Origin of the sequence: Bacillus sp. GMa5/1 (genome assembly GCF_050172015.1) — a bacterium.
Lineage (GTDB): Bacteria > Bacillota > Bacilli > Bacillales > Bacillaceae_G > Bacillus_A > Bacillus_A cereus.
On the sequence record NZ_JBNLYC010000022.1, the window covers coordinates 1 to 49,815 of the forward strand.

Genomic DNA, 49,815 nt, shown 5'->3' on the forward strand with positions numbered 1-49,815 from the left:
AAATAAATGAACTCATTACGTATTGTGTAATTAATACTGTTAAAAATTTGGCTGAAATAATTTGCGCTGGTTTTAATGGTAATGGTAATAACATTTCAATGTCATTGCTGTAGTAAAATACAGTTAAAATGTTCGTAATACTCATTAAAAATACCCATATACTCGCAATCGCAAGTCCCATTGCGATAATCATTCCTGGATCTTGCCCTAAATGTATCATTCCCTCATACATTGCATGCGTGATAGAACCAAACAGTAAAAAGCCGACAAATAAAATAGCTGCAAATGAAAATACATACGCCCATCGCTTCTTCTTATCTGTTATAAAATCTGCATAATTTAATTTCAATAATACTTTCGTTAACGTCCCAATTTTACTCATTGCCCGTCATCTCCAAGAACATTTTTTCAAGTGATTCATTGGATTTAAAATGATCTCTCATTTCATCTAAATTTCCTTTAAACTGTAAATTCCCCTTATTAATAATAGCAACCCGGTCACATATTTTTTCCGCTACTTCTAATACGTGTGTAGAGAAAAATACAATCTTTCCTTTATCCGCATGCTCTCTCATCATTTCTTTTAAAATATATGCAGATTTCGGATCAAGCCCAGTTAATGGCTCATCTAAAATCCATACATCTGGCTCATGTACGAGCACACCAATAATAACGATTTTTTGTCTCATACCGTGCGAATAACTTTGAATTTGATCAGATAATGCATTATAAAGATCAAACTTCTTCGCTAAAGACTCTATTCGTTCTTGTCGTACTTCTTTTGGCACTTCATACATATCAGCCATAAAGTTTAAATATTCAATTCCTTTTAATCGTAAAAACATATCTGGACTATCTGGTACATAACCAAACGTCTTCTTCGCTTCCATCGGCTCTTCCATAATATTTTTTCCGTTAATCGTAATAGTCCCTTTGTCTACCCCGTGAATACCAGTAATCATCTTAATTGTCGTTGATTTACCCGCACCATTCGGTCCTAAAAATCCAAAGATTTCGCCGCTAGGTACAGATAAACTTAAGTCTTTTACTGCATAGGTAGACCCATTATAACTTTTTGACACATTCGTAATTTCAATCATTCCATCCAATCCTTTCCTTAATTACCAAATAACTATATTGATATTATAGCATAGTTCTATTTTAAGATTTTTACATTTTTCAGTTTATTTAACCTTTAAAATAAATATACACCCCTAATCCAACAACTAAAACGACAGCTAGTATAATATAAATCATTGTTAAGCGTTTAATATTCCCCTTTGTCGCTTTGCTATAATTTGCATCACCATTCCGCCCAATTAACACCGTCGCAATGACAGTAATCACTACAAGTAATACAACGATCATGATCCAAGTTAGCATTTCTTCCTCCCCCTCCTTACAACCATTTTACAATATTATCCTCTTTATTTCGCAGCATATTTCCTCTTTTTACTATTATTATGAAGCAAACTGGAAAACTATTATTACCATTCCTATCCAATTGCGATATATTTATAACATAACGTGACTTATTTCTAACAACATAAGGAGGACCTATCATGAAAACAACTTGGATAAAATATTTAGGATTTCTCGGTTTCTTCGGTTTCCTCGGATTTTTTTATGAAAAAGGATTGTTTACTATGTTCTGTTTCTTCTCCTTTTTCACATCGTATAGAACAGTTCAACACGATGAACTGTTTGAACAAATTGTCAATAAATCGTGTAGCAATGCATTTATCGTTACGTTACTAACTACCACAATCATTATGTTTATTGAAATGTTATTTCCAAACCCTACGCTACAAGAGATTGATATCGCTCTTATTTTCGGCACACTCATTCTTACATTCGGCTTTTCTATGTTCTTTTTCGATAAACCAATTGATGAAATGGAAGATGCACCATGGCGTTCGTAACGAGAATAAAAGAATACCGTGCCAAATTGAACATGACACAAGAAGATTTAGCGAAGAGCGTTGGTGTGCGACGTGAAACAATTAGTCATCTCGAAAAAGGTAAATACAATCCTTCCTTACAACTTGCTCACGATATAGCGAAGGCATTACATAGTACGATTGATGAGATTTTTATTTTTGAGGATTGATTAAAGGCATCCAGTCACAAGAATCACATAAAAAAATACCGTCATTCTTTCCAAGAAGAATGACGGTATTTCTCATTGATTATCCATATAAAACCGCATGAAATACGCCTAATAGCAAGTATTGATCCTGCATGTAATCTTCATCATATACATTCATCTCAATGTAATACATATCTTCCTCAAGACGAATATTCCAATCTGCAATTACATAGCCCTTTCGTAATAACTTTCCCATTCCAAATGAAGTTTTATGAACAACATATTCTTCTGCCTTATATGTAAAGGTAAATAAGAAATTTGCATCCAATAACTTTCCGTCACATACAAGTATTTCATGCTCTGCATCATGATTATCTTTGTACGTTACTAAAATCCTTCTTTGGCGCTGCCTACTTACATCCTTTGCAATGACGCGAATATTGTCCTTACTATCCTTTATTTCATAAATAATATTACTACCAATTTTTGGAATTAAATCCAGCACTCTCATCAGCGTATTTTTATAATAGCCCATTACTACGCCTACTTGCTCACTTCCATTATAAACCTCTATCGGTGTCGTATCTGCTTTGCTATCACACGGTCGTTTGTAAGAGAGCTGCATCATTCGCTCTCCTCTTAAGTACTGATCAAACGTCACAGGATATTCTATCATGCGCAGTTCTTTATTTAGCTCATACAAATAGCGTTGAACACTCTCTATTAATGTTGTAGTAGCTATACGCTCTTGAAGTTCAAATTCTTGCCAGCTGGAAAAAACATTCCATTGATTATGATCCTCTTCATAGAAGAAACCAAGAATTACCTCTTCACGGTCAGCCGTTTCATATTTCATAGGCACGTTCTGCCCATGTTGAACTTGTTCCATCCACTGACCTAAATAAATGCCCAGCTCTGCAACCTTCATACATGATTTTTGAAAAAATACGCTGTCACTCGCGCAAATCGTTACATCTCCTTCGATAAAGCCCTTTGAATAAGCATCATACCGTGGCTCATCCTTCTGCGGGATACTCTTATCTAACTCAAATAAAAACGTTAACATCCTTTATTCACCTCTAGTTGTTACACTAATCATACATGACATCGCATCACTCTGAGAGACTATTTATATACGCATATTTAATTCACGCATTATAACACGTGAATGATCTTGTATAGTAGCGCTATTTTTTGTTCTATATCTTAGTATATGAATTTATATGAGCGATTTTTCAAATATATCTATCACAACTTACAATATATCAACGATTTTTCAAATATATCGATTTTTCGACAAATATCAGCACAATTAAAATGAAGCTACCTTTTCTTCAGCCACTTCTACAATTTCTAAAATTTGTAGCAGACTCTCCACTTCATAAGTCGGATTAACACTCGTCTTATTCTCTTTCAAACTCGGATTATACCAACACGTATCAATGCCGAAGTCTTCTCCGCCTTTCATATCAGAAGTTAGCGAATCTCCGACCATTAGTACACTTGATTTATCCGTAATTCCAAATTTCTCAAATGCATAATCAAAAATCTCACGCGCTGGTTTTTGATGACCAACTTCTTCAGAAATAATAATGTGATCAAAGAAATTACATAAAGGCGAATTTCCGATTCTTGATTGTTGCACCTTCGTATATCCATTCGTAATAATACCTAACTTGCAATCTTGAAGATTTTCACATAATTGCACTGCGCCTTCTATAAGATGTACTTCCTTCCCTAAATTTTCAAGGTATACATCACTAAATTGCTGCGCATCTACGGCTATATTATGAAGTGCAAATAATTGTCTAAATCGCTCTACGGCTAATTCACTTAGCGTAATCATTTTATTTTCTAAATCTCTCCATAATCCATTACTAATCTCTTTATAACTTGCAAGATGATCATTATACCCTGTAGGCATGCCAAACTGTACAAACGCATTATGTAATGCGTGTCTTTCCGTTTCAGGGAAATCTAATAATGTATCGTCTACGTCGAATAATATAAATTTGTATTTCATGATGTTCTCCTCAATTCCTATTTTAAAAGCTTCGTTCTCATTGCTTATAAGTTTTTATATATGTCGTGATGAAGCGCTTTAACCCGCTCTTTATAGAATACACCTTTATCTTTTATTTTCAAATGTGCTATAAATAAATTTGCTAGCATGACTGCTGTATCTAGTCTATAAAATAAACTAACAATATGAGGAGTAACATTAAAGATACTATCATTCTTATATCCATCTTTAAATTCATCCCAACTAACCTCATTTGTTTCAGCTATTCTCATAAGCTCCAGCAATGGATGACCAATTAAAGCATTATCCCAATCAACTATTGCTTTAACTTCTCCATTATACCCGATTAAATTGGCTGGTCGAATGTCCATATGTAATAAACATTTTACATGATCTGCTGTACTAAGAATATATTCAATTGTTTTTGTATCCGGAAGATTAATTTTGCAGTTCGTGATTGTATTAAACCCTTCTATCCGTTTCACAATTCGTTCTGCTATATACTTACTAATAGGCTCTCTAATATTTTGTTTGTAATACAAACCATCAATTGGCATACTATGAAGATTGCTCACTAACTCCCCTATTTTGCATGCGGAAATTGGCATATGATCAGCATACACACAATCCGAAATTAAAAAATCAAGTTCGGTTGAAAGATGCAATCCGTGTATCCTTGGTACTGGAATACCTTTTGAATGACAATACTTAGACAGCTCCGCTTCCTTTTGCAACGAAATCCGACTGTTAAATAAGTCTTCATTTATATTTTCCACTTCTCTTTCCCACGGTACTCGAAATGCCAAAGACCCCTTTTCTGAATCTCCTTGAAAAACAATATTTTGCACTCCCGTTCCAATCACCTTTAAATCTTGAATAGCTAGTTCCTTATACTCTTGACTTAGTATTGTTGCCAGCTTCTCTCTTAACCCCTCTGCTTTTACACGTGTATGAATCATTTTATCCCCCGATTCTTAAGTTCTTTTCATCCATTTTCTCCTCTGTGCACAACATCCTCATTAACAAAATTATAGCAACAATAGTAAAAGGAGGCTAATCCGCTCAGCCTCCTTCTCATTATTAATCTTCTAGCAATAACTCTTTCATTTCCTCTAACGACTCTTTCGTAAAGCCAAGAGCTTTTTCAGCGTATGCTTCAACTGATCCGTATTGCTTTTGAATTTCACCAATCGCAGCTTGCAAGTATTCAGCACGTGCTTCAAACATTGCACCTAATATCGCTCTGCTCTCATCGTTTTGTAATTTCGCACCTAAAAAGGCCATCATTTTTTCATTTAGCTTTTCACGGAATCCGTTACTTAGTAAGTAGTCTTCCATTACTGTTTTTTCTGGTACACCTAGTAAAAGTAGTAATAATGCTGAACCAAATCCAGTACGATCTTTTCCAGCTGTACAGTGGTTTACTAACGGTAAGTTTTCCGGGTTTTGCGCTAAGTTTAAGAAGCTCACGAATGCCTCGTTACCACTTACGAAATCTTGATTCATTTTCACAAGATACTCACCTGGTTTTCCTAACATAGAAAGGTCACCAACTTGGAAAAACTCATTTATATTTAAGTCTTTCGCTAAGTCTTGCATAACTGGTAAGCACACTTGACGAGCACCCGTAATTTCTGGATTCGGCTTATGCTTCACTTCAAAGTCTGTACGGTAATCGCAAATTAACTTTAAACCAGACTTTTGTAAATAGGCAATATCCCATTCAGTTAGCCCTGCTAATTCTTCAGAGCGGTATAATTTGCCCCATTTTACTTTACAGCCTTCAGTCGTTTCATATCCTCCCATATCACGGAAGTTAAACGCACCTTGTAATGGCAATCTACGCTCGGCTACTGTTACTGCTTGTCCATTACTTCCTACTAATCTAAAATATGGACGTTCATTTTCACTGGGGTTTTCAATTGTATATGATAATTCCCCATTTACTGTTGCAAGTAATTCTCCATTTTCTTCAATATGATCTGGTGAAGTACTCCAATAAATACGAACTTCTTCTATATTATTTTCCCACTTTATTTGTAACGTATTATCTTTATTTCTTTCTACAGTTGCTTGTAACCAATTTCTTTGCTGTCCCATTCTTTCACCAACGCTTTCTCATATAATCGAATCTCACTCTATTGTATTATACAAATATCTACTTTGTCGTTCTCATTTTTCTTTTTATCTTACAAACAGGCGAAAAGTTCTTTTACTTGTTCAAAATTTGTACATGGATTACCGCGAAATACGTATGCGATTTGTTCATTACCTAAATCTTCGTATACAACTGTTCCGCGATTAGGGTGCGGATAAAACTCTAACCCGTTTATAATTTGTTTTGGGCCATAGTTCATTGTCCATGAAGAAATAGGATAATACGCTTTGTTTTTATGTCTACAAACCCAAAGTGCATATAGTTTATTAACTTCGTCCCAGTATACATACTGCGTTTCGTCATTTCCAAAACCGACCGATTCAAGTTTCCAATTTAGTTTTTCATGAATTAACAAATTTACATAGGATACGTCATCTGGAGCATTCCACTCTCTACATCTTCCTATCTCACCCATTTCACTTCTCTTCGCTTGAAAGCTTAATAAGTGAAATGATGTATGTAATATCGTTTTCCCAAGCTCCATATTTACTGGTTGTAATTCAAATAGAAATCGTTCCATTTCGTCTTGGTTTACATATCCATGATCAACAGAAATTTCAACTTGTGTTTTCCATATAGATGTAACGTAACTTTCTTTTCCTTTATAATTTATACCTTTCCAATACACAAGCCCTTTATATTGAAAAGAATCTCCTTTTGCTTGAGAAATACAGCTATCCGGAAATACTGGTTCCATTATATCGAGAAAAAATTCCTTTACTCGAAACATCCCAGTTGGAGTAACAACCTGAAACCAAAAAGTTCCCCACTTTTCACCTTCATAACGTTCTGAAACTTTTTCAACATTCCAGCCTTCTAACAATACATTTGGATACAATAACACGAATGAATGCATGGATTGCTTTAACATATATAGTCCCCTCCCGCTATACGAGTTCGAGAGTATACATCATTCATCCTCCTAAAACTTTCTCACATATCTCTCAGTTGAACTAAGCAGCTGACATCCATTCTTTTCAAAAACATCCTTCATCCATTCATTTTGTATATTTGTCTCACCAATATAATAAGATGCACCTATTTCCTTTAAGACAAACATCGCACCTGCAAATAATGCCGCTTCATATCCCTTATTACGCATATTTGGAATAACTGCGAAGTACATAAGTTTCCCTTCTTCTAACGTACCTCTTTCAATATGCGGGATTACAATTCCTATCAGCTCTTCATCGATACTCGCTGTTAAGCAATGTTCTTTCCATTGCTCACCAATTTCTTGTAGCATCATATGCACAAATTGATCATGAGCGACTGGTTCTCCCGTCGCTTCATTCCACAGTGAATAAAAAGCCTCTTCTCCAACTTCTTCAATAAGCTTAAAATCCATTTCACTTTCTACATCTTCTACTTCATATATATCTTTAAATACAATCATGTTTTCCGTAACATATTCAAATGAATACGTTTCAAAACATTTTTTATACACATCATAATTTGGACTTTTTGAAGAGATTTCAAAATGTAGTTTTTCTAATTCACCTTTTTTAGCTTCAGCAACGCAATATTGCATCATTTCCTCTAATTGCTCTTCTGTAAAAATCTCTGCATTATTTTCTTTTATCATAATAGAAGAAGCACTTCTTCTTATTTTAAAATGTTTTTCTAACTGTTCTATCGTCGTCATATTCTTCCCTCATCTATATCATACTCGAATTTCTAATCGTTCTCCTTGCATGAGCAGGATTGTCCTTGAATATATAGAATACTAGAAAAGATCGCATCTTTAAAGTGCGGAGGAGGTTCTCCAGTGGATATTACAGCATTGCAACAACAGTTAGAGCTTATACAACAAAATGACTATACGCAACTACAGCATATAGACGTAAATGAGTTAACTTTGAACATGCTTCAGTATATCGGAACGACTGATAGCTACGTTCGTTACCAACTTATATATAAATGTTTTGCGCATTTCATTCATCATGAATTCCTTATGGACGATCAGCTGAAATTACTTCTGCAAACTTGTTTAAGTGATGAGTATTTATATTGTGACATTTACTCCCCACATACAGATGGGGTTTTCACACGTTCTTACACTGTTTCGTTAATTGCGTTAATACTCCAATTCGCTAATTCGCACTACTTTTGTACAGAGGAGGATATCGAAGAAATAAAAAATAAACTCATTACATACACAAACTTAGAAACGGATTTTCGGGGCTATATCGAAAATAAAGGATGGGCTCATTGTCTTGCTCACGTATCTGATGCCTTTACTGAAATTGTTCATAATACGTATACAACTTTTGAATGGTACGAAGAATTAATTCATTGTTTATTAAATAAAATCTTTATTCCATCTGACCTTTTTCATAATAACGAAGATGAACGTATTGTTACTCCATTACTAGCAATGCTGTATCATGATTTTCCTCAAAACGAGTTAATTTCTATTATTCATAAAAAAATAAAAAGGCTTCCTCAAATTAGAAAACGCCTTTCGCTTAATGAGTATTGTATTTTATGTGCCAATATTAAAACCTTTTTACGCACATTATTTTTCAGAACGAAAGACGACCATAACTTAGCCTTTACAGCACGTAAAACAGAAAGAATGTTAAAAGAAATTCCTAGCTATTATTAAATACAAGGAGCAATGACATGGGTTATATTGAAGATATGAGAAATCTAGTAGGAAATCATCCACTTATTCTAATAGGATCACACGCCATTATATTAAATGAAAAAGATGAAATATTGCTGCAGCTCCGTACAGATTTTAACCGTTGGAGCATTATTGGTGGTGCCCTAGAATATAACGAAACGTTAGAAGATGCTTTAAAACGAGAAGTGTTTGAAGAAACTGGACTTATTATTAAAAATCCAGAACTATTCCGTACATACTCAGGGCCAGATTTCTTTCAAATCTATCCAAACGGCGATCAAGTACACGGTGTACTCGTTGTTTATATTTGCCGAGAATTTCATGGTGAACTTGTATGCGATCAAAGTGAATCAAAAGAACTACGCTTCTTTTCACTTGATGAATTACCTAATAATCTTCCCTCTGTTATTGAGAGGATTATTACAGATTATCAAAAAAAATAAGGGAACGCTTAACGTTCCCTCTCAAATCCAATCCGTTTTTTAATTTCCGCTAAATTTACCTTTGCAATAGCGCGTGCCTTCTCAGCACCGTTTTCTAACGCCTCATATAATAAATTCGGCTCATTCATATACATTGCGTACTTTTCACGAGGTCCAGCTAACTCACGATCTACAACGCGAAACAACTCTTTTTTCACATCGCCCCATCCGATTCCAGTCTCATATTTTTCACGTAATGACTGTACTTCGTCTTCTGTCGCAAATTCTTTATAAATTGTAAATAAGGTTTCTAGTTCTTTCGGTTCATTTGGAAGTGAAGAATCTGTTTTGATTTTAAATATTAATTTTCGTAGTTTTTCTTGCTCTGCAAATAATGGGATTACATTTCCGTAACTTTTACTCATTTTCCTTCCATCAAGACCAGGTAAAATAGCTCCTTCTTCTTGTATGACATACTCCGGAAGTGTAAATGTCGTGCCAAATGTATGATTAAAATACGTCGCAATATCACGTGCGATTTCAATATGCTGAATTTGGTCTTTTCCAACTGGTACATGGGTAGCTTGAAATAATAATATGTCAGCTGCCATTAAGATCGGGTACGTATATAACCCCATGTTCACTCCCGCATCGACCTCTAACCCTGCTTCTTTATTTTGCTCCACCTTCGCTTTATACGCATGAGCACGGTTCATAAGACCTTTCGGCGTTAGGCAAGCTAAAATCCAAGCTAATTCTAGAATCTCCGGCACTTCTGTTTGTCGATAAAAAATAACATCTTCTCCAAGTCCAAGTGATAACCAAGTAGCTGCTACCTCTTTCGTATAACTGCTGAACTTTTCTGAATCATGCACAGCATTTAATGCATGATAATCAGCTATAAAGTACAATGCTTTTCCTTCATTATTCTTTGACATTTGTAATGCAGGTTTAATCGCGCCAATATAATTTCCTAAATGCGGATAACCTGTCGGCTTAATTCCTGTTAACATTATTTTTTCACTCACACTAACTCCTCCTTTCTCAAAATAAAAAGAGCCCCTCATCCTTAAAAAAGGACGAGAGACTCCCGCGGTACCACCTTAATTAGCTATCATTAGCTCACTTCATACTTCAATAACGTGAAGTAACCGTCTTTAACCTACTCATTTCAGTTAGAAGCTCCAGAGTCCATTCCATATTCATCCCTTACTGATTCTCACCACATATCAGCTCTCTGAAAAGTTTCGAATATGTACTCTTCTCTTTCATTGCTTTTTCGTTATTTTTTACAGTTTATCACATTTCACTTCCAAACAAACCCGAATTTTCTATTTTATATAGCAGGAATTTTCACTTCAATTGTCTAATGTTATATAGGTTTGCAGAAATATTCGAAACAACTTTGGAGGTTTTTTCATGGTAAAATATATATCCATTTTAGGCTCCACAGGATCCATCGGCACATCTGCATTAGATGTCGTTTCAGCTCATCCTGAACATTTCAAAATCGTCGGTTTAAGCGCAAATTATAATATCGATCTTCTTGAGCAACAAATCAAAACGTTTCAACCTCGTATTGTAAGCGTTGCAACAAAAGACTTAGCAGACACGCTTCGTACGCGTATTTCAGCGAATACAAAAATCACATACGGAACTGATGGCTTAATTGCGGTAGCTACTCACCCTGATTCAAATCTTGTATTAAGTTCTGTTGTCGGAGTTTCCGGACTACTTCCAACGATTGAAGCATTAAAGGCGAAGAAAGATATTGCCATCGCTAATAAAGAAACGTTAGTTGCAGCTGGACATATCGTAACTGAACTAGCGAAACAAAACGGATGTCGCTTAATTCCAGTAGATAGCGAACATTCAGCTATTTTCCAATGTTTAAACGGAGAAAATAATAAAGAAATTGAGAAATTAATCGTTACAGCTTCTGGCGGTGCATTCCGTGATAAAACACGTGATGAAATGCAAACATTACAAGCAAAAGATGCTTTAAAGCACCCAAACTGGTTAATGGGCGCAAAACTAACGATTGATTCTGCCACATTAATGAATAAAGGGTTCGAAGTAATGGAAGCGAGATGGCTATTTGATATTCCATATGAAAAAATTGATGTAATGATTCATAAAGAAAGTATCATTCATTCTTTAGTAGAATTTATTGATGGATCAGTTATGGCACAGCTCGGTGCTCCTGATATGAGAATGCCGATTCAATATGCGTTTCACTATCCTACTCGGCTACCTTCTTCCTATGAAAAACTAAATTTATTAGAAATCGGTAGTTTACATTTTGAAAAACCAAATTTAGAGAAGTTCCCTTGTCTACAATACGCATATGAATGTGGCAAAATCGGTGGTACTACTCCCGCTGTATTAAATGCAGCAAATGAAATTGCGAATGCACTATTCTTAAAAAATGAAATTGCCTTTTTCGATATTGAAAAAACAATTTACAAAACAGTTGAAGCTCATCATAACGTAAAAGATCCTTCACTAGATGCTATATTGGAAGCGGATCAATGGGCGCGCCAATATGCAAATGAATTGTTAATAAAAAAGCGCTAAAACAGTTCCCACTGTTTTAGCGCTTTTTTTCACGTATTCAACTTAACAAATCTATACCCGTGCGTCACTAACACTTTTAATATCGCATACCCTGGAATCGCTAAAATAATACCCATAATCCCGAATAAGTTTCCGGCAGTTAAAATGATAAAAATGATAGTAATCGGATGAATATCTAACTTTTTACCCATAACTTGCGGAGAAATAAATTTACCTTCTGCTAATTGTACAACCATCATAACGATAATTACTTTTAACACCATTGCTGGCGAGTCGATAAATGCGATAATTAACGCTGGTGTAATGGCGATAATTGGTCCTACGTACGGAACGATATTTACAATCATCGCTAAAATAGCAAGCAGTACAGCATATTTAATACCGATAATAAGGTAACCAATTAATAACATAATACCGATAAATAAGCTCACGATAATTTGACCTCTAATATACGAGCTAATCGCATAATGCATATCATCTAGTATTCTCATTGCTGCTGGTTGTCTTTGCTCTGAAATAAACTTTAAGAAGTGATTCGGCAATTGTTCGCCATCTTTTAAAAGATAGAACAATATAAATGGAACCATTACAAATGTTAAAACAACCTCTGTAATAGTACTCAAAAATCCAGTTACATTCCCAGTTACTGATGATAATGACTTTGTAAAATCAACTGTATAGTCTTTTACCATATTCGCAACATTAATATTTAAATTCTCCTGAATTTTACCGAGTAAATTACTTTCCCCGAATCTACGTGCTGCTTGTTCAATCTCATGGCCAAAATACGGTAAGTTATCAATTAATGCATCAATTTGATCTTTAATAATAGGGATAACCGTTACAACTAAAAATACAAATAATCCTAGTACGATTAAATATATAGAAGCTATCGATACGATTCTTGAAACACCTTTCTTTTCTAAAAGCGAAACGAATGGATGTAAAATATAAAATAGTACGCCTGCTAATAGTACTGGGAAGAAAATTGTTTTTAAAAATACGATAAACGGTGTAAAAACAAATGATATTTTTGTTAGCAATAAAATATTAATGAACAATAACGCAAATCCAAGTAATACCGCCAAATAATTTTGTTCTCTAAAAAACTTTCTTAACTTATCTCTTTTTCTTATATTTATTTTCTCCAACGAAACCACCTCTTCGAATGATGAAAAGCCCTTATTCAGGGCTCTTCATCATAATCTATATATCTATTTCTTTGCAGCTTTCACTACAAATGATACAATAAAAATTAACACGATTGCACCTAATAATGCTGGCACTACATGAATCCCACCAAATGATGGCCCAAAGGATCCAAATAATCTACCACCTAACGAAGCACCTAATAAACCTGCGATAATATTTCCGAACATACCACCCGGGAAATTTTTACCCGTTATAGAACTAGCAATTGCACCTATAATAGCACCAACTATTAATGTGATAATCCATCCCATTTTTAGCCCTCCATTTCTATTATAGTTTGTATGATTTAATACAAACATATGTATTTATCATTGCTAATCATATTTCACTATAGAAATATATTTACTACTATTTTACATATGGAGATACATATATTATATGCAAAAAAGAAAAATATTGTCAAACTCACCCATAAAGCAATTATATTCATATACCATATTTAAAGGAGGCTTCATTATCTATGATTCTTAAATTAAATTCCAGTTCTTTTGAAGTAGCAACATCCATTTTACAGGTTCAAATTCCAGCTTATAAAGTTGAAGCAGACTACTTAAATAGCACTGCCATACCTCGTTTATATGATACTGTAAACGATATTCAAAGTTGTGTTGAAACATTCTATGGATATTTTTCTGAAAATAAACTTGTCGGTTTTATTTCTTTTGTACAAGAAGAAAAACTAATCGATATCCACAGGTTAGTTGTATCGCCCGATTTTTTTCAAAAAGGAATCGCAACAAAACTCCTAATTTATATATTTAACATGTTTCCCTCTTCAATGACATACATTGTACAAACAGGTAAAGCGAATACCCCTGCTATTACTTTATATAAAAAACACGGATTCATTACAGTATCAGATACAATACTTCCTGACGGTATGATTCTTACGCAATTAAAAAAGACAGAATACACAAAATAATTTGACTTGTTCGCTCCTTTATGTTATTTTTTACTTTATAAAACCTTTTGCTGAGTCCAAATTTTGGAGCGGGGGAACCATTTTTGTAGCTATGCTACTTGGGGCGAATCTTTTTTAAGTAGGGAAACTCTCACTTCCCGAGTCCGACAGCTAACCTCGTAAGCGTAATGGGAGAGGAAGGTGCTTTTTGCCTATGTTACACATTTTGCCTCCTTAATTATAAATATGGGATCGATATCAAATAGTCACCTATATTTATAGAAAAGGAGAATGTATTATGTTACGTTTATCTGATCACGCAATTAAAATGATGGAGCAAAGACTTCGAATTGAAAAACAACGCACATATCAAGCAAATAAGGTTGTAGATAACTTACATCACAAATACTTCTTTCAGCATATTTTTCAACCGAAAAGATAAAGAAAATGTTTATTTAATATTAAAAAACACAAGGTGTGTCTTACAAAGACATTCCTTGTGTTTTTTATATTCTTTATAAAATTCTCACTACATTTAAGCTTGCTGTAATCGCACCTGCTATAGTAGTCACATGCCCTACACCTAACGGGCCATTTTGTAATATTAATGTTGAATTGGCACTCGTCACATTCACAAGAAGTGTATTTGAAATGGCTGGTTCGATTACTACAGTTGATGTCGTTACGTTTTGTATAAAACTCCCTGTTAGTTGCGTTCCATTTAATAGCAATCTAACAGATACTGTCTCATTCCCACCATTTGCATCCCCTTGAAAATAGTAGCTTACTAAATATATTCCTGGCGTCGTTACTGTGACTGTCGTAGCACTAGTTAAAGATACACCAGTTCCATATACAGTGGATCCAGAATTAATTGGGATGTTGGCACTTGCTGCAATTGTGCTTGTTGATGTAGAAAAGAAATATCCGCCACCTGTCGATATAGCAGATGATCCTGTTGCTCCAGTTAAGCCTGTTGGACCCGTGGCACCTGTTGGGCCTGTTACTCCTGTTCCCCCTGTCGCTCCTGTTATTCCTTGTATGCCTTGTATTCCGGTCGGTCCAGTTGCACCAGTCAATCCTGTCGCTCCTGTTGCGCCGGTTGCTCCCGTCACACCTTGTGGGCCTTGAATTCCTTGGATTCCTTGTGGGCCTGTTATTCCAGTCACTCCTGTTGCTCCCGTCGGACCCGTTATCCCTTGCGAACCTTGGATTCCTTGGATTCCTTGTGGACCTGTTACTCCCGTAGAGCCGGTCGCTCCTGTTGGGCCTGTTACTCCTTGTGGACCTTGAATTCCTTGAGGACCTTGAGGACCCGTTACTCCCGTCGGACCTGTTGCTCCAGTTGCACCGGTTGGACCCGTCGAGCCAGTTATACCTTGTATGCCTTGAGGTCCAGTCGGGCCTGTTGGACCAATCGGACCTTGAATTCCTTGCAGACCTTGAATTCCCTGTGGACCGGTTGGACCTTGTATCCCTTGTATTCCCTGAATCCCTTGCGGGCCTGTTGCACCAGTTGGACCGGTTGCTCCAGTCGGGCCAGTTGCAGAACCTGTCGGACCAGTTATCCCAGTGGCTCCTGTTGGGCCAGTTGGACCTGGATCACCTTGTAAACCGGTTGGACCAGTCGGACCGATTACACCTTGCACTCCTTGTATTCCTTGTATTCCTGTTGGACCTACCTGCCCCATCTCTCCCTGGGGACCTTGTAAACCTTGAACACCAGTTTCCCCTTGTGGACCCATTGGTCCTTGCTCCCCTTGAATTCCTTGAGAACCAGTTGGCCCTGTTGGACCAATCGGACCCTGTATTCCTTGTATTCCGGTTACACCTTGTAAACCACTACCTCCTAAATTACCTTGCACACCTTGTATACCAGTATTTCCAGTTGGTCCAGTCGGACCAATTTCCCCTTGCACTCCTTGTATTCCTTGTACTCCTGTTGGGCCGGTTGGACCGATTTCTCCTTGCATTCCTTGTATGCCTTGTATTCCTGTTGGACCGGTCGGACCGATTGGGCCAGGAATTCCTTGTATCCCTTGAATACCAGTTGGACCAGTCGGACCTCTTTCTCCTTGTATTCCTTGAACACCTTGTATTCCCTGTGGGCCTCGTTCTCCCATAGGTCCTTGATTACCTTGAGAACCTTGTGGTCCAGTTAAACCAGTTGGGCCGGTTGGACCATTTTCTCCTTGCACCCCTTGCACTCCTTGTATTCCTTGTGGGCCGGTTGGACCGATTGGACCTTGTACGCCTTGTATTCCTTGCGGTCCAGTTGGTCCACCTAAAGCACCAGTTGGACCGGTTGGACCAGTGGGCCCCGTAATACCTGGCGGTGGAAAAGGAATAGGTGCTTGAAACTTACTACACTTATCTTGATTCTTCACAAGCATCTCCCCCGTTATAACTAACGTATCAAACTATTTTTAATACATTTAAACTAGCTGTTATCACACCAGATAATGTCGTTACATGCCCGATAGCTAACGGACCATTTTGTAAAGACAAAGTTGCATTTGAAGAAGTAACTTCAATGACCATCGTATTCGAAACTGCTGGTTCTAATATAAAAGTACCTCCTGTAACATAAAAAATAAAACTTCCTGCGACTTGTATTCCATTTAAAGTAAGCCTCACTGAAATTGTTTCATTTCCGGCAGTTGGATCGCCTTGAAAATAATAGCTTACTAAATAAATTCCCGGCGTACTTAACGTTACAGTTGTTGCATTTGTTAAACTGACATCAGAACCAAAAACTGTAGATCCAGAATTAATTGGTATTAACGCATTCGCTGCAATTATACTCGTTGAAGTAGAAAAGAAATAACCTCCCCCGCTAGGTAAGCCAGTCGCTCCTGTCGCTCCCGCTATTCCCAAGAAACCTATTGAACCTGCACTACCAGTTGCTCCTGTCGGTCCCACCACGCCACTTGGGCCCTGACTACCTTGTGCTCCAACTGGGCCTATACTACCACTAGCACCTGTCACCCCACTTGCTCCAATTGGGCCTTGCAACCCTTGAATCCCTTGTATACCTTGTATTCCTTGCGGACCCGTTGCACCTGTATTGCCTGTCGTTCCCGTTATTCCTTGTATTCCCGTAATCCCTTGAACACCTTGCACACCTTGTAGTCCAGTTGCCCCAGTTGCTCCTGTGGCTCCAGTTTCGCCCGTTGCTCCTGTAATTCCAACATTTCCTTGTGGGCCTTGTGGGCCTTGACTACCTTGCGCTCCTTGGACTCCTTGTGAGCCTGTTATACCGACTTCCCCTGTATTTCCTTGGGGACCTCTAATTCCTTGTGCACCTGTTGGGCCGATAATTCCTTGCACTCCTTGTATTCCTTGCACTCCTTGCGCTCCTGTTGGACCCATTATTCCTTGTAATCCTTGAGGACCTTGCAAACCAATAGCTCCAGTCGGTCCTATTATTCCTTGCACTCCTTGAGGACCTTGGGCACCTTGTGTACCTGTCAATCCGGTAGTCCCTTGTATCCCTTGAACACCTTGAGGACCTTGTGTTCCAGCTGCTCCTGTTTCCCCTTGAATTCCTTGAACTCCTTGTATACCTTGTGCTCCAGCAGGACCAGTTGCTCCTCGGATTCCTTGTGTTCCTTGAGCTCCTTCCGCTCCTGTAACACCAGCTGGACCAGCTATCCCTTGTATTCCCACCATTCCTTGTGCACCAGTTGGACCTATTACACCTTGTATACCTTGAATACCTTTAGGACCTTCCGCACCAGTTGGACCAGTTACTCCCAGCGGACCTTGTATTCCTTGAGAACCTTCTGCACCAGTTGGACCTGCTATACCTTGGTTACCTTGAGGACCTTGGGAACCTTGTACTCCAACTGTTCCAGCTACACCTTGGGAACCTTGTGCTCCCCTTACACCTTGAGAACCTGTTGGACCTGTTATACCTTGCACTCCTTGCGCTCCAATTGGTCCTATCCCTCCGCTTACACCTGTTGAACCGGTCGCACCCGTTGGACCTGTTGGACCTCCTGGTGGACCGGGTGGGCCAGCTGGTCCAGTCACCCCACTAGAAGGGCCAATTGGACCGGTCACTCCCGTCGGACCGCCCGGTGGTCCTTCTGAGCCTTGAGTACCAATACTACCCGTCGCTCCTGTTATACCTCTTATTCCCTTTATCCCTTGAAAACCTGTTGCTCCCGTTATACCTTGTATTCCTTGCACACCTTGTGGTCCTTGTAAACCTATTACACCTGTTATCCCCTTTATTCCACTTATACCTTGGGCACCTTGCATTCCAGTAGAACCAGTTGGACCCACTTCACCTTGTATTCCTTGAGTTCCTTGTGGGCCTTCTTCTCCAGTAATTCCTTGTATACCTTGGAAGCCGTCTTCCCCTTGTATACCAATAGCCCCTTGCTCTCCTTGTATTCCTTGAACACCTTGAGGGCCTTGTGGACCAGTTATACCCGAGACTCCAGTTATGCCTCTCTCTCCCTGCATTCCTTGTGCCCCTGTTTGTCCTCGCTCACCTATTTCCCCTTGTATTCCTTGTATGCCTTGTATACCTTGACTACCAGCAGGACCCGTAGCTCCTTGTATTCCTTCTAATCCTTGTACTCCAATATCACCAATTAGACCTTGGTTACCGATTAATCCTTGAGCACCTTGGAGACCAGTCGGGCCAGTTATACCTTGCTCTCCTGTATCACCAATAGCCCCTTGTATTCCTTGTGCTCCTGTTGTCCCTTGGGGACCTTGTATTCCCCTGATACCTTGAGGACCTTGGGGCCCAGTTGCTCCCGTCGGTCCAGTCACCCCTGTAGGACCAACAGGACCTTCATGCCCTCCAGTTGGACCGATTGGACCACTATTACCTGTCGGACCCGTTGCTCCTATAAGCGGAAGAGGCAGTGCCACTCCAAATTTTTTGCACTTTCTATGATGACGCACAACAATCCCCCTTCCCCAAAATAATTACACCTTTTATATGAAATGCATTTTTATAAGAAAAGTACACCTTTGACCTCATTTTTTTAAAATAAAGAAGCCTATCATTTCATCTATTTGAAATCATAGGCTTCTTTTATAAAAACACTTTACTTTCTAGCTTTAATAATAAAAGTAGTCGGCACCATTCTAGCTTTATATAAAGAATAATACTTCGTAGACGGCTCAGCTAGTTCTCCATCAAACGAGCTTGATGGCTCAGGCTCTTCTATTCTCTCAATTTTAAATCCCGCTCTATTTAACTCATTTATGTATGTACTTATTTTTCTCTTATATAATGTCGCTTGTACATTTTCTCCTTTAAATGTTTCAAACGTAATGAGCGTTTCCTCATGATAAGAAGACTTTATAGCAACTTCTTCTGTACCATACTGTAAGTTTGAATATATGGGATGCTCCCAGCTAAAAATAAAACTTCCTCCTGGCTTTACATACGAATAAATCAATTCCAACGTTTTTCTTAAATCCGAAGTCCAGCCTAATGCATAAATGGAGTATACAATATCAAAATAATCTTTCGGTATATCCCCTTCTTCTTCCATTGCTCCACATATTAACTTTGGATTCCAACTCTTTAACGTTTCATTCGCTATTTTAATTTGTTCACTTGAAAGATCCAGGCCCCATACTTCCTCTGCTCCATGTTCCCCCATATATTTCAGCGAATGCCCACTTCCACATCCAATATCAAGTACCTTTTTATCTTTAATTGAATCGAACAAATGAATCTCATCTTCAGACGCCGTATAAGGACCATATTTCGGTAAACAATCCACTTGAAAGAAATAAGGTGCAACTGTATCCCAACACTTTTTATTTAAAGCTAACATTTGCGTACCTTTCATATGCTACATTCCCCCATCCATTTTCTTCCCCACTATTAATTACACATCATAACCCGTTCTTCCTTTTCTCTTCGCTCGGTAATTTTTCACTTTTGCAATTGTACCGCACGCTCTTCCTCCTTCTTCTCCAGCATACATACCGCACCATCTTTTACTTCCATTACGCGAATGATCATAAAATACCCAGCGGCAATCTGGACATGCTTTTAACCTTCCCCACACATTTTCTTGAATTGACATTAACACAATGCTTAACACTTTTGTATACACATTCTCTTCATATACTGGTTCATATGTAATACCTTTCATATCATCCTTTATATGTACATGAAATGGGTATTTCTCTAACCACTTTTGCAATGATTCTCCGCCTTCAATTGTCATCCGAATATCTTCTCGAAAACCTCTTAATTCCTCTATCGTATGAAATGGAAACTCTTCATCAAAATATTCTTTCATAAAGAGCTTTATATCTTCTTTTGTTTGCAGCAAATCAATTGGCTCTCTCGTATCGTTTGGTATTCTCCATGTATTTAAAAATTCCCGAATATATTCTAGTTCATTTGGAGCGTTTTGATTCAATTCGATCCACCTTCTTCTTAAAATTTACTTTTTTCTGACTTTATGTATAATTATAGTATAAAATAGTTAACCATCAAATAATTTTACTGGTTACATAATTAGGAGGATTTCTATGAAAGGTTTCTCAACACCGATACGTTTCATGCTTATTTCTTCATTTTTTATGTCTTTTGGGTATTTTGCAGTATACGCATTTTTAGCTATTTATCTATTAACCTTTCTTCATTTTTCTGCTGTCCAAGTAGGAACAGTGTTGACGATTATGACAATTACATCACGAGTTATCCCATTATTCTCAGGGTTAATTGCTGACAAAATAGGCTATATCATTATGATGATAGCCGGATTATTTTTAAGAGGAGTCGGATTTATCGCTTTAGGAATATGCTCTGATTTCTATACAATTTCTATTTCTTCTGCACTTATTGGCTTCGGAACTGCATTTTACGAACCTGCCGCTCGCGCTATATTTGGCTCACAGCCAGCTCATTTGAGAAAAAATTTATTTACATATTTAAACCTTAGCTTTAATTGCGGTGCAATAATCGGACCAATTGCAGGAGGATTCTTACTCTTACTCGATCCACTCTACGCTTTCTCTCTAACAGGATCTCTTATGCTGTTATTTGCTTTTATTTTTTACTTACTTAAAAATCACTTCCAAGTCACTACTGAAAATACGTCTATTACATTAGGAATACAGGTCATCTTACAAAACAAATCTTTCCTTCTGTTTTCCTTTATCATGATTTTCTTCTATATTATGTTTACTCAGCTTACTGTCGCACTTCCACTTCATATGAAAAACATTAGTAATAGCAATCAACTTGCTACACTCGTTATTACGATAAATGCGATAACAGGCGTCATATTTATGGTATTATTCCGAAAATTATTCCACAAATACAACACACTTTCGATTATTAAATACGGTGTTTTATTAATGAGTATTTCCTTTTTACTCATTCCTTTATTTCAACACCCATATTGGCTCTTTATTTGTGTAATTTTATTTACAATCGGTGAAACACTCGTATTACCTAACGCTGATATCGCTATTGCAAATTACAGTAATGAATCATATACAGCCACTTTCTTCGGATTTTATCAACTATCACTCGCATTTGGTTTTATCATTGGTAATTATACCGGTACATCTTTTACATCCAACTTAAGCGGAATGTATACACCATGGCTTATTTTTGGCGGAATAGGACTTATTGGTTTTATTTCACTACATATTTTGAATATAAAAAAAGTGGCCTCTAAAGAGGATATACACCTATGTAATACAAGCGACCTATAACGAAAAAGATTCGACCATCATATGTGACAGTCGAATCTTTTTATTTTTCATATTCAAGGTGATTATGTCTTTTACAACCAAATAAATAGCAAGCCCCTATATGATCAGTTTCAAACTCTAATCCTGGAACGTATCCAGATTTGATACGTTCTACCATTGTTTTATAACAATTATTCTCTTCTGTATATTCCTCAATTAACTCTTTCTTATCATTTTCTGTCCAGTTTTCTTCTACTTCTTCACTCTGAACATCTTCTATTTCTGCTGTTTTCACTTCGATAGATTCCCGTATAACTTCATTTATACGGGAGAAATTATTCGTTTTATATAGAGCATACACAAATCTACCAATCCAATTAGGACTTTTCCAGCATTCTTTATATCCCTTTTCGAACCATTCAATTGCTTCTTTATAGCAATTCAATTCAACATATAAATCTGCTACATTAATTTCCCCTAAAAAATTATCAGATTCCCTGTTAAAAGTATCTAACTTCTCTTTTGCTTCTGTCGTTCGTTCTAAATCAATTAAACATTTTACATAGCTATACATGATATAGTCCGAATCCCCTGCAACTCGTAAAAAAAATTCCGAAGCTTTTTCCAGCTCTCCAAGGTTATAATGAGCTACAGCTACATTATGATATGCTTCATCCGATGGTTGAATCGAAATAGATTTTTGTAATACTTCTTTCGCTTCTGTCCATTTTTCTTGTTTCATGTAAATGTCCCCTAAGATGTTATAAGGAAAGTATGAAGAAGGATTCAACTTAACAACTTCTCTTATTAATTCAAGAGCTTTATCATCATTCTCTTCCTCATAGAAGTACATCCAAGCAAGATTATTGAGAGATTGTACGTCTCTAGATTCATGTACTGCTTGTTGAAACAGTTCCATTGCTTCCTCATATTTATTTTGTTCAAACATTTCAATTGCCTTCTCGTTAATGTTCAAATAACTACCTCCGAAGTGAATAAATTCATCTACGCTTTATCATTATTTTAAGATGTAAAAATTGAAATTTCTATAAAAAATTTCTTTATCCTGTCTACATTTCGATTGAAATAGAAGCTAAAACACACGAATTTACAACAATAAGTAAATTTTTCAGTCTCTCTTACATTGGATATACAGCCTTTTTTAATTTACATATTATGGTACAATAAAAAGAGTACTAACTAAACATTTACGCTCCACACTAGTAATCTAGCAATACCAAAATCAAAATTCACATGGAATTGAGGGATGTTATGAAACAGAAATTAGCTGTTCTTCTATTCACTGGAATTATATTATCAGGATGTTCAACTATAGCAGAGAATTCTTTAGAAAGCGGGAAAGGCAGTATGGAATTATTAACACCAACGATCACAGCAAAAGATAATGAATTAGAAATTAAAACTAAAGGCATTGATGAAAATAAAGTAACTTTTATTTATGTTGCTAATAAAAAAGTGTTGGAACAAAAACTAAAAAATGGTGAATCCTACAAGCTTAACATTAAAGATATCGAACACGCTCATAGGACAGACTACAAACCAAAAGTTCAACTTTTCCAAACGAAAAATGATAATGATGATGGAGAAATGGTAACCTTCAAACAAGTTAGATATACAGTTAAAAACTGATTTTAAAGTTGTTTCATTATAAATGTAACGAACGAAAATATACTTTTAACAGTAGATAAATGTAGGGGGTGCTAACATGAAAAAACGATGGATTTCTTGGTGGATTGGTAACATATTTTGGATTATCGTTTTTGGAATATGGGCCGCTATTATTTGGCTACGAGATGTTGATGGGGCTGGTGTTATTCAAACACCTGAAATTAAATCAATATCACTTATCGTTTTATTAATTGCGTTTATCATACCGGTATTTTTTCAAATTATATGGCTAATCATTAATTTGAGAATGAGTAAAAAAAATAATTATACGATTTAGTTTTTTTGAATTAATAGATGAATATTTTTCATAAAAAAAGAGAGAAATCTACATCAAAATAGATTCCTCTCTTTTACATTTGGACTTATACTGCAGCACTACTCCTCTTTTTTTACGATGCATGTTCATCTTTCTTTTTCATTAACGCTCTTTTCTTCATCGCCTTCGTTAAATATCCACCCTTAAACGAGCGAATTTCATACGAAGACATAAACGCTTTCGGTGCAATTTCATTAATGATTTCTAAAAGCTCTTTCTCTCTAGAACGCTTTGCGACGATATCTAAGCGATAACGTATAGAATTAATACCTTCGCCTTCAAATACTGTAACGCCAAATCCAGAGTGACGTAACTCATCTACTAATTCATTACAACGGTCTAGTAAACTAACTTGATACGTAATATAACCAATTGCTAATTTATTCTCTATATAACCGCCTAATAACAGTCCCGCACTAAAGCCAATGACATAGGCAACGATGTTCATCCAATTTGATAAATCTTGAAACACAATACCTAAACTGACAATGTAAATAGCTCCTTCTAACAATCCAACACCAGCAGCGGATCTTGTTTGATTCTTTACAAGCAAAATCGTACGGATTGTTAAAATTGGAACGTAAATAATTTGTAGCACAAAAATAAGTAGCGCTTGTAACATTGGTATCCACCTCTTTCAAAAAGTCTTTTGTCATAATAACATACATAACCTTTAGAAATCGATGGTTTTTTTAAAATTTTTTATTATTTTTCATACTATTGAAAAACGTAAAAAAGAAGCGTATTATATTTGTCGTTAATTTGTTTACTTGTATCAAATCACTAAAATAAAAAAGGAACCCGATTAGGTCCCTTTCATCATAGCTCTATGTTTTTCGAAGCATGTTCCCTTTGCTTCTCTTCTTCTTTCACTAACTGCATATTTGCATACGCTAAATTTGCAATCATTAAAAAGTGGCCACCTAAAATACCTGTACCGAATGCCCACATTTCCATCTCATGCTCAATTTCATACATGATGATAGCTCCTAAAATGGCAGCTGCAAATCGGTTTAAAACTCCTAATCCAGGAGCCTTTTCCTTCATTACGATACTTTTTCCGAGTTTCTCCACTCTGCGAGCTAATAACCAAAGGCAATAGGCGCTTACTGCTAATCCAATACCGAACCCTGTCACTTGTTTTCCAAACGGAGTAATCGTCCACATAAGTAGTAAACCACTAAAGATCACATACAATTGTAATCGATATACACGTAAGGCTTCTTGAATCAAAATATCCGCTCCTAAGTTCTCATTTTTTGTACTTTTAGAAGAAAAGCAGCAACTTACACAGTTGCTGCTTTCTCTTCTTCTTGTTCTTGTTCCATCTTACGAATTTCAACACGTTTAATTTGGTAAGCGTCTTTTTCTAACACTTTAAATTCATAACCTTCCGCGTCAACGTGTTGTCCTTCTTCGATTTCATGATTTTGCATCATAATCCATCCACCGATTGTATCCACATCATCTTCTTCGATGTGTAATCCAAATAAATCTTTCACTTCTGAAATAAGCACTTTTCCATCAACAATGATATGTTGCTCGTTCACATGTTGAATTGGCGGTGCCTCATCTTCATCATATTCGTCACGAATTTCGCCGACGATTTCCTCCAAGATATCTTCAAGCGTTACAATTCCGGCTGTTCCTCCGTACTCATCATATAAAACAGCCATCGGAATTCGCTTCTTCTGCATTTGAAGTAATAAATCGTGAATTGGAGTCGTTTCCATCACTTCAATAATCGGACGCATATACGAGCGAATAGATGATAAATCTTTTTGATCCTCGGTCATATATCGAATAAAGAAATCTTTTACGTTGACCATACCGATAATATCATCTTTATCTTCTCCAAAAATCGGATAACGTGTGTATCGCTCATTTTGGATTACTTTCATGTGTTCTTCTACTGAATCTTCCAGGTAGAAACCAACGATTTCTGTTCGCGGTACCATAATCTCTTTTGCAATACGATTATCAAATTCAAAAATGTTATTTACATACTTGTATTCAGCTTGATTAATTTCGCCACTTTCATAGCTATCTGAAAGGATAAGACGTAATTCTTCTTCTGTATGAGCTACTTCATGTTCTGAAGCTGGCTTTAAACCGAATAAACCAGTTATCACACGAGCTGAACCGTTCAATACCCAAATAAATGGATACATTACTTTATAGAACATCATTAATGGACCTGCCAATAATAACGTTACCCTTTCAGCCTTTTGAATTGCCATCGTTTTCGGAGCTAATTCCCCTACTACAACGTGTAAATACGTCATAATCATAAAAGCAAGACCAAATGTTAATACTGATGAAATAGAAGGATTTAAGTTCCATTTCTCAAATAACGGGTGTAATAACTTTTCAATTGTCGGTTCACCTAACCAACCTAATCCCATAGCTGTAACTGTAATACCTAATTGACAAGCAGATAAATATTCATCTAAATTTGTTGTTACCTTTTTCGCTGCTAAAGCACCGCGTTTTCCTTCCGCAACAAGCTGATCGATACGACTTGAACGTATCTTTACAATCGCAAACTCTGCTGCTACGAAAAATCCAGTAAATGCGATTAAAATCGCAACCATGACTAAATTAAATATTTCCAATGAATCCCCTTAGTTAAAAAACTAAGGTGTCCACCTCCTGTATACTATAATGTTTTCTTATTTGTTTGTTAGAAAACATAGCCCGATACAAAAATTAAAGAGGTCGGATTTCACTTATTCTATAATAATAGAGCAAGTGTCTGTATTAAAGCTGTCGTTTGACCTGATAAAGATTTCGATATTTTTTCACGTTGTGAATCAGTCAATTCATCTAAAAGCGGCTTTAACTCAGTAAGCTCCACTTCTAATTGATGAATATGGTCTGTCACTTCATTCACTTGTTTCGAAACGTGTTCATTGATACCGAGCAGCTTCTTCTTCTCCTCGATTTTCTCTTTAATCTCACAAAGCGGCATATGCATTTCTTTGCACTTCTCAATAAATTGTAATGTCTCAAATGCTGTTTCGTCGTAATAGCGATAATTAGATTGAGATCGCTCCGCTTTTAAGATACCTAGATTCGTATAATAATCAATCGTTCGTTTCGACACGTGAGCCATGAGAGCCAACTGTCCGATTCGATACACCTTCCCAACGATCTTCCCCCCTTGTTTATATTACTTACATCATACAACACATAAACTGTACAGTCAAACGTGACGGTTTATTATTCACAATTTATACAAAATTCCAATCTCCTCCTATGATGATTCAATACGAGTAATCTACACTTATACAATAAAATTACTAAACTACTACCTAATCACTACATTGTCTGCCATTTTTAACCTTTCTTATTTAAAAGCATATCCTACTAATAATGATTGCTTGTATAGGAGGGAATTAATATGAAAAAGACAATCATTTCTCATTTTTATAATGAAGAATACCTACTTCCATGGTGGCTTATGCATCACACGAAAATATTCGATCACGGCATTTTAATTAATAGAGGGTCTACAGATCGTTCCGTAGAGATTTGTAAACTATTAGCACCCCACTGGGAAGTACGAAATTCAAGATTTCTTGAGTTTGATCCAACTAATACTGATATTGAAGTGATGGAAATTGAAAGAGAAGTTTCAGGTTGGAAAATCGTTTTAAATACTACTGAATTCTTTTGTTGTAATAATACTGAAGAATTTTTTTCATCTCTTCATACACTAGGCCAAAACATGTATGCGATTAGAATGATTTTAATGATAGATAATCATAATTATAATTATTCAAAGCCTAGATATTCTATCCCCTTAGTAGAACAGCGATACCACGGTGTCTTCCCTTATAACCCAAATCTCGGATGTGCTTGGAGATTTATTCACAATCATCTAGACGGTGCATATTTACCTGGTAGACATCATTCGCGGCACGGATATATAATTTATGACTATCCTTCATTTATTTTAAAATTTTATTTTAGCCCTTGGAATGAACAATCAAAAGCAAGAAAATTACAAATTACACCTACCCTTTCAAAAAGGGGTGTTCAAATGGGACTTCAAACACATTACGGTCAATCTCCTGAAGTACTGGACATACGTTTTTTAGAGCTTAGTAACCTAACACAAGACCTCCGTCATAACCCTGAATATCAAAAATTATTTCCAAAATTCAAACCGTAATATTTTCTGCATCGTCATCACCTCAAACATTTTCATTCACTTAATCAAAAACAATCTCATTTGCATAAAACATGAATACTGTATAAATAATAAATTTTTATTTTAGGAGGAAAAAATGAAAGCTGTTATTCTTGCTGGTGGGTACGGTACAAGAATTGGGGAAGAAACACATTTAAAACCGAAACCTATGATTGAAATTGGAACAAAACCCATTCTATGGCACATTATGAGTTTGTATAGTCATTACGGGATTACTGAGTTTATTATTTGCTTAGGCTATAAAGGATATGCAATTAAAGAGTTCTTTCTAAATTACAACTTACACATGTCTGATTTCACAATACAGTTAAACGATAATACAATTACTAGCCATTCTCATCGTGTAGAACCATGGAAAGTTACACTAATCGATACTGGTGTAAATACCGAAACGGGTGGCCGAGTGAAAAAGATTCAAAATTATGTCGGAGACGAACCTTTCTGCCTCACTTATGGTGATGGATTAAGTAATGTAAATATAAAAGAACTTATTACATTCCATAAAAAACATGGAAAAATGGCTACTGTTACTGCCGTACAACCTCCTGGTAGATTCGGTTCTCTCATATTAGATAAACAGTCTGTAACATCTTTTCAAGAAAAACCATTAGGTGATGGCGGATGGGTTAACGGTGGATTTTTCATTTTAAATCCTGAAGTTTTCAATTACATTAGTGGAGATAAGTCTGTTTTTGAAACAGACTCTTTAGTTCAGTTAGTAAATAAAAATGAATTGGCCGCATATCAACATTCTGGTTTTTGGCATCCGATGGATACATTGCGCGATAAAAATAAATTAGTCGAGCTATGGGAAAGTAATAACGCTCCGTGGAAGGTTTGGTAATATGGCTTCATCATCTTTTTGGAATAAGAAAAAAGTATTTATTACGGGACATACTGGATTTAAAGGCTCCTGGCTCACCCTTTTCTTAAGTTCTTTAGGTGCAGAAGTAGTAGGCTTTTCTTCTCATCCCCCATCCATTCCTAACATTTTCGAACAAGGTAACGTAGCAAAAGAGTGCACGACAATGAAAGGCGATATTACAGATTACCATTCTTTATTTCATGCCATGAAGCAGCATAAACCTGACATAATATTTCATTTAGCAGCTCAGCCAATCGTAACTGCTTCATACAAAAACCCTATCGATACATTCAAAACGAATGTTTTAGGTACTGTTCACGTGCTAGAAGCAGCAAAGTCCGTCGAAAGCGTACGTGCCATTATTAATGTGACAAGCGATAAATGTTATGAGAATGACGGTAGTGGCGACCGAGCGTTCGTGGAAAATGACCGACTAGGAGGTTTCGACCCTTATAGCGCTAGTAAAGCTTGCGCTGAAATAGTGGCAACATCCTATCAAAAATCATTCTTCCGCACTAATACCCAGAAACTCGCCTCAGTCAGAGCTGGTAACGTCATCGGCGGTGGTGATTGGGCAGAAGATCGATTATTCCCTGATATCATTCGGGCATATTTGCACAATCATACTTTGTGTATTCGAAACAAATATGCCGTCCGTCCGTGGCAACATGTTTTAGATCCTCTACATGGCTATATCCTTTTAGCTGAGAAACTTTGGAATGATGCTAAATATGCAGAAGCGTGGAATTTCGGCCCAATGAATGAACCTAACAGAACCGTTCATGATGTCATTGAATCTGTAATAAAATTATGGAATAACCCACTAACAATCATTTCCTCCTCTACAAATACTCCTTATGAATCACCTGTTTTAACACTCAATAGTACAAAAGCAGTAAACAAACTCGGCTGGACTCCTAAGTTATCAACAGATGATTCTATCGCTTGGACTGTTGATTGGTACAAAAAATATGCATCTGGTGAAAATATAGAATCTTTCACACGACAACAAATCGATGCATTCAAAAATTTATAAAGGGGCTATAAAATGGAACAGAAAAAATGCCGTTTTTGCCACTCATTACTAACCAACACTTTTTTAGATTTGGGCGTTTCCCCTCTCGCTAATTCATTTGTAGCTCCTGAAAGCTCATATAAAATGGAACCTTTTTATCCGCTGCACACATTTGTTTGTCACTCTTGTTTACTCGTACAGCTAGATGAATTTGAATCCCCGCAAAATATTTTTCATAACTATTTATACTTCAGCTCTTACTCCTCAAGTTGGCTACTACACGCTAAACAATATGTAGAAATGGCGATTAAGCGTTTCAACTTAACGAAACATTCAAAAGTGATTGAAATCGCAAGTAACGATGGGTACTTATTACAATACTTTAAAAAAGAAAATATCGAGACATTGGGAATTGAACCCGCGAAAAACGTAGCAGAAATTGCTATCAAAAAAGGAATTCCTACTCATGTGAATTTTTTCAGTAATGACTTAGCAAAAAAATTGCCACAAGCTGATTTAATCGTCGCAAATAACGTATTAGCACATGTTCCAAACTTGCATGATTTTGTTGCTGGTTTAAAAACACTATTAAAACGTGATGGCACGATAACAATCGAATTCCCGCACTTATTAAACCTTATATCCTTTAACCAATTTGATACCATCTACCATGAACACTTCTCCTACTTCTCACTTATAAGCCTTCAAAAAATTTTAGCTCATCATCATTTACAAATTGTTGATGTAGAAGAGCTTTCAACACATGGTGGTTCATTACGTATTTTTGTAAACCATCTAAGTTCCCAATCCACTATCCATTCCAACGTTACAAACTTACTCCAAAAAGAAGTCAATCACGGACTCGATACATTAGATTGCTATCTCCTTTTTTCTAAACGAGTGGAACAATTGAAAATAAATATTTTAAAGTTTTTTATCAAAGCAAAAGCTTTAAACAAACAAATCATCGGCTACGGCGCTCCGGCTAAAGGAAACACCCTGTTGAATTATTGCGGAATAGGTAAAGAATTTTTAGCGTATACAGTAGATAAAAATCCTCACAAACAAAATCTCCTTTTACCAGGAACTCGTATTCCAATAAAATCTCCAGCAGAAATTAAACGTACAAAACCGGATTACATTCTCATACTTCCTTGGAATTTGAAAGACGAAATTATAAAAGAATGCTCTTTCATTCGTGAATGGGGCGGTAAATTTTTAGTGACAGTTCCAGAAGTTGAGGTGATTGAGCCATGAAGAAAGTTGTTGTAACAGGTGGTAGTGGCTGGATAGGTAAATATGTTGTACATTCACTTATACAAAAGGGATACGAAGTGCACGCCACGTATAATAAAAATAAACCCTCTCACCTCCCTTGCCACTGGCATAAAGTAAACTTGCTCCGCAATGACGAAGTAAAACAATTCATTTACGACGTTCAGCCTAGCCATCTCATTCACCTTGCTTGGGAAGCAGTGCCACCAGCATGCTATGTATCTATTAATAATTACTATTGGCTAAAGTCTAGTATTTCATTGATTCAGCACTTTACAACATGCGGCGGAAAGCGTGTTGTCGTTGCAGGTACTGGCGCAGAATACGAATGGTTTAACGGCGTATTATTTGAAGATTCACCGCTCCTTTCCTATAAAACCCCGTATTCTTTATGTAAAAATGCACTGCACTCCTGGCTAGAAACGTATGCACAACAAACAGGCCTCAGCATGTGTTGGGGCCGCATTTTTCATATGTATGGACCTCACGAACAAGGTAATCGGCTCGTTTCTAACATTATCACTTCCTTATTAAAAAACGAGGAAGCACTATGTACACATGGAAAACAATCGAGAGATTTCCTCCATGTAAGTGACGTCGCTGACGCTCTCGTAACAATATTAGAACACGGCGTTACAGGCACCATCAATATCGCTTCTGGTCAATCTGTACAAATTAAAGAGTTAGCTTCTATCATTGCTAAAAAGATAGGAAAAGAACATTTAATTAAACTAGGTGCAATCCCTTTCTCTAAAGATGAACCTTTATTTGTCGGGGTTAATGTAGAACGTTTAAAAACTGAAGTAAACTGGAAACCAACATACGATCTAAATACAGGAATAGAAGAAACAATTTTATGGTGGAAATCATTTATACAAAAACATAACGATATGCATCATTAAAACGTAAATCCTTCGTTCCTCTCGCTAATTCCTTATACCATTCTTCTAATCTTTCCGGCGTAACAATATGATGCGTACCCATTCCTCCATGCTTACTAGCTTCAGAAAGAGTCGGACCAATTTGTAACTTTCTCTTTCTCATCGCATCATTCCACGGACTAAACCCAAACCATAATATACAGGCAAGAGGTGGATAAATCATCGATTCATGCGCAGATAAATGTCTTCCAACCGTATAACTTCCATGCTCATGATTATGAATAAATCTTCCCCTTCTCCATAGTCTCCACTCCTCTGGTAAATAACCATGAAATCGCTGTTTCATTAAAGGTATTCCAAAGTTAAGTTCCGGATAATTATAGTTAGGATCATCGACCATAATAAGCCCTTCTAGCCAATACATCCTACCTCCCAATTCATCTAGTGATTTCCAAAACTGATTTTTATCTTGCATGCAAAGAAACTCAGTCGTATTTAAAATCATTTTCCATCCTTGTACTTCTTGTTCTATCCTCATCACTTCATGATCTGTCGCATATGCATCAAACTCTGGATTTACAGAATCTCGCACTTCCCAATGCGGTGCGAATTTTTTACAAATCTCAACGGAACGATCTGTTGAACCTTTATTAATTAAAATACCATGATCAAAAAGTTTCGTATGATGCATAAGCCACCATGGCAATAAATATTCTTCATTGTAAAAATGCGAAATAACGGTTGTAGTTATAATAATCTCCTCCTCTTTCTCTATTAATCTACTTTTTATCCTACAACCAATATACTCATAAGCAAAAATATGTTTCCTAATTATTGATCAAATATTATTAATATTTTTGTAAGTTTTCCTTTGGTACCCAGCCCTTCTCACCATCTCTTCCTTCGCCCCAAACCCATCCATTGAATTCTTCTAATCCAATCACTCTTTCTCCAATACTCACATTTAATTCTTTCGCAGTATATTGTTTTATAATAATTCCTGTTCCATTCATATCTTTTTTTATAATTTGCTCCGGAACCCATCCTTTCCGGTCATATTTCTCTTCGTGACAAAACATCCAGTTTTCCCAGTTTTCCGGACCAGCGTAACTCTCTATCATTTTCACTACATCCCCCTCTTCTAAGCGAATTGGATTAGGATAATTGCTAACATGTGATTTTATAACGATATATTTCATAACAACCTCCAATAATCAGAAAATTAAGTTATAATATCATTATAACTTAAAGAGGAGGAATGCACGCATGTACTACAACACTTCATTCGAAAACGATCAACCTGTAGCCCGTCTATAAACTAAGACGGGCAATCATATAACACATACACTACGCCTCGTCTTAGGGAACTCATAATACCCTAAAAATAGACGGAGGTACTTTACATGAAACAAACAATTTTAGGAGCTATATGTTTATCACTAGCAGCAAGTATATGGGGTGGTATGTATGTTGTTAGCAAATACGTACTCGATTTTATCCCACCACTAACACTCGTTTGGCTACGCTTTATCATTGCTTTTGTTGTTTTGTATGGCATTTTGAAACTAGCTGAGAAAAAGCAAAAGAAAAAAGTAACCATTCGCAAAAAAGATTGGCTCCTATTCGCTTGGATTGGATTTATCGGCTATTTCATTTCGATCACATGCCAATTTATCGGAACAAAATTATCCGACGCTCATACAGGCTCGTTAGTTACATCAGCTACACCTGCATTTATGGTTATATTTGCAGCGCTCATTTTGAAAGAAAAACTAACCGCTCGTAGACTTTTATCTACTATAATAGCGACAATCGGCGTCATTATCGTAATCGGGTGGGATATTGAAATTGGCTCCTATTTTATCGGAACAATCATTTTAGTTGGAGCCGCTATTACGTGGGCTTTACTATCTATTTATGTAAAGATCGCTTCAATCCAATTCTCATCCTTAGTTATTACAACGTATGCCATATTCTTTTCACTCTTTTTTATTACACCCTTTATGATATGGGAACTACAAACATCCTCTATCGGAACAGTAAATACGTACGTAATATTAGGCGTATTATACTTAGGTATTGTTTCAACAGCAGGTGCCTTTTTCCTTTGGAATAAAGGATTAGAATTAATAGATGCAAGCATCGGTTCCTTATTTTTCTTCTTCCAACCTATTGTTGGATCATTACTTGGCTGGCTCTTATTAAATGAGACATTAAATAGTAACTTTTTTATTGGCGGTATTCTTATTATATGTAGCGTTTTCATTACTACTTTTGAAAAGAAATAAAAAGCAGGCAGAGATTTTTAGTCTCTGCCTGTTCGCATTATTGGATCTTGATCGTGAAAACCAATACAAATCGGTATATTACTTTGCACTTCACTACGTACACTTATAAAACTACACAGCGTTTTAGCAATTAAATATAAAGTTACACCGACTGCTTTTTCACTTGTGTCAAAGCCATTTCCATTATACATATCTGCTAATTCTACAGACCCCGGCCCCTCAATATTATATGTCCATTCAGATGCCCAATCATCGTCCTCTTCTTCAAGTGAAATATATTCCTCACAAATATAAAACTGACTATCCCATTCGTTATCAAGGTCATACTCAAAATAAATCGCTTTTGATTCTTCATTAGTAGCCATTTCTACAGCTGAATCCAAACCTACTCGAATACTTTCCTTATATGACTCTAAATCAATTGCTTTAATTCGTTCTGCATATTCTGCAGACGCTAACATGCTACAAATTTCAAAATACTTCGCTTCTATTTGCTCTACTGCTAACGAAAAGACATCCTCTTGCATCTCTTCTAAATACTGAAATATATCCACACTAAACACTCCTCACTCTTTACGCACTCCAATGCGATGGACGGGATAACATTTTCGGTAATTTCGTATGCTTATTCCCTTTCGCTGCGTTAATTTGAACTTGCGTCAGAAAAATACTATTTGTAAAATCAGCCCCGCGAATATCTGCATCTCTTAAATCTGCTCCGATAAGATCTGCTCCTCTTAAATTTGCTCCATTTAAGTTAGCCGCAATTAAGTAAGCACCCCTTAAATTTGCACCTTGTAAATTTTTCTTTTTCAAATTTGCTCCCATAAGATCTGCTCCGCGGTGAATGATTCGTTTCTTACGTGCAGTATTCATTTCCTTCCATACTAATTCGCTCGTTTCTAAAAGAAGAATGTTCACCTCTGCCCTATGCATTGGAACATTTATTTTCATTAACTCATCTGGATTTAAATTCGAAAGTCGCTCTGTCTCCTCAATTGCGGTCTCCAGCTCTTTATGAATTGGCTGTGTTGCCTTTAAAAGAATCGCCTCATTCAAATACCAAAGCATTTCATGAAGTTGATGCATAACTGGAAAAGCATCGTACATTTTTCTTGCATGCTTTGCATCTTTCCGCCAATCAATCCCTTTAAACGTACCCTGAGAAATCTTCTGTCCAGCACCGAAACACTCAAATACTGTACAACCTTTATAACCTTTTCCTCTAAGATTTTTATGTATACTACATTTAAAATCTGATTGTAAGTTGGAACATGGTTTACCACCATCTTTATTCACTGCAAAATCTACCGATGCTGCGAACGGTAATGCAACGCAACATAGACCGAAGCATTTTTCGCAGTTTGCTTTTAAATGATCGTTATGATTAGTCAAAATCTATACCCCCTGTTGTCTTTTGACTATTTCATAATATTCCAACTGTAATAAATAATCAATTTTAAAATAAACCAGCATCTTTCGTTTCAATTCATAACTTTATCATTCGATTTCCTTTCAATTGAAAAGGACTATTTCTATTTAATGAATTATAATTAAATTATAAATTTTCTAACTAAAAAGGAGACTTATTATGGCACTAGAAATGAAAACAAACTGTCAAATTTGCGATCAATCGCTCGAACAAGATTCTGAAGCATACATTTGTGTATATGAATGTACATTTTGCGCACCATGTACAGAAGAAAGACATAACGTTTGTCCAAACTGCGGCGGCGAATTAGTACGTAGACCGAAAAAGAAATAATAAAAAGCAAAGCGATATCGCTTTGCTTTTGTTTAGGCATCTGAAATTATATATTTAAAAACTTCACACAAACAGGCTCTGGCACAACAACATCAGATTGTAAAAGTGTTAACTTACCTGTAGATTCATCTCTTGAAAATAACACAAGATTATGTGACTTTTCATTTGTAGCAACAAGGAACTTTTCAGTAGGATCTAATACAAAGTCTCTTGGCCAATTTCCTTCTGTAGATGTGTGTTCAACAAATGTAAGCTGACCTGAATTTTGATCTACGCTATAAACAGCGATACTATTATGACCACGATTACCTGCATATACAAAACGGCCGTCAGAAGAAATATGAATCGCACTTCCTTGATTATTTTCATCAAATTGTTCTGGAACAGTAGAAATATACTGTAATTCTGTAAAGGATCCTTCTGCAGGATTATATGTTAACACAATAACCTCTGAACTAAGCTCCGTCATCACATACGCATACTTTCCATTCGGATGAAAAGTAATATGTCTTGGACCACTTCCTGGATTTACAGATAAACGATTCACTTCTGTTAATGTACTATCTTTTACTTCATACGTAATTATTTTATCTATCCCTAAATCAACGCCCACTACATATTTTTCATCAGGAGTGTACCCCGCGTAATGTGCATGTGGTTTTTCTTGTCTTTCTTTATTCGGACCTGAACCTTCATGCGCCATAATAGATGAAGCATGATTTACAGTTCCATCTTCTTCATTTATTTCAAAAGACTCAATCGTTCCTTTATGGTAATTCGCTGTAACTACTGTATGATTTCCACTATCAACACTAATATGACAAGGAGAAGCACCTTCTACTACTTGTCTATTTTTCGCTTTTAGTTCTCCAGTATGACTATCAATGGAATACGCAGCTACACCGCCAGATTCGCCTTCCTTAACAACAGAATAGAGATATTCATTATTTTGGTTAATCGTTACATATGTAGGGTTATCCAGCTTAGCGGCAAGTGTTACATTACTAATTTTTTTTGCTTCTGTGTCTAAAGTAAACTTATATATTCCTTCGCTATTTTCTTTCGTGTAAGTTCCAACATATCCAATAAACTCTTTGTTATCCTTCATTTTCATAACCCTCTCTCCCTATATTTTACGTTCATCATGCTTCTTAAAATATTTTATGTTGAAAGAGTATCCAAAAAAATCGGAGTACTTCTTTATACGTTACCATATTTTCTTGGTAAATAGCTTTTAAACCCACTTTTTTTGATACGCTGCTATACTTTCATATTCTTCTTCCAATTGACGGGACAGACGAATATAGATTGGCGTTAAATCTTTATATTTTTCCACACTTTCCATGTTTGGCTCATGATGAAAATCTGCACCTACCATTTCAGAAACTACGGATAATGTATCTATTTCACCTAAACTATATAAACCGAGGATTGCAGCTCCTAAGCAAGAGCTTTCAAAACTTTCCGGAACATATACGTCTTGATGGAAGATATCCGCCATCATCTGTCTCCAAAGTTCCGACCTTGCAAAGCCGCCTGTCGCTTGAATTTTTTTCGGTTCGCCAATTAACTCTTTTAAAGCGAGAAGAACGGTATACAAGTTATAAATTACTCCTTCTAAAACAGCACGGATCAGATGTTCTTTCTTATGATGCAATCCGAGTCCAAAGAAAGATCCTCGTGCATTTGCATTCCATAAAGGAGCTCTTTCCCCTGCTAAATACGGGTGAAATAATAAACCGTCAGATCCAGGATTCACTTTTGCCGCTATTTCAGTAAGTACTTCATATGGATCTTTCCCTAAACGCTTCGCAAGTTCAATCTCTGAAGTGCCTAATTGGTCACGAGCCCATCTGAAAATCATACCGCCGTTATTTACTGGTCCACCGATTACCCAATGGTCTTCAGTTAACGCATAACAAAAAATTCTACCTTTCGGATCTGTTACAGGACGATCTGTTACAGCACGTATCGCACCGCTTGTACCAATGGTAACAGCCACAACGCCAGGATCTATTGCATTTACACCTAAATTAGATAGTACTCCATCACTCGCTCCTACTACAAAAGGCGTAGAAACAAGTACATTCATCTCTTTGGCAAGCTCTTCATCTAATCCTGTTAAACTGTGCGTTGTTGGAACAAGTTTAGAAAGCTTTTCATCTGTAATTCCCGCAACATGTAAAGCCTCTTCATCCCATTTTAAAGATTTCAAATTAAACATCCCTGTCGCTGACGCTATAGAATAATCAATTACATACTCTTTATATAACTTGTAAAAAACATATTCTTTAATAGAAATGAATTTATAACTTTTTGCGAATAACTCTGCCTTCTCATTCTGTAGCCAAACTAATTTCGAAAGCGGTGACATAGGATGAATTGGTGTGCCAGTACGAAGGTAAATTTCATGACCATTCATATCATTCTTTATTTTCTCCGCCCAGCTTGCACTTCTATTATCTGCCCAAGTAATACATCCCGTTAATGGATTCCCCTTTTCATCTACAGCAATGAGACTATGCATTGCCGAACTAAAAGAGACACAAAGAATATCACTTGGCTGTACACTACTTGATCGTATAGTTTCTTTAATCGTATTTATTACTGCACGAAAAATTTCTTCTGGGTCTTGTTCCGCTGTTTCAGGCGTAGGAGAATATAACGGATATTCAATTCCATGACTAGCAATAACAGATCCATCAGTAGAAAATAGAACTGATTTTGTACTAGTTGTCCCAATGTCTACACCAATCATATATTTTGAGCTCACCATTTCTTCCTCCTAACAAAAAATTGTTACAGTATCCCACCATAAAAATACATTCCTTTTATCTATTGATAACGTTGTAAGCCACAATTATCTAAATAGAAACATCTTTATCTTAAACAAACATATCGAGTAGTAAAACGCCTCCAAAAGCGATAAATGAAAGTAACGTTTCTAATACTGTCCATGTTTTAAATGTTTCTTTCACTGTTAAGCCTAGGTATTCTTTTACCATCCAGAACCCAGCATCGTTTACGTGTGAAAACATTAATGCTCCTGCACCTGTTGCAATAACGAGTAACTCTAAGTTCACACCTGTTGTATTTTCAACGATTGGCGAAACGATACCCGCTGCTGTTGTTAAAGCGACTGTCGCTGACCCTGTCGCAATTCGAATTAATCCTGCTACTATAAATGCTAATACAATTGGAGATAGTGCTAAATGCTCAGACATTTGAGCAATAGCATTCCCTACGCCACTATCGATAAGAATTTGCTTAAATCCCCCTCCAGCACCAATAATCGCAACAATTGAACCGATTGGTAATAAGCTATCTTCTGTTACCTTCTTAATAGCCTTTTTATCGATACCTTGGCGAAATCCAAGAAAATAAAACGCTGCAAAACATGCAATCAATAGTGCAATGATAGGACTACCGATTAATGTGACAGTCTTCATCAAAGTAATAGAAAGGGGCACATAAGGAGCTGCTGCAGCTAAAACCATTAACATAACAGGTAACAAAATAACTAAAAATGAAACTCCTATTCCTGGTAATTTCGTTGATTTTGTATTTACACGAATCAATTCTGGCTCATTTTCAGGAATTACACGTTTGTGAATCCATTTCGCAAATATAGGACCTGCAATAATCGCTGCAAAAAATGTAATAATGAGTGAATACAATAGTACCTTCCCAAGATTCGCTTTATAAATACCAATTGCAACGATTGCCCCTGGATGCGGAGGAACAAGGCCGTGTACGACAGATAGCCCAGCAATTGCTGGTAACGCTATCAATAAAATATTTTGTTTCGTAGTTTTATGAATTGAAATTACTAACGGCAGTAATATTAAAATACCTACTTCAAAAAACACCGGAATTCCAATAATAAAACCTGCAATTAACATAGCCCATGGTAAGTTTTTTATCCCAAAGGATTTAATAAAGAACTCTGCCACTTGCATTCCAGCACCTGACTCTGCCATCATTTTCCCTAAAATTGTACCTAATACTAAAATGCCTACTAAATGTCCTAGAACACTTCCGACTCCCGTTTCATAAGCACTCACTATTTTATCCATTGGCATTCCAGACATAATTGCTAAAAACAAACTTGCAATCGTTAAACTAATAAACGCATGCCATCTCCACCAAGATACCCCTAAAATAACAATTACAATTGATAATAATGTAATCATTAAAAGGTACATATTCATACTCAATCCCCCTTTATGTAAACCCTTTCGTAATTACTATATAATTAAAAGAACCTATATAGTTCTTACTTGAGTAAAAGATACCTTTACATATTGCTATACACTTAAAAGCATCTTCACATCATAATGATTTATATAAAAAGAATCTCCCTTATTAGAGATACACTATAACTCATCTCTCTAATAAGGGGATTTCTCTTCCATAATTATAATGTTATTGTGATAAACGCTTCGCGCGATCAATTTTCCCTTTTTTAAAAGTGAATGACACTTTCTTCTCTTGCTGTTTTCACGTAGTAAGACTACAAACTCAGTATCCACTTTAAACGATGAAGTTACTTAGGATTTGTCTTCTCATGAAAAACAACTTTCGGAAAGCACCTTCACTTTCATAACATTATAATTTAGGCGCTTTCGCCCAATCAGCAGCAAATTTCTCAATACCTTGGTCTGTTAATGGGTGCATAGCAAGTTGTTCAATTACTTTATAAGGGATTGTTGCAATGTGAGCACCTGCCATCGCTACACGAGTTACATGATCTGGATGTCTAACAGAAGCCGCAATAATTTGTGTATCTAGTTGATGAACATCGAATAATTCAGCAATTTTAGCAACTAATAGTACACCATCTTCAGAAATATCATCTAAACGTCCTAAAAATGGAGAAACGTACGTTGCACCTGCTCGAGCAGCTAAAAGTGCTTGGTTCACCGTGAAAATAAGTGTAACATTCGTTTTCACACCTTTTTCAGTAAGGTAGCGACAAGCTTCTAATCCTGCTAACGTCATCGGAAGTTTAATTGTAACTTTTTCATCGCCACCGTTAATTTTAATCAGTTCTTCTGCTTGGGCGATCATCTCTTCAGCTGTAACAACATCTGGCGTTACTTCTGCCGAAACAGATTCAACTTTAGGAACCGCCTGACAAATTTCTGCAATACGGTCTTCAAATTTAATGCCCTCTTTCGCTACTAAAGAAGGATTCGTTGTAACACCAGCTAAAACTCCAAGTTTATATGCTTTTTTTATATCCTCAAGATTTGCAGTATCAATAAAAAATTTCATGATTAATTCCCTCCAGTTTTTAAACGTTGATGAGTTACATGTTTAATATGCTTATCCCGTAAAAGCCCGATTTGTGTGGAATGAAGCCCCTACTTATTAAAGTTTCACTTTATTTCTTTTCTACTGCATGTCCGCCAAATTCATTGCGCAGAGCTGCTACAACTTTTCCTGTAAATGTATCATTGTCTAATGAGCGGTAGCGCATTAATAGAGACATTGCGATAACAGGAGTTGCTGTTTGAAGGTCTAATGCTGTTTCTACTGTCCATTTTCCTTCACCAGAAGAATGCATAACACCCTTAATCTCATCCAGTTTTGCATCTTTAGAAAATGCATTTTCTGTTAATTCCATTAACCAAGAACGAATCACTGAACCGTTGTTCCATACTCTTGATACTTTTTCATAATCGTAGTCAAATTCACTTTTCTCTAGAATCTCAAATCCTTCACCAATAGCAGCCATCATACCGTATTCAATTCCGTTATGAACCATTTTTAAGAAGTGACCACTACCAGCTTTTCCAGCATATAAGAATCCATTTTCTACAGCAGTATCGCGGAAGATAGGTTCAACGATGTCCCAAGCTTCTTGATCTCCTCCGATCATGTAACAAGCACCATTACGAGCGCCTTCCATTCCGCCAGAAGTTCCTGCATCCATAAAGTGAATGCCATCTTTCTTTAATTGCTCATATCGGCGGATAGACTCTTTATAATGTGAATTACCAGCTTCAATTAAAATATCTCCTTTTGATAAAAGTGGTGTAACCTCATCAATAACAGAATCAACAACAGCGTGTGGTACCATTACCCAAAGAATTCTTGGTGATTGTAATGACTGAACAAGTTCACTTAAACTAGATGTACCTGTTGCCCCGTACTCTTTCATTTCTTCTACTGCGCTCGTATTTAAATCAAATGCTACTACTTCATGTTTATGATCCATTAAATTTTTCCCTAAATTTAATCCCATTTTACCTAACCCAATTAATCCTACTTGCATAATATAATTCCTCCTCAAATCATCTTTTATTAAAAATCCATATCACTACAATCTGGAATACCTTTCAGCACTGAAATTTTAATATGTACAGAAAGGTATTCACAGTCATAGCTTAAGAATTCAACACATTTTTTGTAATTTGAACAACATTTTCTGTCGTAAATCCAAATAGATTCATGACTTCAGCTCCAGTTCCTGAAGCTCCAAATGTTTCAATTGATAGTACTTTTCCTTCTTGTCCTACATAACGTTCCCAACCGAGAGATACACCCATCTCAAGAGATACTCGTTTCGTTATAGAAGACGGAAGAACGGATTCTTTATATTCGTTCGATTGGCGATCGAATAACTCCCAGCTCGGCATTGCAACGATGCGAACAGAAACTTGATCTTCTTCTAATTTTGCTTTCGCACTAGCAGCTAAGGATACTTCAGAACCTGTCGCAATTAAAATTACATCCGGATTTTCATTTGTTTGTGTTAATACGTAAGCTCCTTTAGAGAAATTCTCTATGTTCGCTTTCGTTTCATTAAACACCGGTAAATTTTGACGACTCAGTACTAAAACGACTGGACCATCCGTTTGCTGTAAAGCATACGCCCAAGCACTTGCTGTTTCATTTGCATCTGACGGGCGGATAACTGTTAAACCAGGAATTGCTCGAAGAGCTGCCAATTGTTCAATTGGTTCATGCGTTGGACCATCTTCTCCTACAGCAATCGAATCATGTGTAAATACGTAAGTAACAGGTAACTTTTGCAGTGCAGCCAGTCGAATGGACGGACGAAGATAATCATTAAATACAAAGAATGTACTTACGAAAGGTTTTACTCCTCCATGAAGCGCCAATCCATTCGCTGCAGCGCCCATTGCATGTTCACGTACACCGAAATATATATTTCGTCCAGCATATGATTCTACTGCATATACTGCTTCACCTTTTATATCTGTCATCGTAGAATGAGAAAGATCCGCACTTCCACCGAAAATAGAAGGAATCGATTTCACATAATGATTAATAGCTTCCCCACTTGCAACACGAGTAGAAATTGTTTTTTCAGTATCAAAGGATAGAATGTCTTTCGCTTCAATTAAAACCTCACCTGTAATCGCTTTTTCTAATTCATCTGCCAGTGTAGGATTCGCTTCTCTGTATAAGTTGAACTGCTCATTCCAGTCATTGTCTTTTTCAATACCTTTTTGTTTTAGTTCATTAAAATGAGCTTTTACTTCTTCAGGTACAAAGAAATCTTCCTCATAATCCCAACCATACACTTGTTTTGTCGCTGTCGCTTCTTCTACTCCAAGCGGATTACCATGTGCTTTGTTCGTTCCAGCAACTTTTGGACTTCCATAACCTATAATGGTTCTAATTTCTATAAGAGTAGGTTGATCCGTATTTTCTTTCGCTGATTGAATAGCTTTTGTAATCGCATCAACATCGTTTCCATCTTCAACTCTTACATATTGCCAATGTACAGATTCTGCCCTTTTCTGAATATCTTCAGAGAAAGCAATGCCTAATTCACCATCAAGTGAAATTTCATTTGAATCATACAGTACAATTAACTTGCCAAGTTTCATATGTCCTGCCATTGACATCGCTTCATAAGCGACACCCTCCATTAAGTCACCATCTCCGACTAAAGCATACGTATTGTGATCTATAATAGAGTGACCATCCTTATTGAACTTCGCTGCTAAATGAGCTTCTGCCATTGCCATTCCTACAGCATTAGCAATCCCTTGTCCTAACGGGCCTGTAGTCGCTTCAACTCCAGGAGTATGCCCAAACTCAGGATGTCCAGGTGTTTTACTATTTAACTTTCTGAAATTTTTCAAGTCATCAATTGAAACGTCATATCCAGCTAAATGAAGTAGGCTATATAACAGACTAGATCCATGTCCCGCCGATAAAACGAAACGATCACGGTTAAACCATTCTGGGTGATTAGGATTGTAATTTAAATGATTCGCCCATAATGCATAAGCCATTGGTGCTGCTCCCATCGGAAGACCTGGATGACCTGAGTTTGCCGCATTAATAGCATCAATCGATAACGTACGAAGTGTATTCACTGCTAATTGATTTATGTTTTGTGTCATAGTAATCGTCCCCCTAAATGCTTTCATTAAAGAAAGTACTTATTTTTCCGTCTCTTGATCTAACCACCATTTAAATCCACTTTCTTGTAACAGTTCATTAGACGCTTCTGGACCATATGAACCAGACTCATATTCATGAAGCGGTAATAAGTTTTCCTCGAACGCTTCAAGAATTGGTTGTACCCATTCCCATGACAATTCAACTTCTCTCCAATGTGCAAAGAATGTAGCGTCTCCACTCACAGCATCATGAATGAGTCTTTCATACGCTTCAGGTACTCCCACATCCGCTTGCTCACAAGTAAAGTTAATACGCATCGGTTCAATTTCTCCATTTTTCAATGGATTTTTACTGTTTAACTGTAATGAAACGTTCTCACCTGGGCTAATTTCAATTATTAATAAGTTAGGTGCTGCATTTGGATTATTATCTTGATATTGCTGTTTTAACGTATTTTTAAATTCGATTACAATACGAGTAGACTTTTCTTTCATTCGTTTGCCTGTTCGTATATAGAAGGGAACGCCAGTCCAAAATGGATTATCGATCCACAGGCGAGCAGCAACAAATGTGTCTATGTTAGAAGAAGGATTTACTCCTGGCTCCTCTTTGTATGCTACAACTTGCCCGCCTTTTATCTCACCTGCAGCGTATTGTCCGCGAATGATATGGCTTTGAACGTCTTCTTTTTTCACTTTACGAAGCGTTTCCATTACCTTTCGCTTTTCCTCTCGAATTTCACATGCATTAACCTTTTCCGGCAGATTCATAGCAGTCATCATTAATATTTGTAACATATGATTTTGAACCATATCTCGAATGGCCCCTGCCTGGTCATAATATCCTGCCCTTTCTTCAACCCCAACTGTTTCACTCGCTGTGATTTGTACATTCGCTATATGTTCTTTATTCCAAATTGATTGGAGAACAGGATTTGCAAATTCTAATGCTTCAAGATTTTGAATCATCGGTTTACCTAAATAATGATCGATACGGTATATCTCGTCTTCTTCAAACGTGCGACTAAGCTTATCGTTAAGCTCACGAGCAGATGTAAGGTCGTGCCCGAATGGTTTCTCAATCATCAGACGTTTCCATCCATCCGTTTTATCAAGTCCGCTTTCCTTAATATTTAAAGCAATGGTCTCGAAAAATTCAGGAGCAACGGAAAGATAAAACATTCTATTTCCTTTTATATGTAATTCTTCTTCCCTTTCACGAACGACTTGTAATAACCTCTCATAGTCTTCCGGCTTACTCACATCTAATGGACAATAGCGAAAATTATCTAAAAAACCTTCCAGTTCCGGAGTACCTTCTTCTCTATGACGGGAAAACGTCTCTATTGATTCTTTTATTCTTTCTTGAAAATCTACATGAGATACTTGACGTCTCCCAAGCCCGATAACGGATATTTGCTTTGGAAGCTTTTGATCTCTATATAAATTATATAGTGCTGGGTAAATTTTGCGTTTCGCTAAGTCCCCTGTCGCTCCAAATAAAACAAAGGTCATTGATTCCAATTTCAGTCCCCCTCTTGTTGTATAATCCTTGTCAATATTTTAAAAATGAATTGTACAGAAGCTCATGTTTTATAAAAACAAAGAGTTATCAAATCCCAATTCTTTTTATACCTTTCGCTTTTTAATTGTCCCCAATATTAATAGTGGCAATTCAAAGCATTTCTACCACAACTTACTTATTTATAGAATTTAACGAAACATTTTATATCTGATTACTTTTAGTAATTAAATAATCTTATGTCTAATATATTAACCACATAAATTATTATCGTCAATAAAAATGTCTTGAATTACATACGATTTATTTCGTAATACTTTTCTAAGTGTATTCCTAGTTACCATTCATTTTCAAAGATAATGATCGTTATAATAAATATCATTTTTATCAAAACATTCAATTAATTTAGCACTAAACTCACGAGCAGACGTTACATTATAACCAAAAGGCTTCTCTATAATAAGACGATTTAATCCTTTTGTAGCTCACAATCCACTTTCTTTCCTTCATTCATATAACTCTATACTTTTCATATTTCTACTCAAAATTGATAGGCAATACTGTAACACCACATTGTTGCCTATTGTAATCGTTATAACTTTCTTTGTGCTACGAGTGTTATTATAAATCGGCCATAACATGAATAGCAGTACGTACTTTAAAGTGATGTAGCACTTTAAAATACCTATACTAAGTGAGTAATAATAAACATAATGAATAAATCATGCTGCAAAAATAACATCTACCCTTTCTTCAAAAAGCTTTACAGTAGTTTTTAGAAGTACGTTACATTATTTCATTTCATGCACTTTCCCCTTCTCTATATAAAATTCTCACTAACAAAATTCAAAATATTATACTTATTTTTCGTACTTTGCTATGCTATAACCACAAACAGGAGGTATAAACTATGAAAGCACAAATCATCCATTCTTTTGGGGATTCATCTGTATTTCAATTAGAAAAAGTTTCAAAACCAAGACTTTTACCAGGTCATGTTCTAATCGATGTAAAAGCAACAAGTGTAAATCCAATCGATACAAAAATGCGTAGTGGGGCCGTTTCAGCCGTCGCTCCTGAGTTTCCAGCTATATTACACGGCGATGTAGCTGGTATTGTTATTGAAGTAGGAGAAGGTGTTTCGAAATTCAAATCAGGGGATAAAGTATACGGATGTGCCGGAGGTTTTAAAGAAACTGGAGGTGCACTTGCAGAATTTATGCTTGCTGATGCACGATTAATTGCTCACAAACCTAACAATTTAACAATGGAAGAAGCTGCTGCTCTACCATTAGTTGCAATTACAGCTTGGGAATCTTTATTTGATCGTGCAAATATTAAACCTGGTCAAAATGTTCTCATTCATGGAGCTACTGGTGGCGTAGGACACGTAGCCATTCAACTAGCTAAATGGGCAGGCGCTAAAGTTTTTACAACAGCTTCTCAGCAAAACAAAATGGAAATAGCCCATCGTTTAGGAGCCGATATAGCTATTAATTATAAAGAAGAATCTGTTCAAGAATATGTACAAAAACATACGAACGGAAACGGATTTGAAGTTATATTTGATACAGTAGGCGGCAAGAATCTTGATCATTCTTTTGAAGCTGCTGCGGTCAATGGAACTGTCATAACTATTGCAGCTCGTTCAACCCATGACCTCTCTCCTTTACACGCAAAAGGACTCTCTCTGCACGTTACTTTTATGGCATTAAAAATATTACATACAGATAAGCGTAATGATTGCGGAGAAATCTTAACGAAAATAACGCAAATTGTAGAAGAAGGAAAACTTCGTCCATTGCTAGATTCTAAATCTTTTACGTTTGATGAAGTTGCACAAGCACATGAATATTTGGAGTCAAATAAAGCAATAGGTAAAATAGTTTTGAAAAACGTTTGGTAACTTTCACTAAATAATACAAATAACAAATGTTTGTTGTTTGAAAATAACAGCGAGATCGCTTCGCCTTATCTTTTTCTTAAGAGGCGTGCCACAACCTTAAAAGCTTTCCATCCTTTACAACAAGTAAAAAAATAACAGCTGAATTTTGAGGCGGGGTCTTACCGCCCGGCAAATAGCGGGATAACATTCAAAAACCTTGCAGAAAAATTCTACAAGGTTTTTGTCTATAAATACAAATTAATCACTATATTAAAATGAAAGAGTTTGTAATTCATCACAATAATATTAAATATACGCTGCTTTAAAGGCTTGTTGGACAGCTTGTACTTCTAATGAGTCTTTACCATATAAGTTCGTTGCTACACGAATACAAGCTTCTTTTAATTCTTTAAAATCAGAAGTCATATTTAATTCATCCGTATTTGCATAATAGAAAATATCAAACATTTTATCTTCTCCAATGCCATGTACGTTTACTCCATTATGGCTTCCACCACTAGCAATCAAGTAAGCTACTTTATTAATAATGCTAGAGTTCGTGTGTACACCACCATGATCGTGGTCAGCATCAATAGGTAAGTTATTATAATGCCTATAATCCTCTGGATATCTAGAAGAGATAGATGATGGGTTTTTCATATCTCTAAAAATACGACCTGATTGTTCTCCCATTGTCCAATTGAACTTTCCGTTATTGGCATACTTTTCAACGGCTACTCCTAAAATATCAGATAACGCTTCATTAATTGCACCAGCTTCTCCTGCGTACTCAAGTCCAGACTCATTTCTTGTAACCGCGTGTGTAAATTCATGTCCTGCCACATCAAATGCTCTAACAATTGGATCTCCGTATACTAGCATAGCGCCATTACTAAATGCATTAAACCACTGCTTAGGATTTCCTTTATTCGTACCATTTGTGTTCCAACCATGAACGACAGAAATTACTTTTTGTCCGTTATTATCAAAGCTGTTACGGCCATATTTTTCTTGATAAAAATCATATACTTTCGTTGCTAAATAATGGGCACTAACTGCTTTAGGATCTGTAAAATTTGTAGAATTACTTGTTACTAAATCATCGAGATAACCCCATACATTTCTTCTATAATTATTATAATCTTTATAATTAGCAGTATATGTTTCAATTCCCTTACCACGAGAATAATCTGCAAGCATGTACGTTCCATCACTTCTTTGTGTAATTCCAAACGTACGATTAATACCTAAGTCATCTTTTCCTGTACCTGTTAATTTTGAAGGATCTGTTGATTTATTTGATGTCGCAGATTGGACAATACTACTCTCTACTTGTATACCCAATTTTTGAACGAGTTCTTTTAATAGATTACCACCAAAAGCATCAATTAATACTGTACCGGATACATATTCAGGTGTAGATGCACTAAAAGTAATTTGATATGCGTTTGTAGCTTTATTTGTATTTTCATCTACATATACCACTTGTTTAATTTCTGGTTCTTCGATAAATGTTAGATCATTTCCATAGATGTTGAAAAGCTGTTTCTTTGCATCCTCTTCTGATAGAGTAATAGGTTGTTTCAAATCTTCCTGTTGTTGTAAATTTTGGGCACTATCTCCCGAAACGCTCGTAAGTACACCATCATCATTAATATGTGCTGTTAGTTGATATCCGTATACATCACGTCCTTCATACGTTTGTTGAAGACGTACCAATGTAGTACCATCATAAGATTTACGACTTTGCGTAACATTATAATTAACTTTGGATTCCGTATTAACTTGCTTTGATGATAATGCTTGTTCTGTTTTTCCTTTTAGTGCATCCTTTGCTACATTTTCTGCCGAATTTTGAGAAGGTGCTGTTAAATTACCTGTTCGGAACGTATCTTCCTTTGTTTCCACTTTTAAATCTTCTGTTTCCGCATGTACTCCTCCATAAGGCATAATCGCCGATAACACCACTCCTGTAGTTAAACCTACCTTTACGAAATTATTCATATTT

Annotated in this window: 50 protein-coding genes, 2 pseudogenes, 1 riboswitch and 1 other annotated feature; of the genes and pseudogenes, 18 read left to right on the plus strand and 34 right to left on the minus strand. The window is 36.3% G+C overall.

The annotated features are described in order from the left end of the window. The 3 genes and pseudogenes from ACQGSG_RS08140 to ACQGSG_RS08150 form a co-directional block, all read right to left on the minus strand. A pseudogene (locus tag ACQGSG_RS08140) lies at positions 1–382 on the minus strand (putative ABC transporter permease subunit); the annotation flags it as partial. Then, positions 375–1,100 carry an ABC transporter ATP-binding protein gene (locus ACQGSG_RS08145; protein ID WP_000570204.1) on the minus strand — a complete coding sequence of 242 codons (726 nt, stop codon included), beginning with the start codon at positions 1,098–1,100 and terminating at the stop codon, positions 375–377. The pseudogene ACQGSG_RS08140 and the gene ACQGSG_RS08145, both read right to left, overlap by 8 nt. 88 nt (positions 1,101–1,188) lie before the next feature. Continuing rightward, positions 1,189–1,383: a hypothetical protein gene (locus ACQGSG_RS08150; RefSeq protein WP_000958863.1), complete on the minus strand. Its 195-nt coding sequence runs from the start codon at positions 1,381–1,383 to the stop codon at positions 1,189–1,191. Between the two features lie 179 nt (positions 1,384–1,562). Between ACQGSG_RS08150 and ACQGSG_RS08155 the strand changes: the two genes are divergently transcribed. Both ACQGSG_RS08155 and ACQGSG_RS08160 read left to right on the plus strand, forming a co-directional pair. Further along, entirely contained in the window at positions 1,563–1,922 is a 360-nt protein-coding gene (locus tag ACQGSG_RS08155) for a DUF3796 domain-containing protein (RefSeq protein WP_325842297.1), read from the plus strand. After that, positions 1,910–2,110 carry a helix-turn-helix transcriptional regulator gene (locus ACQGSG_RS08160; RefSeq protein ID WP_000896323.1) on the plus strand — a complete coding sequence of 67 codons (201 nt, stop codon included), beginning with the start codon at positions 1,910–1,912 and terminating at the stop codon, positions 2,108–2,110. Before ACQGSG_RS08155 ends, ACQGSG_RS08160 begins: the two co-directional genes overlap by 13 nt. Before the next feature lie 79 nt (positions 2,111–2,189). On the opposite strand, the gene ACQGSG_RS08165 is transcribed toward ACQGSG_RS08160, so the two are convergent. The 6 genes from ACQGSG_RS08165 to ACQGSG_RS08190 all read right to left on the minus strand — a co-directional run bounded on the left by ACQGSG_RS08165 (position 2,190) and on the right by ACQGSG_RS08190 (position 7,915). Then, a complete protein-coding gene (locus ACQGSG_RS08165) occupies positions 2,190–3,155 on the minus strand; it encodes a tubby C-terminal domain-like protein (protein WP_087948630.1) in 966 nt (321 codons plus the stop codon). A gap of 246 nt (positions 3,156–3,401) precedes the next feature. Next, positions 3,402–4,112 carry a YjjG family noncanonical pyrimidine nucleotidase gene (locus ACQGSG_RS08170; protein ID WP_000875414.1) on the minus strand — a complete coding sequence of 237 codons (711 nt, stop codon included), beginning with the start codon at positions 4,110–4,112 and terminating at the stop codon, positions 3,402–3,404. Positions 4,113–4,156: 44 nt separating this feature from the next. Further along, positions 4,157–5,071 carry a phosphotransferase family protein gene (locus ACQGSG_RS08175; protein WP_000582026.1) on the minus strand — a complete coding sequence of 305 codons (915 nt, stop codon included), beginning with the start codon at positions 5,069–5,071 and terminating at the stop codon, positions 4,157–4,159. Between the two features lie 121 nt (positions 5,072–5,192). Continuing rightward, complete coding sequence (locus ACQGSG_RS08180) at positions 5,193–6,212, minus strand: tyrosine-protein phosphatase (RefSeq protein ID WP_000531494.1); 1,020 nt, start codon at positions 6,210–6,212, stop codon at positions 5,193–5,195. 89 nt (positions 6,213–6,301) lie between these two features. Then, positions 6,302–7,141 carry a hypothetical protein gene (locus tag ACQGSG_RS08185; protein WP_002103392.1) on the minus strand — a complete coding sequence of 280 codons (840 nt, stop codon included), beginning with the start codon at positions 7,139–7,141 and terminating at the stop codon, positions 6,302–6,304. A gap of 51 nt (positions 7,142–7,192) precedes the next feature. Next, a complete protein-coding gene (locus ACQGSG_RS08190) occupies positions 7,193–7,915 on the minus strand; it encodes a GNAT family N-acetyltransferase (RefSeq protein WP_097999248.1) in 723 nt (240 codons plus the stop codon). Between the two features lie 123 nt (positions 7,916–8,038). On the opposite strand from ACQGSG_RS08190, the gene ACQGSG_RS08195 reads away from it, so the two are divergent. Continuing rightward, positions 8,039–8,878, plus strand: coding sequence for a DUF2785 domain-containing protein (locus ACQGSG_RS08195; RefSeq protein WP_000355453.1), 840 nt, complete (start codon positions 8,039–8,041; stop codon positions 8,876–8,878). Positions 8,879–8,895: 17 nt separating this feature from the next. Then, positions 8,896–9,342 carry an NUDIX hydrolase gene (locus ACQGSG_RS08200; RefSeq protein WP_000540453.1) on the plus strand — a complete coding sequence of 149 codons (447 nt, stop codon included), beginning with the start codon at positions 8,896–8,898 and terminating at the stop codon, positions 9,340–9,342. Positions 9,343–9,350: 8 nt separating this feature from the next. On the opposite strand, the gene ACQGSG_RS08205 is transcribed toward ACQGSG_RS08200, so the two are convergent. After that, positions 9,351–10,349, minus strand: coding sequence for a tryptophan--tRNA ligase (locus tag ACQGSG_RS08205; protein WP_001290889.1), 999 nt, complete (start codon positions 10,347–10,349; stop codon positions 9,351–9,353). Between the two features lie 44 nt (positions 10,350–10,393). Continuing rightward, positions 10,394–10,602: a binding site (T-box leader), on the minus strand. 138 nt (positions 10,603–10,740) lie between these two features. Here ACQGSG_RS08205 and ACQGSG_RS08210 point away from each other — a divergent pair. Further along, entirely contained in the window at positions 10,741–11,898 is a 1,158-nt protein-coding gene (locus ACQGSG_RS08210) for a 1-deoxy-D-xylulose-5-phosphate reductoisomerase (RefSeq protein WP_000241774.1), read from the plus strand. Between the two features lie 29 nt (positions 11,899–11,927). On the opposite strand, the gene ACQGSG_RS08215 is transcribed toward ACQGSG_RS08210, so the two are convergent. After that, entirely contained in the window at positions 11,928–13,049 is a 1,122-nt protein-coding gene (locus ACQGSG_RS08215) for an AI-2E family transporter (RefSeq protein WP_000411480.1), read from the minus strand. A gap of 63 nt (positions 13,050–13,112) precedes the next feature. Then, on the minus strand, positions 13,113–13,361 hold the full coding sequence (locus ACQGSG_RS08220) for a GlsB/YeaQ/YmgE family stress response membrane protein (RefSeq protein WP_000539730.1): 249 nt from the start codon (positions 13,359–13,361) through the stop codon (positions 13,113–13,115). 209 nt (positions 13,362–13,570) lie between these two features. Between ACQGSG_RS08220 and ACQGSG_RS08225 the strand changes: the two genes are divergently transcribed. Continuing rightward, complete coding sequence (locus ACQGSG_RS08225; protein ID WP_000601225.1) at positions 13,571–14,032, plus strand: GNAT family N-acetyltransferase; 462 nt, start codon at positions 13,571–13,573, stop codon at positions 14,030–14,032. A 38-nt stretch (positions 14,033–14,070) separates the two neighbouring features. Beyond that, positions 14,071–14,213, plus strand: a riboswitch (cyclic di-AMP (ydaO/yuaA leader). A gap of 96 nt (positions 14,214–14,309) precedes the next feature. Beyond that, positions 14,310–14,453, plus strand: a complete 144-nt coding sequence (locus ACQGSG_RS08230; protein ID WP_000945243.1) for a hypothetical protein — start codon at positions 14,310–14,312, stop codon at positions 14,451–14,453. Between the two features lie 73 nt (positions 14,454–14,526). On the opposite strand, the gene ACQGSG_RS08235 is transcribed toward ACQGSG_RS08230, so the two are convergent. The 4 genes from ACQGSG_RS08235 to ACQGSG_RS08250 all read right to left on the minus strand — a co-directional run bounded on the left by ACQGSG_RS08235 (position 14,527) and on the right by ACQGSG_RS08250 (position 20,418). Beyond that, a complete protein-coding gene (locus ACQGSG_RS08235) occupies positions 14,527–16,404 on the minus strand; it encodes a collagen-like protein (RefSeq protein ID WP_426947195.1) in 1,878 nt (625 codons plus the stop codon). Between the two features lie 22 nt (positions 16,405–16,426). Then, positions 16,427–18,934, minus strand: coding sequence for a collagen-like protein (locus ACQGSG_RS08240; RefSeq protein ID WP_325842298.1), 2,508 nt, complete (start codon positions 18,932–18,934; stop codon positions 16,427–16,429). Positions 18,935–19,080: 146 nt separating this feature from the next. Continuing rightward, positions 19,081–19,836, minus strand: a complete 756-nt coding sequence (locus ACQGSG_RS08245; RefSeq protein WP_426947197.1) for a class I SAM-dependent methyltransferase — start codon at positions 19,834–19,836, stop codon at positions 19,081–19,083. Positions 19,837–19,875: 39 nt separating this feature from the next. Then, on the minus strand, positions 19,876–20,418 hold the full coding sequence (locus ACQGSG_RS08250) for a CGNR zinc finger domain-containing protein (protein ID WP_048568364.1): 543 nt from the start codon (positions 20,416–20,418) through the stop codon (positions 19,876–19,878). Positions 20,419–20,530: 112 nt separating this feature from the next. On the opposite strand from ACQGSG_RS08250, the gene ACQGSG_RS08255 reads away from it, so the two are divergent. Further along, positions 20,531–21,724, plus strand: coding sequence for an MDR family MFS transporter (locus ACQGSG_RS08255; protein ID WP_000675759.1), 1,194 nt, complete (start codon positions 20,531–20,533; stop codon positions 21,722–21,724). 40 nt (positions 21,725–21,764) lie between these two features. Here the strand turns inward: ACQGSG_RS08255 and ACQGSG_RS08260 are convergent, their stop codons facing one another. Then, the gene (locus ACQGSG_RS08260; protein ID WP_001024466.1) at positions 21,765–22,679 is read right to left on the minus strand and encodes a tetratricopeptide repeat protein; all 915 of its coding nucleotides are present in this window, start codon (positions 22,677–22,679) and stop codon (positions 21,765–21,767) included. A 278-nt stretch (positions 22,680–22,957) separates the two neighbouring features. Here ACQGSG_RS08260 and ACQGSG_RS08265 point away from each other — a divergent pair, with 278 nt between their 5' ends. Both ACQGSG_RS08265 and ACQGSG_RS08270 read left to right on the plus strand, forming a co-directional pair. Further along, positions 22,958–23,353 (plus strand): hypothetical protein, encoded by a 396-nt coding sequence (locus ACQGSG_RS08265; protein ID WP_098348184.1) that lies wholly within the window; start codon positions 22,958–22,960, stop codon positions 23,351–23,353. 76 nt (positions 23,354–23,429) lie between these two features. Next, positions 23,430–23,669, plus strand: coding sequence for a DUF3923 family protein (locus ACQGSG_RS08270; protein WP_000747679.1), 240 nt, complete (start codon positions 23,430–23,432; stop codon positions 23,667–23,669). Positions 23,670–23,781: 112 nt separating this feature from the next. Here the strand turns inward: ACQGSG_RS08270 and ACQGSG_RS08275 are convergent, their stop codons facing one another. The 4 genes from ACQGSG_RS08275 to ACQGSG_RS08290 form a co-directional block, all read right to left on the minus strand. Then, on the minus strand, positions 23,782–24,330 hold the full coding sequence (locus ACQGSG_RS08275) for a DUF2179 domain-containing protein (RefSeq protein WP_000938438.1): 549 nt from the start codon (positions 24,328–24,330) through the stop codon (positions 23,782–23,784). A gap of 197 nt (positions 24,331–24,527) precedes the next feature. Then, positions 24,528–24,941: an ATP synthase subunit I gene (locus tag ACQGSG_RS08280; protein WP_000613876.1), complete on the minus strand. Its 414-nt coding sequence runs from the start codon at positions 24,939–24,941 to the stop codon at positions 24,528–24,530. Between the two features lie 53 nt (positions 24,942–24,994). Then, on the minus strand, positions 24,995–26,323 hold the full coding sequence (locus ACQGSG_RS08285) for a hemolysin family protein (RefSeq protein WP_000402256.1): 1,329 nt from the start codon (positions 26,321–26,323) through the stop codon (positions 24,995–24,997). A 119-nt stretch (positions 26,324–26,442) separates the two neighbouring features. Beyond that, positions 26,443–26,850 (minus strand): MerR family transcriptional regulator, encoded by a 408-nt coding sequence (locus tag ACQGSG_RS08290; RefSeq protein WP_000285634.1) that lies wholly within the window; start codon positions 26,848–26,850, stop codon positions 26,443–26,445. A gap of 261 nt (positions 26,851–27,111) precedes the next feature. Here ACQGSG_RS08290 and ACQGSG_RS08295 point away from each other — a divergent pair, with 261 nt between their 5' ends. The 5 genes from ACQGSG_RS08295 to ACQGSG_RS08315 all read left to right on the plus strand — a co-directional run bounded on the left by ACQGSG_RS08295 (position 27,112) and on the right by ACQGSG_RS08315 (position 31,981). Further along, positions 27,112–27,885 (plus strand): glycosyltransferase family 2 protein, encoded by a 774-nt coding sequence (locus ACQGSG_RS08295; RefSeq protein ID WP_000750974.1) that lies wholly within the window; start codon positions 27,112–27,114, stop codon positions 27,883–27,885. Between the two features lie 115 nt (positions 27,886–28,000). Then, positions 28,001–28,768, plus strand: coding sequence for a glucose-1-phosphate cytidylyltransferase (rfbF, locus tag ACQGSG_RS08300; protein WP_000648805.1), 768 nt, complete (start codon positions 28,001–28,003; stop codon positions 28,766–28,768). A 1-nt stretch (position 28,769) separates the two neighbouring features. After that, positions 28,770–29,825, plus strand: a complete 1,056-nt coding sequence (rfbG, locus tag ACQGSG_RS08305; protein ID WP_000168658.1) for a CDP-glucose 4,6-dehydratase — start codon at positions 28,770–28,772, stop codon at positions 29,823–29,825. Between the two features lie 12 nt (positions 29,826–29,837). After that, positions 29,838–31,061 carry a class I SAM-dependent methyltransferase gene (locus tag ACQGSG_RS08310; protein ID WP_000435771.1) on the plus strand — a complete coding sequence of 408 codons (1,224 nt, stop codon included), beginning with the start codon at positions 29,838–29,840 and terminating at the stop codon, positions 31,059–31,061. Further along, the gene (locus ACQGSG_RS08315; RefSeq protein WP_000758371.1) at positions 31,058–31,981 is read left to right on the plus strand and encodes an NAD-dependent epimerase/dehydratase family protein; all 924 of its coding nucleotides are present in this window, start codon (positions 31,058–31,060) and stop codon (positions 31,979–31,981) included. The genes ACQGSG_RS08310 and ACQGSG_RS08315 overlap by 4 nt, the downstream gene beginning before the upstream one ends. Here ACQGSG_RS08315 and ACQGSG_RS08320 read toward each other — a convergent pair. After that, positions 31,950–32,750 carry a glycosyltransferase family 2 protein gene (locus ACQGSG_RS08320; protein ID WP_071686365.1) on the minus strand — a complete coding sequence of 267 codons (801 nt, stop codon included), beginning with the start codon at positions 32,748–32,750 and terminating at the stop codon, positions 31,950–31,952. The genes ACQGSG_RS08315 and ACQGSG_RS08320 overlap by 32 nt on opposite strands. Before the next feature lie 58 nt (positions 32,751–32,808). Next, positions 32,809–33,159, minus strand: a complete 351-nt coding sequence (locus ACQGSG_RS08325) for an SH3 domain-containing protein (RefSeq protein ID WP_000875282.1) — start codon at positions 33,157–33,159, stop codon at positions 32,809–32,811. Positions 33,160–33,363: 204 nt separating this feature from the next. Between ACQGSG_RS08325 and ACQGSG_RS08330 the strand changes: the two genes are divergently transcribed. Then, positions 33,364–34,248 (plus strand): DMT family transporter, encoded by an 885-nt coding sequence (locus ACQGSG_RS08330; RefSeq protein ID WP_000814735.1) that lies wholly within the window; start codon positions 33,364–33,366, stop codon positions 34,246–34,248. A 17-nt stretch (positions 34,249–34,265) separates the two neighbouring features. Here ACQGSG_RS08330 and ACQGSG_RS08335 read toward each other — a convergent pair whose 3' ends face one another. Next, positions 34,266–34,802, minus strand: coding sequence for a hypothetical protein (locus ACQGSG_RS08335; protein ID WP_087964996.1), 537 nt, complete (start codon positions 34,800–34,802; stop codon positions 34,266–34,268). A gap of 19 nt (positions 34,803–34,821) precedes the next feature. Next, on the minus strand, positions 34,822–35,643 hold the full coding sequence (locus ACQGSG_RS08340; protein ID WP_000181432.1) for a pentapeptide repeat-containing protein: 822 nt from the start codon (positions 35,641–35,643) through the stop codon (positions 34,822–34,824). A 196-nt stretch (positions 35,644–35,839) separates the two neighbouring features. Between ACQGSG_RS08340 and ACQGSG_RS08345 the strand changes: the two genes are divergently transcribed. Further along, on the plus strand, positions 35,840–36,013 hold the full coding sequence (locus ACQGSG_RS08345) for a DUF1272 domain-containing protein (RefSeq protein WP_001162788.1): 174 nt from the start codon (positions 35,840–35,842) through the stop codon (positions 36,011–36,013). A 46-nt stretch (positions 36,014–36,059) separates the two neighbouring features. Here the strand turns inward: ACQGSG_RS08345 and ACQGSG_RS08350 are convergent, their stop codons facing one another. The 8 genes and pseudogenes from ACQGSG_RS08350 to ACQGSG_RS08385 form a co-directional block, all read right to left on the minus strand. Further along, a complete protein-coding gene (locus tag ACQGSG_RS08350; protein ID WP_000782224.1) occupies positions 36,060–37,127 on the minus strand; it encodes a lactonase family protein in 1,068 nt (355 codons plus the stop codon). A 120-nt stretch (positions 37,128–37,247) separates the two neighbouring features. Further along, positions 37,248–38,789 carry a gluconokinase gene (gntK, locus tag ACQGSG_RS08355; RefSeq protein ID WP_000254948.1) on the minus strand — a complete coding sequence of 514 codons (1,542 nt, stop codon included), beginning with the start codon at positions 38,787–38,789 and terminating at the stop codon, positions 37,248–37,250. Between the two features lie 109 nt (positions 38,790–38,898). Then, positions 38,899–40,224 (minus strand): gluconate permease GntP, encoded by a 1,326-nt coding sequence (gene gntP / locus ACQGSG_RS08360; protein WP_001057613.1) that lies wholly within the window; start codon positions 40,222–40,224, stop codon positions 38,899–38,901. A gap of 397 nt (positions 40,225–40,621) precedes the next feature. After that, positions 40,622–41,290, minus strand: a complete 669-nt coding sequence (fsa, locus tag ACQGSG_RS08365; RefSeq protein ID WP_098605177.1) for a fructose-6-phosphate aldolase — start codon at positions 41,288–41,290, stop codon at positions 40,622–40,624. A gap of 109 nt (positions 41,291–41,399) precedes the next feature. Next, positions 41,400–42,293 carry a phosphogluconate dehydrogenase (NAD(+)-dependent, decarboxylating) gene (gnd, locus tag ACQGSG_RS08370; RefSeq protein WP_001195925.1) on the minus strand — a complete coding sequence of 298 codons (894 nt, stop codon included), beginning with the start codon at positions 42,291–42,293 and terminating at the stop codon, positions 41,400–41,402. Between the two features lie 112 nt (positions 42,294–42,405). Continuing rightward, positions 42,406–44,400: a transketolase gene (gene tkt / locus ACQGSG_RS08375; protein ID WP_000193046.1), complete on the minus strand. Its 1,995-nt coding sequence runs from the start codon at positions 44,398–44,400 to the stop codon at positions 42,406–42,408. Positions 44,401–44,439: 39 nt separating this feature from the next. Beyond that, positions 44,440–45,924 (minus strand): glucose-6-phosphate dehydrogenase, encoded by a 1,485-nt coding sequence (gene zwf / locus ACQGSG_RS08380; protein ID WP_000445362.1) that lies wholly within the window; start codon positions 45,922–45,924, stop codon positions 44,440–44,442. A gap of 348 nt (positions 45,925–46,272) precedes the next feature. Then, positions 46,273–46,425, minus strand: a pseudogene (locus ACQGSG_RS08385) (glucose-6-phosphate dehydrogenase); the annotation flags it as partial. 407 nt (positions 46,426–46,832) lie between these two features. Here ACQGSG_RS08385 and ACQGSG_RS08390 point away from each other — a divergent pair. Beyond that, positions 46,833–47,828: a zinc-dependent alcohol dehydrogenase family protein gene (locus ACQGSG_RS08390; RefSeq protein WP_000647265.1), complete on the plus strand. Its 996-nt coding sequence runs from the start codon at positions 46,833–46,835 to the stop codon at positions 47,826–47,828. A gap of 285 nt (positions 47,829–48,113) precedes the next feature. Here the strand turns inward: ACQGSG_RS08390 and ACQGSG_RS08395 are convergent, their stop codons facing one another. Next, positions 48,114–49,811, minus strand: a complete 1,698-nt coding sequence (locus tag ACQGSG_RS08395) for a M4 family metallopeptidase (RefSeq protein ID WP_001058955.1) — start codon at positions 49,809–49,811, stop codon at positions 48,114–48,116. Positions 49,812–49,815: the final 4 nt, after the last annotated feature.

Excerpts from the sequence above, each read along its gene's own strand:
- gntP (WP_001057613.1), bottom strand. The coding sequence starts at position 40,224 with ATGAATATGTACCTTTTAATGATTACATTATTATCAATTGTAATTGTT.
- ACQGSG_RS08220 (WP_000539730.1), bottom strand. The coding sequence starts at position 13,361 with ATGGGATGGATTATCACATTAATAGTTGGTGCTATTATAGGTGCAATT.
- ACQGSG_RS08310 (WP_000435771.1), top strand. The coding sequence starts at position 29,838 with ATGGAACAGAAAAAATGCCGTTTTTGCCACTCATTACTAACCAACACT.
- ACQGSG_RS08175 (WP_000582026.1), bottom strand. The coding sequence starts at position 5,071 with ATGATTCATACACGTGTAAAAGCAGAGGGGTTAAGAGAGAAGCTGGCA.
- ACQGSG_RS08190 (WP_097999248.1), bottom strand. The coding sequence starts at position 7,915 with ATGACGACGATAGAACAGTTAGAAAAACATTTTAAAATAAGAAGAAGT.
- ACQGSG_RS08210 (WP_000241774.1), top strand. The coding sequence starts at position 10,741 with ATGGTAAAATATATATCCATTTTAGGCTCCACAGGATCCATCGGCACA.
- ACQGSG_RS08330 (WP_000814735.1), top strand. The coding sequence starts at position 33,364 with ATGAAACAAACAATTTTAGGAGCTATATGTTTATCACTAGCAGCAAGT.
- ACQGSG_RS08145 (WP_000570204.1), bottom strand. The coding sequence starts at position 1,100 with ATGATTGAAATTACGAATGTGTCAAAAAGTTATAATGGGTCTACCTAT.
- gnd (WP_001195925.1), bottom strand. The coding sequence starts at position 42,293 with ATGCAAGTAGGATTAATTGGGTTAGGTAAAATGGGATTAAATTTAGGG.
- ACQGSG_RS08265 (WP_098348184.1), top strand. The coding sequence starts at position 22,958 with ATGGAATTGAGGGATGTTATGAAACAGAAATTAGCTGTTCTTCTATTC.
- ACQGSG_RS08230 (WP_000945243.1), top strand. The coding sequence starts at position 14,310 with ATGTTACGTTTATCTGATCACGCAATTAAAATGATGGAGCAAAGACTT.
- ACQGSG_RS08225 (WP_000601225.1), top strand. The coding sequence starts at position 13,571 with ATGATTCTTAAATTAAATTCCAGTTCTTTTGAAGTAGCAACATCCATT.
- ACQGSG_RS08395 (WP_001058955.1), bottom strand. The coding sequence starts at position 49,811 with ATGAATAATTTCGTAAAGGTAGGTTTAACTACAGGAGTGGTGTTATCG.
- fsa (WP_098605177.1), bottom strand. The coding sequence starts at position 41,290 with ATGAAATTTTTTATTGATACTGCAAATCTTGAGGATATAAAAAAAGCA.
- rfbG (WP_000168658.1), top strand. The coding sequence starts at position 28,770 with ATGGCTTCATCATCTTTTTGGAATAAGAAAAAAGTATTTATTACGGGA.
- ACQGSG_RS08185 (WP_002103392.1), bottom strand. The coding sequence starts at position 7,141 with ATGTTAAAGCAATCCATGCATTCATTCGTGTTATTGTATCCAAATGTA.
- ACQGSG_RS08155 (WP_325842297.1), top strand. The coding sequence starts at position 1,563 with ATGAAAACAACTTGGATAAAATATTTAGGATTTCTCGGTTTCTTCGGT.
- ACQGSG_RS08295 (WP_000750974.1), top strand. The coding sequence starts at position 27,112 with ATGAAAAAGACAATCATTTCTCATTTTTATAATGAAGAATACCTACTT.
- rfbF (WP_000648805.1), top strand. The coding sequence starts at position 28,001 with ATGAAAGCTGTTATTCTTGCTGGTGGGTACGGTACAAGAATTGGGGAA.
- ACQGSG_RS08170 (WP_000875414.1), bottom strand. The coding sequence starts at position 4,112 with ATGAAATACAAATTTATATTATTCGACGTAGACGATACATTATTAGAT.
- ACQGSG_RS08315 (WP_000758371.1), top strand. The coding sequence starts at position 31,058 with ATGAAGAAAGTTGTTGTAACAGGTGGTAGTGGCTGGATAGGTAAATAT.
- ACQGSG_RS08165 (WP_087948630.1), bottom strand. The coding sequence starts at position 3,155 with ATGTTAACGTTTTTATTTGAGTTAGATAAGAGTATCCCGCAGAAGGAT.
- ACQGSG_RS08245 (WP_426947197.1), bottom strand. The coding sequence starts at position 19,836 with ATGAAAGGTACGCAAATGTTAGCTTTAAATAAAAAGTGTTGGGATACA.
- ACQGSG_RS08390 (WP_000647265.1), top strand. The coding sequence starts at position 46,833 with ATGAAAGCACAAATCATCCATTCTTTTGGGGATTCATCTGTATTTCAA.
- gntK (WP_000254948.1), bottom strand. The coding sequence starts at position 38,789 with ATGGTGAGCTCAAAATATATGATTGGTGTAGACATTGGGACAACTAGT.
- ACQGSG_RS08235 (WP_426947195.1), bottom strand. The coding sequence starts at position 16,404 with ATGCTTGTGAAGAATCAAGATAAGTGTAGTAAGTTTCAAGCACCTATT.
- ACQGSG_RS08345 (WP_001162788.1), top strand. The coding sequence starts at position 35,840 with ATGGCACTAGAAATGAAAACAAACTGTCAAATTTGCGATCAATCGCTC.
- ACQGSG_RS08325 (WP_000875282.1), bottom strand. The coding sequence starts at position 33,159 with ATGAAATATATCGTTATAAAATCACATGTTAGCAATTATCCTAATCCA.
- ACQGSG_RS08180 (WP_000531494.1), bottom strand. The coding sequence starts at position 6,212 with ATGGGACAGCAAAGAAATTGGTTACAAGCAACTGTAGAAAGAAATAAA.
- ACQGSG_RS08255 (WP_000675759.1), top strand. The coding sequence starts at position 20,531 with ATGAAAGGTTTCTCAACACCGATACGTTTCATGCTTATTTCTTCATTT.
- ACQGSG_RS08160 (WP_000896323.1), top strand. The coding sequence starts at position 1,910 with ATGGCGTTCGTAACGAGAATAAAAGAATACCGTGCCAAATTGAACATG.
- ACQGSG_RS08350 (WP_000782224.1), bottom strand. The coding sequence starts at position 37,127 with ATGAAAATGAAGGATAACAAAGAGTTTATTGGATATGTTGGAACTTAC.
- tkt (WP_000193046.1), bottom strand. The coding sequence starts at position 44,400 with ATGACACAAAACATAAATCAATTAGCAGTGAATACACTTCGTACGTTA.
- ACQGSG_RS08200 (WP_000540453.1), top strand. The coding sequence starts at position 8,896 with ATGGGTTATATTGAAGATATGAGAAATCTAGTAGGAAATCATCCACTT.
- ACQGSG_RS08270 (WP_000747679.1), top strand. The coding sequence starts at position 23,430 with ATGAAAAAACGATGGATTTCTTGGTGGATTGGTAACATATTTTGGATT.
- ACQGSG_RS08150 (WP_000958863.1), bottom strand. The coding sequence starts at position 1,383 with ATGCTAACTTGGATCATGATCGTTGTATTACTTGTAGTGATTACTGTC.
- ACQGSG_RS08275 (WP_000938438.1), bottom strand. The coding sequence starts at position 24,330 with ATGTTACAAGCGCTACTTATTTTTGTGCTACAAATTATTTACGTTCCA.